The 55,676-nt window shown below is 68.1% G+C and carries 54 protein-coding genes and 2 tRNA genes (1 of these 56 only partly in view); 25 read left to right on the top strand and 31 right to left on the bottom strand.

Translation table 11 applies throughout. From position 1 onward, the window contains the following. Positions 1–124: 124 nt before the first annotated feature. From AAC979_RS00760 to AAC979_RS00750, 3 genes are all read right to left on the bottom strand, one after another. Positions 125–201, bottom strand: a tRNA-Arg gene (locus AAC979_RS00760). Positions 202–384: 183 nt separating this feature from the next. After that, entirely contained in the window at positions 385–1,731 is a 1,347-nt protein-coding gene (locus AAC979_RS00755; protein ID WP_371344902.1) for a glycosyl hydrolase, read from the bottom strand. A 39-nt stretch (positions 1,732–1,770) separates the two neighbouring features. Then, the gene (locus tag AAC979_RS00750; protein ID WP_371344901.1) at positions 1,771–3,366 is read right to left on the bottom strand and encodes a sensor histidine kinase; all 1,596 of its coding nucleotides are present in this window, start codon (positions 3,364–3,366) and stop codon (positions 1,771–1,773) included. 427 nt (positions 3,367–3,793) lie between these two features. Here AAC979_RS00750 and rpmH point away from each other — a divergent pair, with 427 nt between their 5' ends. The 5 genes from rpmH (at position 3,794) to AAC979_RS00725 (ending at position 8,076) form a co-directional block, all read left to right on the top strand. Continuing rightward, positions 3,794–3,928, top strand: coding sequence for a 50S ribosomal protein L34 (rpmH, locus tag AAC979_RS00745; RefSeq protein ID WP_013165198.1), 135 nt, complete (start codon positions 3,794–3,796; stop codon positions 3,926–3,928). Positions 3,929–3,993: 65 nt separating this feature from the next. Next, on the top strand, positions 3,994–4,395 hold the full coding sequence (gene rnpA / locus AAC979_RS00740; protein ID WP_371344898.1) for a ribonuclease P protein component: 402 nt from the start codon (positions 3,994–3,996) through the stop codon (positions 4,393–4,395). Further along, on the top strand, positions 4,392–6,203 hold the full coding sequence (gene yidC / locus AAC979_RS00735) for a membrane protein insertase YidC (protein ID WP_371344896.1): 1,812 nt from the start codon (positions 4,392–4,394) through the stop codon (positions 6,201–6,203). Before rnpA ends, yidC begins: the two co-directional genes overlap by 4 nt. A 16-nt stretch (positions 6,204–6,219) precedes the next feature. After that, complete coding sequence (yihA, locus tag AAC979_RS00730) at positions 6,220–6,894, top strand: ribosome biogenesis GTP-binding protein YihA/YsxC (protein ID WP_371344895.1); 675 nt, start codon at positions 6,220–6,222, stop codon at positions 6,892–6,894. Positions 6,895–7,002: 108 nt separating this feature from the next. After that, positions 7,003–8,076: an NAD(P)-dependent alcohol dehydrogenase gene (locus AAC979_RS00725; RefSeq protein ID WP_371344893.1), complete on the top strand. Its 1,074-nt coding sequence runs from the start codon at positions 7,003–7,005 to the stop codon at positions 8,074–8,076. A 75-nt stretch (positions 8,077–8,151) separates the two neighbouring features. Here AAC979_RS00725 and AAC979_RS00720 read toward each other — a convergent pair whose 3' ends face one another. From AAC979_RS00720 to AAC979_RS00675, 10 genes are all read right to left on the bottom strand, one after another. Continuing rightward, positions 8,152–8,475 carry a multiprotein-bridging factor 1 family protein gene (locus tag AAC979_RS00720; protein WP_371344892.1) on the bottom strand — a complete coding sequence of 108 codons (324 nt, stop codon included), beginning with the start codon at positions 8,473–8,475 and terminating at the stop codon, positions 8,152–8,154. A 94-nt stretch (positions 8,476–8,569) separates the two neighbouring features. Continuing rightward, positions 8,570–9,031, bottom strand: coding sequence for a PTS IIA-like nitrogen regulatory protein PtsN (gene ptsN / locus AAC979_RS00715; RefSeq protein WP_371344890.1), 462 nt, complete (start codon positions 9,029–9,031; stop codon positions 8,570–8,572). Positions 9,032–9,122: 91 nt separating this feature from the next. Further along, positions 9,123–9,725, bottom strand: coding sequence for a ribosome hibernation-promoting factor, HPF/YfiA family (gene hpf, locus AAC979_RS00710; protein WP_371344889.1), 603 nt, complete (start codon positions 9,723–9,725; stop codon positions 9,123–9,125). Between the two features lie 195 nt (positions 9,726–9,920). Further along, positions 9,921–11,504 (bottom strand): RNA polymerase factor sigma-54, encoded by a 1,584-nt coding sequence (rpoN, locus tag AAC979_RS00705; RefSeq protein ID WP_371344888.1) that lies wholly within the window; start codon positions 11,502–11,504, stop codon positions 9,921–9,923. 51 nt (positions 11,505–11,555) lie between these two features. Further along, positions 11,556–12,551, bottom strand: coding sequence for an LPS export ABC transporter ATP-binding protein (lptB, locus tag AAC979_RS00700; RefSeq protein ID WP_371344887.1), 996 nt, complete (start codon positions 12,549–12,551; stop codon positions 11,556–11,558). Positions 12,552–12,771: 220 nt separating this feature from the next. Further along, positions 12,772–13,452, bottom strand: coding sequence for an LptA/OstA family protein (locus AAC979_RS00695; RefSeq protein WP_371344885.1), 681 nt, complete (start codon positions 13,450–13,452; stop codon positions 12,772–12,774). Positions 13,453–13,499: 47 nt separating this feature from the next. Then, the gene (locus AAC979_RS00690) at positions 13,500–14,294 is read right to left on the bottom strand and encodes a hypothetical protein (protein WP_371344884.1); all 795 of its coding nucleotides are present in this window, start codon (positions 14,292–14,294) and stop codon (positions 13,500–13,502) included. 141 nt (positions 14,295–14,435) lie between these two features. Further along, entirely contained in the window at positions 14,436–15,068 is a 633-nt protein-coding gene (locus AAC979_RS00685) for a ribonuclease D (RefSeq protein ID WP_371344882.1), read from the bottom strand. Between the two features lie 78 nt (positions 15,069–15,146). Next, entirely contained in the window at positions 15,147–16,118 is a 972-nt protein-coding gene (gene ubiA / locus AAC979_RS00680; protein WP_371344881.1) for a 4-hydroxybenzoate octaprenyltransferase, read from the bottom strand. Between the two features lie 4 nt (positions 16,119–16,122). Then, positions 16,123–16,839, bottom strand: coding sequence for a hypothetical protein (locus tag AAC979_RS00675; RefSeq protein WP_371344879.1), 717 nt, complete (start codon positions 16,837–16,839; stop codon positions 16,123–16,125). 129 nt (positions 16,840–16,968) lie between these two features. Between AAC979_RS00675 and AAC979_RS00670 the strand changes: the two genes are divergently transcribed. From AAC979_RS00670 to AAC979_RS00660, 3 genes are all read left to right on the top strand, one after another. Continuing rightward, positions 16,969–17,739, top strand: a complete 771-nt coding sequence (locus AAC979_RS00670) for a 16S rRNA (uracil(1498)-N(3))-methyltransferase (RefSeq protein WP_371344877.1) — start codon at positions 16,969–16,971, stop codon at positions 17,737–17,739. Positions 17,740–17,924: 185 nt separating this feature from the next. Then, positions 17,925–19,070: a carboxylate-amine ligase gene (locus tag AAC979_RS00665; RefSeq protein WP_371344876.1), complete on the top strand. Its 1,146-nt coding sequence runs from the start codon at positions 17,925–17,927 to the stop codon at positions 19,068–19,070. 147 nt (positions 19,071–19,217) lie between these two features. Next, positions 19,218–20,588 (top strand): glutamate--cysteine ligase, encoded by a 1,371-nt coding sequence (locus AAC979_RS00660; protein WP_371344874.1) that lies wholly within the window; start codon positions 19,218–19,220, stop codon positions 20,586–20,588. Between the two features lie 13 nt (positions 20,589–20,601). Here the strand turns inward: AAC979_RS00660 and AAC979_RS00655 are convergent, their stop codons facing one another. Next, positions 20,602–21,486: a LysR substrate-binding domain-containing protein gene (locus AAC979_RS00655; protein WP_371344873.1), complete on the bottom strand. Its 885-nt coding sequence runs from the start codon at positions 21,484–21,486 to the stop codon at positions 20,602–20,604. Positions 21,487–21,678: 192 nt separating this feature from the next. Between AAC979_RS00655 and AAC979_RS00650 the strand changes: the two genes are divergently transcribed. Together AAC979_RS00650 and AAC979_RS00645 are read left to right on the top strand one after the other, a co-directional pair. After that, positions 21,679–22,083 carry a DUF1127 domain-containing protein gene (locus tag AAC979_RS00650; protein WP_371344872.1) on the top strand — a complete coding sequence of 135 codons (405 nt, stop codon included), beginning with the start codon at positions 21,679–21,681 and terminating at the stop codon, positions 22,081–22,083. A 253-nt stretch (positions 22,084–22,336) separates the two neighbouring features. Next, a complete protein-coding gene (locus tag AAC979_RS00645; protein WP_371344871.1) occupies positions 22,337–23,398 on the top strand; it encodes an LLM class flavin-dependent oxidoreductase in 1,062 nt (353 codons plus the stop codon). Positions 23,399–23,532: 134 nt separating this feature from the next. Here the strand turns inward: AAC979_RS00645 and AAC979_RS00640 are convergent, their stop codons facing one another. After that, positions 23,533–24,933, bottom strand: coding sequence for a glutamine synthetase family protein (locus AAC979_RS00640; protein WP_371344869.1), 1,401 nt, complete (start codon positions 24,931–24,933; stop codon positions 23,533–23,535). Positions 24,934–25,123: 190 nt separating this feature from the next. On the opposite strand from AAC979_RS00640, the gene AAC979_RS00635 reads away from it, so the two are divergent. The 6 genes from AAC979_RS00635 to AAC979_RS00610 all read left to right on the top strand — a co-directional run bounded on the left by AAC979_RS00635 (position 25,124) and on the right by AAC979_RS00610 (position 32,031). After that, complete coding sequence (locus AAC979_RS00635) at positions 25,124–26,299, top strand: ABC transporter ATP-binding protein (protein ID WP_371344867.1); 1,176 nt, start codon at positions 25,124–25,126, stop codon at positions 26,297–26,299. Positions 26,300–26,309: 10 nt separating this feature from the next. Further along, complete coding sequence (locus AAC979_RS00630; protein WP_371344865.1) at positions 26,310–27,221, top strand: ABC transporter permease subunit; 912 nt, start codon at positions 26,310–26,312, stop codon at positions 27,219–27,221. Continuing rightward, entirely contained in the window at positions 27,221–28,039 is an 819-nt protein-coding gene (locus AAC979_RS00625; protein ID WP_371344864.1) for an ABC transporter permease, read from the top strand. The genes AAC979_RS00630 and AAC979_RS00625 overlap by 1 nt, the downstream gene beginning before the upstream one ends. A gap of 305 nt (positions 28,040–28,344) precedes the next feature. Further along, positions 28,345–30,204, top strand: coding sequence for a DNA mismatch repair endonuclease MutL (mutL, locus tag AAC979_RS00620; protein WP_371344863.1), 1,860 nt, complete (start codon positions 28,345–28,347; stop codon positions 30,202–30,204). An 18-nt stretch (positions 30,205–30,222) separates the two neighbouring features. Then, a complete protein-coding gene (locus AAC979_RS00615; protein ID WP_371344862.1) occupies positions 30,223–31,503 on the top strand; it encodes an NAD(P)/FAD-dependent oxidoreductase in 1,281 nt (426 codons plus the stop codon). Between the two features lie 3 nt (positions 31,504–31,506). Further along, positions 31,507–32,031, top strand: a complete 525-nt coding sequence (locus AAC979_RS00610) for a DedA family protein (RefSeq protein WP_371344861.1) — start codon at positions 31,507–31,509, stop codon at positions 32,029–32,031. 48 nt (positions 32,032–32,079) lie between these two features. Here AAC979_RS00610 and AAC979_RS00605 read toward each other — a convergent pair whose 3' ends face one another. The 5 genes from AAC979_RS00605 to AAC979_RS00585 all read right to left on the bottom strand — a co-directional run bounded on the left by AAC979_RS00605 (position 32,080) and on the right by AAC979_RS00585 (position 35,513). Beyond that, positions 32,080–32,265 (bottom strand): hypothetical protein, encoded by a 186-nt coding sequence (locus tag AAC979_RS00605; RefSeq protein WP_371344860.1) that lies wholly within the window; start codon positions 32,263–32,265, stop codon positions 32,080–32,082. Positions 32,266–32,284: 19 nt separating this feature from the next. Next, positions 32,285–32,635, bottom strand: coding sequence for a BrnT family toxin (locus tag AAC979_RS00600; RefSeq protein ID WP_371344859.1), 351 nt, complete (start codon positions 32,633–32,635; stop codon positions 32,285–32,287). 139 nt (positions 32,636–32,774) lie between these two features. Further along, on the bottom strand, positions 32,775–33,794 hold the full coding sequence (gene ilvC, locus AAC979_RS00595) for a ketol-acid reductoisomerase (protein ID WP_371344857.1): 1,020 nt from the start codon (positions 33,792–33,794) through the stop codon (positions 32,775–32,777). 15 nt (positions 33,795–33,809) lie between these two features. Continuing rightward, the gene (locus AAC979_RS00590) at positions 33,810–34,484 is read right to left on the bottom strand and encodes a TetR/AcrR family transcriptional regulator C-terminal domain-containing protein (protein WP_371344856.1); all 675 of its coding nucleotides are present in this window, start codon (positions 34,482–34,484) and stop codon (positions 33,810–33,812) included. 84 nt (positions 34,485–34,568) lie between these two features. Further along, the gene (locus tag AAC979_RS00585; protein ID WP_371344855.1) at positions 34,569–35,513 is read right to left on the bottom strand and encodes a DMT family transporter; all 945 of its coding nucleotides are present in this window, start codon (positions 35,511–35,513) and stop codon (positions 34,569–34,571) included. A 189-nt stretch (positions 35,514–35,702) separates the two neighbouring features. Between AAC979_RS00585 and AAC979_RS00580 the strand changes: the two genes are divergently transcribed. Then, the gene (locus AAC979_RS00580; protein WP_371344854.1) at positions 35,703–36,263 is read left to right on the top strand and encodes a DUF924 family protein; all 561 of its coding nucleotides are present in this window, start codon (positions 35,703–35,705) and stop codon (positions 36,261–36,263) included. Positions 36,264–36,307: 44 nt separating this feature from the next. Here the strand turns inward: AAC979_RS00580 and ilvN are convergent, their stop codons facing one another. After that, positions 36,308–36,823: an acetolactate synthase small subunit gene (gene ilvN, locus AAC979_RS00575; protein WP_371344853.1), complete on the bottom strand. Its 516-nt coding sequence runs from the start codon at positions 36,821–36,823 to the stop codon at positions 36,308–36,310. Positions 36,824–36,983: 160 nt separating this feature from the next. Further along, entirely contained in the window at positions 36,984–38,744 is a 1,761-nt protein-coding gene (locus AAC979_RS00570) for an acetolactate synthase 3 large subunit (protein WP_371344852.1), read from the bottom strand. Between the two features lie 340 nt (positions 38,745–39,084). Between AAC979_RS00570 and dapB the strand changes: the two genes are divergently transcribed. The 3 genes from dapB (at position 39,085) to AAC979_RS00555 (ending at position 41,136) form a co-directional block, all read left to right on the top strand. Then, positions 39,085–39,900, top strand: coding sequence for a 4-hydroxy-tetrahydrodipicolinate reductase (gene dapB, locus AAC979_RS00565; RefSeq protein ID WP_371344851.1), 816 nt, complete (start codon positions 39,085–39,087; stop codon positions 39,898–39,900). 20 nt (positions 39,901–39,920) lie between these two features. Then, positions 39,921–40,544 carry a 2,3-bisphosphoglycerate-dependent phosphoglycerate mutase gene (locus AAC979_RS00560; RefSeq protein ID WP_371344850.1) on the top strand — a complete coding sequence of 208 codons (624 nt, stop codon included), beginning with the start codon at positions 39,921–39,923 and terminating at the stop codon, positions 40,542–40,544. Between the two features lie 151 nt (positions 40,545–40,695). Beyond that, a complete protein-coding gene (locus AAC979_RS00555) occupies positions 40,696–41,136 on the top strand; it encodes a PACE efflux transporter (RefSeq protein WP_371344849.1) in 441 nt (146 codons plus the stop codon). A 20-nt stretch (positions 41,137–41,156) separates the two neighbouring features. On the opposite strand, the gene AAC979_RS00550 is transcribed toward AAC979_RS00555, so the two are convergent. Both AAC979_RS00550 and AAC979_RS00545 read right to left on the bottom strand, forming a co-directional pair. Beyond that, on the bottom strand, positions 41,157–42,038 hold the full coding sequence (locus tag AAC979_RS00550; RefSeq protein WP_371344847.1) for a methylated-DNA--[protein]-cysteine S-methyltransferase: 882 nt from the start codon (positions 42,036–42,038) through the stop codon (positions 41,157–41,159). 72 nt (positions 42,039–42,110) lie between these two features. Then, positions 42,111–42,641 carry a DUF2244 domain-containing protein gene (locus AAC979_RS00545; RefSeq protein WP_371344846.1) on the bottom strand — a complete coding sequence of 177 codons (531 nt, stop codon included), beginning with the start codon at positions 42,639–42,641 and terminating at the stop codon, positions 42,111–42,113. A gap of 22 nt (positions 42,642–42,663) precedes the next feature. Between AAC979_RS00545 and nth the strand changes: the two genes are divergently transcribed. Next, positions 42,664–43,509 carry an endonuclease III gene (gene nth / locus AAC979_RS00540; RefSeq protein ID WP_371344845.1) on the top strand — a complete coding sequence of 282 codons (846 nt, stop codon included), beginning with the start codon at positions 42,664–42,666 and terminating at the stop codon, positions 43,507–43,509. Positions 43,510–43,512: 3 nt separating this feature from the next. Here nth and AAC979_RS00535 read toward each other — a convergent pair whose 3' ends face one another. Then, positions 43,513–44,175, bottom strand: a complete 663-nt coding sequence (locus AAC979_RS00535) for a sulfate transporter family protein (RefSeq protein ID WP_371344844.1) — start codon at positions 44,173–44,175, stop codon at positions 43,513–43,515. 270 nt (positions 44,176–44,445) lie between these two features. On the opposite strand from AAC979_RS00535, the gene AAC979_RS00530 reads away from it, so the two are divergent. Next, the gene (locus tag AAC979_RS00530; RefSeq protein ID WP_371344843.1) at positions 44,446–45,843 is read left to right on the top strand and encodes a flavin monoamine oxidase family protein; all 1,398 of its coding nucleotides are present in this window, start codon (positions 44,446–44,448) and stop codon (positions 45,841–45,843) included. Positions 45,844–46,067: 224 nt separating this feature from the next. Here AAC979_RS00530 and pheT read toward each other — a convergent pair whose 3' ends face one another. The 5 genes from pheT to AAC979_RS00505 all read right to left on the bottom strand — a co-directional run bounded on the left by pheT (position 46,068) and on the right by AAC979_RS00505 (position 51,819). Continuing rightward, the gene (pheT, locus tag AAC979_RS00525; protein WP_371344842.1) at positions 46,068–48,473 is read right to left on the bottom strand and encodes a phenylalanine--tRNA ligase subunit beta; all 2,406 of its coding nucleotides are present in this window, start codon (positions 48,471–48,473) and stop codon (positions 46,068–46,070) included. A gap of 86 nt (positions 48,474–48,559) precedes the next feature. Further along, positions 48,560–49,660: a phenylalanine--tRNA ligase subunit alpha gene (gene pheS, locus AAC979_RS00520; RefSeq protein ID WP_371344840.1), complete on the bottom strand. Its 1,101-nt coding sequence runs from the start codon at positions 49,658–49,660 to the stop codon at positions 48,560–48,562. Between the two features lie 221 nt (positions 49,661–49,881). Continuing rightward, positions 49,882–50,250: a 50S ribosomal protein L20 gene (rplT, locus tag AAC979_RS00515; RefSeq protein WP_371344839.1), complete on the bottom strand. Its 369-nt coding sequence runs from the start codon at positions 50,248–50,250 to the stop codon at positions 49,882–49,884. A gap of 31 nt (positions 50,251–50,281) precedes the next feature. Next, a complete protein-coding gene (rpmI, locus tag AAC979_RS00510) occupies positions 50,282–50,482 on the bottom strand; it encodes a 50S ribosomal protein L35 (RefSeq protein ID WP_018389390.1) in 201 nt (66 codons plus the stop codon). A 212-nt stretch (positions 50,483–50,694) separates the two neighbouring features. Next, positions 50,695–51,819: an SH3 domain-containing protein gene (locus AAC979_RS00505; RefSeq protein ID WP_371344838.1), complete on the bottom strand. Its 1,125-nt coding sequence runs from the start codon at positions 51,817–51,819 to the stop codon at positions 50,695–50,697. Positions 51,820–52,088: 269 nt separating this feature from the next. On the opposite strand from AAC979_RS00505, the gene AAC979_RS00500 reads away from it, so the two are divergent. Further along, positions 52,089–52,895 (top strand): undecaprenyl-diphosphate phosphatase, encoded by an 807-nt coding sequence (locus tag AAC979_RS00500; RefSeq protein ID WP_371344836.1) that lies wholly within the window; start codon positions 52,089–52,091, stop codon positions 52,893–52,895. Between the two features lie 68 nt (positions 52,896–52,963). Here the strand turns inward: AAC979_RS00500 and AAC979_RS00495 are convergent, their stop codons facing one another. Then, positions 52,964–53,986, bottom strand: a complete 1,023-nt coding sequence (locus tag AAC979_RS00495; protein ID WP_371344834.1) for a complex I NDUFA9 subunit family protein — start codon at positions 53,984–53,986, stop codon at positions 52,964–52,966. A gap of 364 nt (positions 53,987–54,350) precedes the next feature. Between AAC979_RS00495 and AAC979_RS00490 the strand changes: the two genes are divergently transcribed. Together AAC979_RS00490 and AAC979_RS00485 are read left to right on the top strand one after the other, a co-directional pair. Then, a tRNA-Leu gene (locus AAC979_RS00490) sits at positions 54,351–54,435 on the top strand. 86 nt (positions 54,436–54,521) lie between these two features. Next, on the top strand, positions 54,522–55,676 hold the 5' portion of the coding sequence (locus AAC979_RS00485; protein ID WP_371344833.1) for a tyrosine-type recombinase/integrase. It continues 540 nt past the right edge of the window; only the first 1,155 of its 1,695 coding nucleotides appear in the window; its start codon is at positions 54,522–54,524; its stop codon lies beyond the right edge, outside the window.

Genomic DNA, 55,676 nt, shown 5'->3' with positions numbered 1-55,676 from the left:
ACGCCGAGATGCGACTGGGCGCGAAGCAGTGTCCGCCCATCCAAAACCGGCGTAACTTCAAAAATTAAGCCGGTCGACAGCACCCGGCAGATTCTAAAATCTCAGCGTTTTCAATGAGATGGAATGGCGCGCCCGAAAGGATTCGAACCTCTGACCCCCAGATTCGTAGTCTGGTGCTCTATCCAGCTGAGCTACGGGCGCCCGGCTTTCCGCCCTGCGGCGGGGAAGCCTGTTCGCGGCGGGCGGACCAGAGTGGTTGGCCAACCGCGAGGGCCCGTCTGCTACCCCGTTTGCGCGCGCATTGCAAGCGGCAGCGACGCGCAAGCGCGCTATCCACAGGCGGGCGCGCCGTTCGCGTCCGCCTCCGCACACCCGCGAGTGGCGCTAGCGCACCGCGAACGGCATATTGGCGGTGGCGCCGGCGCCCTTGCCGTCGCGCAATTCGACGAAGATGCGGTAATGCCCCGGCCGGAGGCCGGCGACGCGCGCGCCGGTCGGTCCGCTCTGGCGCACCGCCTCGGGGAAAAGCGGCGGCACCGCTTCGCGATCGCCGCCAATGCCGCGTTCCTCGCTCTCGGCCATCACGAACCAGCGCACCTCCATCAGGTCGCCATCGGGCTCGACAGCGTCGAGCGTGAACGCGCCCTCCTCATTCGCCGGCCACGCGGCAAAAGGCGCGCTCGGCTCTCCCGCCACCCGCAGCGCGGCGATGCGCGGGGCCTGGTTGCCGCCTGGCGGCTGCCCGCCCCAGGCCTGCGCCATGGCTTCCGCCGCCTCCAGCCACACGCCATCGGGCAGCAGCAGGCTGTGCCAGCTCGGCGTCACCTCCTGCTTCTGGCCCCAGAGGAAGAGGATGGCGCCAGCTTCCTGCGTCTCCAGCGCGGCGAGATAGCGCCGAAGCTGGATCGCTTTCTGGGTCGAACTCGGCTCGAAGGGCGCCCCCCAGGGCGCGTGCGCCGCCTGCCACTGGCCAAGCGCGCCGAGCTCGGTGATGATGATCGGCCCGTCCCAGCCCTGCTTGCGCGCCCGCTCGGTCACGGAATAGAGGGCGTCGCCATAGGAGTTGAGACCCAGAACCTGGATGCTGGGCGCCGCCCGGCGCAGCTTTTCCACCTTGTCGCTGCCGGTCTCGGCCAGCACGGCAAGCGGGGGATGGGCGGGATCGAGGCGAGCGACCATGGCCGCGACCTCCTCGATCACAGGCCAGACTGGCGAATCATCGGCGAGGTCGACCTCCACCTCATTACCGACGCCCCACATCAGCAAAGCGGGATGGCCGCGATATTTGGTCACCACGGCCTCCAGCTCGGCGAGCTGGCGGGCGCGGAAGGCGGCGTCGTTGTAGTCGGCGCCCTGGCGCGGCTGGCCGACCCACAGGCCAACGATCACCTTGAGGCCGAGCGTGCCGGCCGCATCGAGCAGCGGGCCGGGGTCCTCGCCATAGCTGCGCACCGTGGTGGCGCCCAGTCCGGGCAGCAGCGCCAGCGGCCCGTCGCCGGCGACGCCGCGGACATGAAAGGGCTGGCCATCGACCAGGAGGCGGCGCCCCTCGACCGTAACCTTGACCGGCGCTGCCCCCGGGCTTCCGGGAATCACCGGCGTGGCGAGATTGGGCTGTGCCGGAGCGCCCGTGGCGCCCAGCAGCGGCAGGCCGGCCGCCAGCGCGGCGAGCACGCGGCGGCGGCTCAGGCCCGGCGGCAGGGAATCGGGCGAGGATAGGCGTCGGTTCACATCGCATCCTTTCGCAGAATCGGGGCGCGTTGCCCCGCCTCAGCCGAAGGAGCGCAGCGCCCGGTGGGCGTCGAGATCGACCGGCCGGTCCGGCACCCGAAGCTGGAAGGTAGCGCCGATCGTGCCGGGGACCAGTTGCAGATCGCCGCCATGCGCCTGCATCAGCTCGGCGGCGATGGCGAGGCCGAGCCCGGTGCCACCCCGGCTCACCGAGCCCTGGAACGCCTCGAACAGATGCGCCCGCGCCCGCTCCGGCACGCCGGGGCCGGTGTCGGCGACTTCGATGATGACGATCGCGCCCTCGCGCCGGCCGGTGATACGGATCTGGTCACGGGCGACATCGTTGGGCCCGCGCGCGCGCAGCGCCTCCACCGCGTTGCGGCAGAGATTGAGCAGCACGCGGAACAACTGGTCGGGATCGGCATCGACCATGAGATCGCGGTCGATCGATTCGACAAAGCCGATGCCGGTGCCGTCCTCCCCCGGGCCGAGGCCGAGCGTGTCGCGCACCTCCGCCACCAGCGGCGCCAGCGCCACCATGCGGCGCTCGGGCGGCGGCTCCTGCGCCTTGCCGTAAGCGAGCGTGTGCTCGCAATAGGCGATGGCGCGGTCCAGCGCCGCCTCCAGCTTGGGCGCGAAGCGCTGCACCGCCGGGTCGCGAATATCGGCGAGACGATCGGAAATAAGCTGCACCGAGGCCAGCAGGTTGCGCAGGTCGTGATTGATCTTCGACACGGCGAGGCCGAGGGCGGCGAGATGGCTCTTCTGCTGCAGCGTCTCGGCGATCTGCCGCTGCATGGTGGTGAGTTCGCGCTCGGCCTGGCCGATCTCGTCCATCCGCCGGTCATCGTCGCGTTCCAGCACCGGCAAAGCCGGGTTGAGGCGGAAGGCGACCATGCGCTGGGTAAGGCGGCGCATCGGCCGCACGAACATCCAGGCGAGGCCGAGATAGACCAGCGCGCCGGTGAGCGCGGCGATCACCAGCGACACCAGCAGCACATTGCCGGTGAAGCGCAGCATCGCCTTGCGCAGCGGCGTCTCGCTGATGACGATCTCGACAAAGCCGTCGCCGCGCGGCGGGGTGCCGACGGCGCGGATGATGCGCCCGTTCGGCGCCATCAGCGTGTCGAAAGCTTCGCGCACCGCCTGCCACGGCCCGACATCGCGCACATCGGCGTGGTGGTCGACTTCCGGCGGCATATCGGAAGAGGCGAGCAGGCGGCGTGTATCGTCGCGTTTGAGCGCCACGGTGATGGCGCCGACGCTGCGGAGCAATTCCTGGGTCAGTTGCGGCGAGATCATGCCGTCCGGGGCGGCGTCCAGCACCAGCGCGGCGGTCCGGGCGGCGGCGAGCCGGTCGGACAGCCAGTTGAGCCGGAACGCCGCGACCGCCGGCACCAGAATCAGCACCTCCGCCAGCAGCACGAAGGCGAGGGTGAAGGCCAGCAGCTTGCCGGAGAGGCCGAGATGGAACCCGCGGCGCGCGCCCGGCTGTGGCGCGGCGGCGCCACCCGAGGCGCGGGATTCGCCGGCTCCGGAAGGCAGGCGTGCCGCCTGCGCGCGCACGGGCTCGCCGTCCGCCGGCAGGGCGGGCACGGCGACGCCATCGGTGCCGGCTTGCGAACGCTTCCTCATGCCCAACGCTTCTTCCGCTCCGCGCCGGGTCCCCGATGGTCCCGGCGCGCCGTATCGGATGGCAGGATTACGGCGGTGAAACGACGCCGGATCAGAAAGACGTGACCGCCCTCCCCGCGCCAGCCTGCCGCTCCCGCCGATCACGATCATGTAATGTGCCGGCGAGACGTTGCCAGAGGGGCCGCCACCCGCCCCGCGTGCCGGCCGGAGCGTGCCCGGCGCTGCGGGCCGGTGGATTGGCCGGCCTCCCGCGGCAATGGCGCATTGACTTGGGCAAGAGCGCCCCCTATAAGCCGCCCAACCCACGGCTGCCCGCCGTTGGAAGTCTCCTGCATCTGCGCTTCTTCGCCCCGGCTGGCTCCGTGGCGCGCCGGAAAGGGAAACGTCCGGCGGGAGGGCGGCAGATCGAACAAGCGGAGAGAGAACCGTGAAGCGCACTTATCAACCGAGCAAGCTCGTGCGCGCCCGCCGGCACGGCTTCCGTGCGCGCATGGCGACCCGCAACGGCCGCAAGATCATCAATGCGCGCCGGGCCCATGGCCGCAAGCGCCTGTCGGCCTGACCGCGCTTTTCGACCCCACATGGCTGGGGCGCGCCCCTCTGTTGCCTGAGGATCGGCGCCCTACCATGGACCGGCTCGTCAAGCGCAAGGACTTCCTGGCCGCAGCGTCCGCGCTGCGCGCCAATTCCGGCCCGCTCTTACTGCAGGGCCGTGATCGCGCCGACCAGGCGCCGGCCCGTATCGGGCTCACCGTTACCAAGAAGCACGGCAATGCCGTCGAGCGAAACCGCATCCGCCGCCGCCTGCGGGCGGCGGTCCGCGACGCCTTGCCACGCGCCGGGCAGGACGGTTTCGACTATGTGATCGTCGCCCGGCGCGCCGCGCTCGGCACGCCGTTCAACGCCCTCATCCACGACATAGAGCGGGGTATCGCCCGCCTTCACTCAGGAAGCCGGCGCCCGCCCAAGCCTGCGCGCGCCGACGCCGCGCAACGCCCGCCGCGCGCCGACGGAGAGCCCCTGCCATGACGTCCGAAAACCGCAACATGATCCTCGCCATCGTCATGTCGATGGCGGTGCTCATTGCCTGGCAGTTCTTCTCCGGCGTGCCGCAGATGGAACAGCAGCGACAGCAGGCCCAGCAGCAGGCGGCCCAGCAGGCCCCGGGCGCGGCCGGCTCGCAGGCCCCTGCGCCCGGCACCGCCGCCCCGGCCCCGGCGGCGACGCCGCCGCGTGCGCTGAGCCGGGCGGAAGCGCTGGCCCGCTCCCCGCGCGTCGCCATCGACACGCCGAGCGTCATCGGCTCGGTGGCGCTGAAGGGCGGGCGCATCGACGACCTGTCGCTCAAGGGCTATCACGAGACGGTGGACAACAGCAGCCCGATCATCGTGCTGCTGTCGCCCTCGGGCGGGCCGAACCCCTTCTATGCCGAATTCGGCTGGGTACCCGGCGCCGGCTCCACCGTCGCGGTACCGGCCGCCGACACGGTGTGGACCGCTCCGGAAGGCGCCCGCCTCACCCCCGATACCCCGCTGGTGCTGACCTGGGACAACGGTGCCGGCCTCACCTTCCGCCGCACGTTGACCATCGACGCCAACTACATGTTCCATGTGGTGGACGAGGTCGACAATGCCACCGACGCGCCGGTGGCCCTCCACCCCTATGCGCTGGTCTCGCGCCACGGCACGCCGCACACGCTCGGCTACTACATCCTGCATGAGGGCCTGATCGGGGTGACCTCGGAAGGCGGCCTGCACGAGATAAAGTACAAGGACATCGCCGAGAAGAAGAGCGAGACCTTCCCCTCGGTGGGCGGCTGGCTCGGCATCACAGACAAGTACTGGGCCGCGACCGTCATCCCCGGCGCGCAGGAAAAGGTGCAGGCGCGCTTCTCCGCCGCGCAGTCCGGCAACGACCTGACCTACCAGACCGATTTCCTCGGCGATGCCGTGACCGTGGCGCCCGGCGCCAAGGCGGCCACGGACGGGCGCCTGTTCGCCGGCGCCAAGGTGGTGCAGCTCGTCGACGGCTACCAGCAGCAGTACAATATCGACCGCTTCGACCTGCTGATCGACTGGGGCTGGTTCTATTTCATCACCAAGCCGCTGTTCCTGGTCATCGACTGGATCTATCGCTTCGTCGGCAATTTCGGCGTCGCCATCCTCGTCGTCACCGTGATGCTCAAGGCCATCTTCTTCCCGCTCGCCAACAAGAGCTACGCCTCGATGGCGAAGATGAAGGCGGTGCAGCCGGAGATCCAGGCGCTGCGCGAGCGCTATGGCGACGACCGCGTCAAGCTCCAGCAGGAGATGATGGAGATCTACAAGAAGGAGAAGATCAACCCGGTCGCGGGCTGCCTTCCGATCCTGATCCAGATCCCCGTCTTCTTCGCCCTCTACAAGGTGCTGTTCGTCACCATCGAAATGCGGCACGCGCCGTTCTTCGGCTGGATCCGCGACCTCTCCGCGCCCGATCCGACGACCATCTTCAACCTGTTCGGCCTCATCCCCTGGGATCCGGGCTCGGTGCCGGTGATCGGTCACTTCCTCATGCTCGGCGTCTGGCCGATCATCATGGGCTGCACCATGTGGGCGCAGATGAAGCTCAACCCGGCCCCGCCGGACCCGACGCAGAAGATGATCTTCGACTGGATGCCGCTGGTCTTCACCTTCATGCTGGCCTCCTTCGCCTCCGGTCTCGTCATCTACTGGGCGTGGAACAACACGCTGTCGGTGATCCAGCAGTCGATCATCATGCGCAAGAACGGCGTGAAGATCGAATTGTGGGACAATGTGAAGAGCACCTTCGTCCGCAAGAAGAAGCCAAAGGCCGGCTGAGGAAGGCACGCACACCATGGAACAGGCCGACGACACGTCCGCCGCGTCGGCCTTCACGCCCGACGAGATCGAAGCCGGGCGGCGGCTCTTCGCCGGCGAGTGGACCTTTCTCTCGGCGGCGCCGACCATCGCCACCCTGCCGCCGATGCGCTCGATCGAAATCGCGCTGGCCGGCCGCTCCAATGTCGGCAAGTCGAGCCTCGTCAACGCGCTCACCGGGCGCAAGGCGCTGGCCCGCACCTCGGTGACGCCCGGCCGCACGCAGGAACTGATCTTTTTCGGCCTCGGCCCGGACCTCACTCTGGTCGACATGCCCGGCTATGGCTTCGCCAAGGCGCCCAAGGACAAAGTCGACGCCTGGACGGCCACCGTCCACGCCTATCTGCGTGGGCGCGCCAACCTCGCCCGCGTCTTCGTGCTGATCGATTCCCGCCACGGGCTGAAGCCGATCGACCGCGAGGTGCTGGACGGGCTCGACAAGGCGGCGGTGTCCTATGCCGTCGTGCTGACCAAGGCCGACCAGTTGAAGCCGGCGGAGCTGGCGCAGCGCGTGGAAGAGACGCAGGCCGGCCTTGCCCGCCGCCCGGCGGCCTTCCCGCTTGTCTTCCCCACCTCCAGCCGCGAGGGCAGCGGCATTGCCGAGCTGCGCGCCGCGGTGGTCCGGCTGATGGCCGAGCGCGGCGTGCGCTGAACCCCTTTTCCCGCCTCACCCGGGTTTGATCGCCGGCTTTTGACCCCTGTCATGGCCGCACCCTGTCGGGCGCGCGAGTGTCGCGCGCGTCAACCGCAGGAGTTTGCGATGCCCAAGATGAAAGCCGCCATCTTCGTCGAACCCGGCCGGATCGTTCTCGACGAGAAGCCGATTCCCGATGTCGGGCCGCTCGATGCGCTGGTGCGCGTCACCACCACCACCATCTGCGGCACCGATGTGCACATCCTCAAGGGCGAGTATCCCGTCGCCAAGGGCCTCACCATCGGCCATGAGCCGGTGGGCGTGATCGAGAAGCTCGGCTCGGCCGTGACCGGCTATCGCGAAGGACAGCGCGTCATCGCCGGCGCCATCACCCCCAGCGGCCATTCCTATGCCTGCCTGTGCGGCTGCGGCTCGCAGGACGGGCCGGGCATGAAGCACGGCTTCAAGCCGATGGGCGGCTGGAAGTTCGGCAACACCATCGACGGCACCCAGGCGGAATATGTGCTGGTGCCGGATGCCCTCGCCAATCTCGCCCCGGTGCCGGAGGCGCTCACCGACGAGGAAGTGCTGATGTGCCCGGACATCATGTCCACCGGCTTTTCCGGCGCGGAAAGCGGCGCGGTGCAGATCGGCGACATCGTCGCGGTGTTCGCGCTCGGCCCCATCGGCCTGTGCGCGGTCGCCGGCGCCAAGCTGAAGGGTGCGACCCGCATCATCGGCGTCGACACCGTGCCCGAACGCCTGGCCATCGCCCGGCAGCTCGGCTGCAGCGATGTGGTGGACTTCAAGCAGGGCGACGTGGTGGAGCAAATTCTGGCGCTGACCGACGGGCGCGGCGTCGATGTCGCCATCGAGGCGCTGGGCACCCAGAACACCTTTGAGAGCGCGCTGAAGGTGCTGCGCCCCGGCGGCACCCTGTCCTCGCTCGGCGTCTATTCCACCGATCTCAAGATCCCGCTCGGCGCCTTCTCGGCGGGGCTGGGCGACAACAAGATCGTCACCACGCTCTGTCCCGGCGGCAAGGAGCGCATGCGCCGACTGATCGACGTGATCGCCTCCGGCCGGGTCGACCTCAAGCCGTTGGTCACGCACCGCTTCAAGCTGGACGATATCGAGGCGGCCTACGAGCTGTTCTCGCACCAGCGCGACGGCGTGCTGAAAGTGGCGATCACGCCCTGAGCCACCGCCGCATCTGCCTTCCCGGACGGTCCGGCGGATCGTCCGGGAAAAGGCTGGCGCCGCCTTGGGTCGGTGTCAGCCATCATTGGCGGAACTGAGCCGCGCGGTGGGGATATAGCCGCCCTGCTGGCGGATGCGCAGGCCCGGGCCGCCGCCGCTGCTGGCCTGGCCGGAGGCAAGGAACTCCACCCCGCCCTCTTCCAGCGCGCGCATCACCCGTTCCGCCTCGCTCGGATCGAGGTCATCGACGGTCTCGCCGCCGCGCTCGAACCGCTCCAGCCACGCCGCCGTTACCCGCGCCTTCTGCGCCAGATCATCCGCGCTCCATCCCAGGAGCGCGCGCGCGGCGCGGCATTGTCCGGCGGACAGGGCGAGGCTGGCGGGAAGGGTTTCGGGCATGGCGGGCCTCCTGAACAAACACTTTCGACCCTGATGAGGTAGGGCGCCCGGGCGGTGAAGTCACCGCCCGGTGACGCACGGCGCCGGGCCCACGTCACGCGGCGTCGGCGGGGGCGCCGGTAAGCAGGGTGTGGATCGCCTGCGCATCACGGCACTGGCGCAGCTTGCGGGCGACCTCGGGGTCGCGCAGCAGCCGCGCCACCCGCGCCAACGCCTTGAGATGATCGGCGCCCGCCGTTTCCGGCGCCAGCAGCAGGAAGATGAGATCGACCGGCTCGCCATCGAGCGATTCGAAGTCGATCGGCCGCTCCAGCCGGGCGAACATGCCGAACAGCTTGTCCATCTTCGCCAGCTTGCCATGCGGAATGGCGATGCCATTGCCGACGCCGGTGGAGCCGAGCCGCTCACGCTGGTTCAGCGTTTCGAAAATCTCGCGCTCGTCCCGTTTCAGCAGCGCCGCCGCATGGGCGGAAAGCTCCTGCAGGGCCTGCTTCTTGCTGCCGACCTTGAGCGTCGGGAACACCGCGGACGGTGCCAGAATGTCATTCAGAGCCATGAGACGATCCGCGGCGTGGCGATCCGGGTCGGGGCGCGGCGACGCGCGCCAGCCGCTGGGGCGGCCGCGCGCGTGCCATGAGGCAGGGTGATCAATGCACGTCTTCCGCCTGGGCGCTCGCCGGCGGGTCCACCCAGCCGACATGCCCATCCCCACGCCGGTAGACGACGTTGATGCGGCCATGGCCGGCATGGCGGAACACCAGGGCGGTGGCGCCGGTGAAGTCCAGTTCGAGCACCGCATTGCTGACCGAAAGCCGGGGCAGGTTGGCGGTGGCTTCGGCAACCACGGTCGGGCACCAGCCTTCGCTCGGCTCGGCATCCTCGTGGTCGGGGGCGGAAAACACGGTCAGCGGCACGGTCTCGGCCGCCGCGCCGGCATCGCTTCCCTCGCCATTGACGGCGCGGCGCTTCACCCGGCTCTTGTAGCGGCGCAGCCGCGTCTCGATCCGCTCCACGGCGGCGTCGGCGCTGGCATAGGGGTCCTGCGCGTCGGCATGGGCCTGCAGCACCGTCCCGCTGTCGAGATGCAGCGCGCAGTCCGCGCGATAACCGGAGCCCTCGCGGGCGACCGTGACGTGGCCGGACCAGCCGCCGTCGAAGTACTTGTCCATCGCCCCGGCGACGCGATCGGAAACGCGCTGCCTGAGAGCTTCGCCCACATCGAGATTTTTACCTGAAACCCGCAGCGGCATCGTGACTAGTCCCTCTGCTGGGGCGGGTCGGGAAGCGTTCGCGAAACCGCCCCTCGCCCTGCCCGAACTCCCTAACATGCCCGGCCGGTGCCACTAAGAGGTATGAGCCGCGAGAGAAAGTGTCAACGAGAAGCGGTGGACAGCGTAGGCGAAGCTTGTGTGAAGCCGGTGCACATCCTCCGCGCGCCGGCGTTTTCAGCCCCCCGCGACCGCCGCCTGCTTCTCGCGCCGGCGCTGCACGGAGGAAGGAATCCGCATCGCCTCACGGTATTTTGCCACCGTGCGGCGGGCGATGTCGATGCCCGCTTCGCGCAGGCGCTGCACCAGCGTGTCGTCGGACAGCACGTCGTCGGGGCTTTCCGCCTCGATCATCTGCTTGATGCGGAAGCGCACCGATTCCGCCGAATGCGCCTCGCCGCCGTCCGAAGACGAAATAGAGGACGAGAAGAAATACTTCATCTCGAAGATGCCGCGCGGCGTCGCCATGTATTTGTTGGACGTGACGCGCGACACGGTGGATTCGTGCATGCCGATGGCGTCCGCCACCATGCGCAGGTTCAGCGGCCGCAAATGCTGCACGCCGAGCGTCAGAAAGGCGTCCTGCTGGCGCACGATCTCGGTCGCCACTTTGAGGATGGTGCGGGCGCGCTGGTCGAGCGAGCGGGTGAGCCAGGTCGCGGTCTGCATGCAGTCGGAGAGGAAGGCCTTTTCCCGCTCGTTGCGGGTGATCTTCTGCACGCGGGAATAATAGGCCTGGTTCACCAGCACACGCGGCAGCGTCTCGGAATTGAGCTCCACCAGCCAGTTGTCCGGCCCGCCGCGCACGAACACATCCGGCACCACCGGCTGGATGATGCCGGAGCCGAAGGCGAGGCCGGGCTTGGGATTGAGCCGGCGAATCTCTCCGACCATCTCGGCCAGGTCTTCCTCGTCGACACCGCACACCCGTTTCAGCGTGGCGAATTCGCGCCGCGCCAGCAGTTCGAGATGGGCGAGCAGCGCCGCCATGCAGGGGTCGTAGCGATTGCGCTCGCGCAACTGAATGGCGAGGCATTCGGCCAGCGAGCGGGCGCCGATGCCCGGCGGGTCGAAGCTCTGGATCACCTCCAGCACCTTCTCCACCGCCGCGAGCGGCGCGCCGAGCCGTTCGGCGACGCTGGCGAGATCGGCGGAGAGATAGCCGGCCTCGTCGATCAGGTCGATCAGATTATGGGCGATCAGCCGCTCGACGGGATCGCTGACCGCTAGTACCAACTGCGCTTCGAGATGGTCGGCGAGCGAGGTCTCGGCCGAGACAAAGGCTTCGAGATTATAGCCCTCGCCGTCAGCCCCTCCGCCGCCGGCACCGGTCCATTCCGAATAGGCCGGCCCCTCGCCGCTCGGCAGCGGCGCCGCCGGCTCGCGGCCATTATCGTCGGGGAAGACGTTCTCCATGCCGGTGTCGAGCCGGTCCTCAATGGCGCTGCGGCTGGTCTCCAGCCGCTCCTCCAGCCAGTCGGAGACGCGCTCCTCGCGCTCATGCGCCTGCTCCGCCCGGGGATCGAGATCGGCATCGCTGGTGCGCTCACGCACCGCCCCGGCATCCGCCTCGCCCTCGCCGCCGCGCTCGCCTTCCGGCTCGGCCTGGCGTTCCAGCAGCGGGTTGCGCTCCAGTTCCGCCTCGACATAGGCCACGAGGTCGAGATTGGAGAGTTGCAGCAGCTTGATCGCCTGCATGAGCTGCGGCGTCATCACCAGCGACTGGGTCTGGCGGAATTCGAGACGCGGACCTAGCGACATGGCACGCACTCTCCACGGGCGGCGGCAGCGTTGGGCGGGACAGGGTCCATGCTACAGACGGAACTCCTCGCCGAGATAGAGGCGACGGACTTCCTCGCTCGCCACGATTTCCTCGGGCGAGCCTTCCATCAGCACGGTACCGGAATGGATGATATAGGCGCGGTCGATGAGGCCCAGCGTCTCGCGCACATTGTGGTCGGTGATCAGCACGCCGATGCCGCGCTCGGTGAGCTGGCGCACCAGCGCCTGGATGTCGCCGACCGCGATCGGGTCGATGCCGGCGAAAGGCTCGTCGAGCAGCATGAAGGTGGGACGGGAAGCCAGCGCGCGGGCGATTTCCACGCGGCGCCGCTCGCCGCCGGAAAGCGCGATGGAAGGCGATTTACGCACATGGGTGACACGGAACTCTTCCAGGAGCTGGTCGAGCTGGCGCTCGCGCTCGCGGCGGTTCGGCTCGACCACTTCCAGCACGGCGCGGATGTTGTTCTCCACCGACAGGCCGCGAAAGATGGAGGCTTCCTGCGGAAGATAGCCGACGCCGAGGCGCGCGCGGCGATACATCGGCAGGTGGGTCACGTCATGGCCGTCAAGCTCGATGCGGCCGGCATCGGCCTTCACCAGCCCGGTGATCATGTAGAAGATGGTGGTCTTGCCGGCACCATTGGGCCCGAGCAGGCCGACCGCCTCACCGCGCCGCACATGCAGGCTGGCCCCGCGCACCACCTGCCGGCCGCCATAGCTCTTGGCGAGGCCGACGGCGTTCAGCATCCGCTGCTCCCCGGCGGCTGGCTCGGGAGTGCGGAAATGCGCGGAGGCGACCGAGGCCGGCGCGGAAGCGGTTCCCCCGGCGCGGGCCTGCGGCTGAGGTGCCCCGCGCGACGGCTGCAGATCCGCCGCCAGCGCCGCTTCGAAATCGGCCTGAAACCGCGCCTCGATCTCCTCGGCGCTCGGTGCCGCTGGGGGGCTGTCAATGCCGCGCCCGGGCCCGGAGGCGGAATGTTGAGACGCCGCCTTGCCGCGTCCGACGATGGTCGAGAAAAGACCCACGCGCACCCTCCGTGGTGGGATCACCACCCGCAAGGTGATAAACGTTCCGCGCGCCGCTGGCAAATCGCGATGCAAGAACCGGGCCGAAACGGGCGCAAACGCCGGCAAAAGCGAGATTCCGGTGCCCGATTACCCTAGCCCGCTCGGCGCGCCGAGGTGAACTCCCGACGGCCAACAATCCCGCGCGCCGGCGCCAGGCCGGCGCTGCTTCAGCCGCGGCTCAGGGCGCCGGTTTGGGCTTGGCCGCCGGCGCAGCCGGCTTGGCGCCGGGCAAGCCGCCATCGGCGCCCTTCATGCTGTTGGGCACGATCAGGCTTTCGATACGCCCGCCATCGAAGCGCGACAGGCCGGTGGTGAGGTCCACCGTGAGCTTTTTGCCGCGGATGACATTCGGCCCGGAGGTGAGCACGACAGGATTGCCCGTGAGGGTGATGGTGTTCGCCTTGGTTTCGAACACGCCCTGATCGCCGGTGGCGGTCTGCTCCTTGGTGGTCACCACCACCGAGCCGTTGATCTCCAGCCGCCGGATGGCGGAGGAGTTGATCGGACTGCCCGCCGCCAGCGCGTCGCCGGAAGGCGCTCCGGCCGGCTTGGCGCCGGCCGCGTCCTTGCCGTCGTAGAACACCACAAGTTCCCGGCAGCGCATGGTGGTGTCGCCCTGCTGCACCACCACATTGCCGCTGAACACCGCCTGCTTTTCCTGGTCGCGCACTTCCAGGCTGTTGGCGTTGATGCGTATCGGCTCATCGCGATTGGCGGCGAAGCCCTGCAGGGCGTTCGGCACATTGTTCGCCTGCGCCAGCGCGGCGGAGGTCAGGCCACCGAGACCGGCGGCGAGGACGAGGGCGGCGAGGCCGGCGCGGAGGCGGCGATGGGGCGTGCGGGCATGGGGCTCGGTCATACCGACATGTCTAGCCGTCCCGGGCCGAGGGTTCAATGCGCGCGCCCTCACGGAGTGGCGCCGGTGGAGCGGGCGGCAGCGGCCGCGGGAGGCGTCGCCGCCGGGGGCGCGGGGCGCGGCTTGGCCGGCGTGTCGTCGGCCGGCATGCGGAAGTCCAGTTGCACATTGCCGACCAGCAAGGCCCGTGAATCCTTCTGCGACACTTCGAGCGTGTCGGCGGTCAGCTTGCCGTCGAGATAGGTCAGCTCCACCGGGCTGTTCGACACCATCTTGCCGTTCTTGATGTCGATCGAGGCGTCTTTCAGCCGCCCGCCATAGCCGGAGGAGGTGTCAAAGGTCACACCGCCGTCGAGGGTGAGGTTTTCCGTCTTGGTGTCGTAGCTGCCGCCAATGGCGGTGAGGCTGGCCCAGCCCTTATCCGCCAGTTCGAGCTTGGCCTCGATCTTGTCGAGGGTGATGCGGTTGGGTTCGGTCAGGTCCTGCGAGGCGGAAATGGCGGACACGTCATAGCCGCGATTATCGGCGGTGAAGCCGTGCAGGCGCGGGAATTCCATCTTGACCTGGGTCCCCGACAGCGACACCCGGCCGAGATCGAACGGCAGGTCGACGGCAAGGGTGAAGGGGTCGAGGTAGTTGATCGCGACCGTGGCACTGAGCACCAGCACCACCCCGACCGGCAGGGCGACGCGCAGGAACCGCACCCGACGACTGTGGCGACGGGCGTTCTTGAACAGCTTCGCGCGCCGCGCATCCTGCGCAGCGGCGTTCCCCGAGGCGCGGCGCGCCACCGGTTCGCTCGCTTTCGCGCCCCGCGTCATGGGCGGTTCGACATGCTTGTTCATGCGCGACGGTTCATCCCCGGCTGACGGCCGCCTTCCGCACCCTGGCCGGCACCCAAGATGGCGGCTTCCAGCCCAGGGCGCAAGCCGCGCGGCCGCACCTCTCCCCTCGCCGCAGAACCCGGCGATTGTCGGGCGGCGCGCTCACATATGCGCGAAGATGTCCTGCTCGGGCCATCCCGCGAGATCGAGCTTTGCCCGCGTCGGCAGGAAATCGAAGCAGGACTGCGCCAGTTCCTGCCGCCCCTCGCGCGCCAGCATGGCGGCGAGCCGCGCCTGCAGCGCGTGCAGATGCAGCACGTCGGAAGCCGCATAGTGCAATTGGGCGTCGCTCAGCTCATCGGCCGCCCAGTCCGAGCTCTGCTGCTGCTTGGACAGGTCGACGCCGAGCAGTTCTCGGACGAGATCCTTGAGCCCGTGCCGGTCGGTATAGGTTCGGGTCAGCCGCGAGGCGATCTTGGTGCACCACACCGGCGACACGGTGAGACCAAAGGTCTTGCCGAGGATCGCGACATCGAAACGGGCGAAATGGAACAGTTTCACCGAGGCCGGATCGGTGAGCAGCCGCTCCAGATTGGGCGCGCTGCCAGGCCCGGCGCCGGCGGGAATCTGCACCACGTCGGCGGTGCCGTCGCCCGGGGAAAGCTGCACCACGCACAGCCGGTCGCGGTGCGGGTTGAGGCCAAGCGTTTCGGTGTCGATGGCGACAAAGGGCGCCTTGTCGGGGGTATAGCGGGCGAGATCGACAAGATCGCCGCGGTGCAGGCGGATGCTCATGGGACCCATGGATTTACAGTGTTCGCGCTGCTTACCACCACCCGCCCCGCCCCGGCAACCTCGCGCGGGGCGGCACGCTCAGGCCAGCAGCGCGTCGATGACCAGGCCGGCGAGCAGGATCAGCCCGGAATCGCGATTGGAACGGAACAGCCTCAGGCACAGGGCGCGGTCGTCAATATCGAGCCGGGCGATCTGCGTGGCGAGCCGCACGGTGAAGATGCCGAGCCCGCCAAAGGCCCAGGGCCCGGCCCCGGCGCTGGCGAGCGCGAGGCCCATCAAGACCAGGGCGCCGCCATAGAGCGCGACAAGCCAGGGCACGGTGCGCGCGCCGAACAGCAGGGCGGAGGACTTCACCCCGACAATGGCATCGTCCTCGCGGTCCTGATGCGCGTAGATGGTGTCATAGCCCACCACCCAGAGGACAGCGCCGGCATAGAGCAGGAAGGCGGGCGCGGGCAGCGCCTCGACCAGCACCGCAAATCCCATCAGCGCGCCCCAGGAGAAGGCGAGACCGAGCACGAGCTGCGGAATCCACATCACCCGCTTCATCAGCGGATAGACCACCACAAGCCCGAGCGATGACAGCGCGACGGCAATGGCGAAGAACGGCAGGCACAGCAGCACCGCCAGCCCCACGAGGAGTTGAAGCGCGAGAAACAGCACCGCGCCCCTCAGCGTCACCTGCCCGGCGGGGAGCGGGCGGGAGCGGGTGCGCTCCACCCGCCCGTCAATATCGCGGTCGAGAATGTCGTTCCAGGTGCAGCCGGCCCCGCGCATCGCCACGGCGCCGATGGCGAACAGCACGGCCCACATCGCCGCCGCGCCATAGGTGGGCACGCCGCTTTCCGCCTGCACCCGCAAGGCGAGCGCCAGCGACCACCAGCAGGGAATGAGCAGCAGCCAGCTACCGATCGGCCGGTCGGCGCGGGCGAGGCGCAGGAACGGCCTGAGCGCGGCAGGAGCGTAGCGATCCACCCAATTGCCGGCGGAATCGGCCGGCACCGGCCCAGCAGGAGACGGCGCGGCAGGAGACGGCGCGGCCGATGTCATCGGTTCAGCGCAGCGCGTCGCCGCCGAGCGTGTCGAAGACGCCGCCCGGAGGGGCGCCCGTCGTCGGCAGACCGCTCGACAGGCCGAGGCCGGCCGAAATCGAGCTCTGCGGGGGCGGACCGCCGGGGCCACCGCCACCGCTCTCCTGCATCTTCGCCACCTCGCAGATCTTATTGCGCGTCGTGTTCACCGAACTGACATTCTGCTTGAACTTCTTCAGCACCTCATCCGGCACGCCGCATTTGGCCTTGTTGGTGTTGAGGAAGGAATAGAAATTCTGCTGCGCGCTGGCGAACGTGCGGAACATCGGGCACAGCTCGGACGGCGGCAGCTTCTTCTTCGCCGCGGCCTGCAGCGCCTCGCCGCGCGTTTCAACCTCGCCGCGCAGCTTGTTCACCTGCCCCTGACATTCCGAGGAATCGGGTCTGGCCTGCTGCGCCGCCGCAGCCGGTGCCATTCCCGGGTCGATGCTCCCCGAGGGGGAAGGCCCGAGGGTTGAGGAAAAGCCCGGACTGAAGCCCGGCGCCGGCTCGGCCGCCTGCGGAGCGGGCGCGGGCTGCACCACCACAGCCCCCGCGGAGGAGCCGGACTCGGACGAGCCGCCGGGAGCGCCGATCCACTGGGCGCCGGCGGGAAGCGTGCCCAGCATCCCGGCGAGCAGCAGCCCTGCCAGCATCGGGGGCGCGGAGCTTGCCCGCAGGCGCATCGGATGACTGTTCAAAAGCCAATCTCTCATCAGGAGGTCGATCGGTGCCGTGTCATTGACCAAGCGTGATACAGAGGCACGAAAGTTTGGGCAACATCGCGGCGTGCGCGATTTTGCCTGCAAATTCCGGATAAAAAACATTTCATGACCCGCACCCCCGCCGATTCCACCGCCGAGCCCTATGATTTCCGCGCCCAGCGGCTGTTTGTCGAAGAGCCGCTGGCCGAGGGCGCGCAGCTTCGCCTCGACCGCGACCGGGCGCATTATGTCGCCGATGTCATCCGGCTGGAGGTGGGCGGACACCTGCACCTGTTCAACGGCCGCGATGGCGAGTGGCGCGCGGTGCGCGAGGCGGGCGGGCGGCGCGAGGTGCTGCTGCGCTGCGAGGCGCAGCTACGGCGCCAGTCGGCCCCGCCCGATCTCGATTACGTCTTCGCCCCGCTCAAGCATGCACGGCTCGACTATATGGTGCAGAAGGCGGTGGAGATGGGGGCGGGCCGGCTGGTGCCGGTGATGACCCGGCGCACGCAGGCGACGCGCGTGAACACCGAGCGCATGCGCGCCAATGTCATCGAGGCCGCCGAGCAGTGCGGCATCCTCTCCCTGCCGGACGTGCTCGAACCCGTCGCCCTGCCGCGCTGGCTGGCCGGGCTGGCGCCCGCCCGCCGGCTGGTGTTCTGCGACGAGGCCGCGCCGCAGGCCGATCCGCTGGCGCCGCTGCGGGCGGCGGTGGCCGGCCCGCTCGCGGTGCTGATCGGCCCCGAAGGCGGCTTTGCCGAGGAGGAGCGGCGCCTGCTCCTCGCCCATCCCGGCGCCCTCGTGCTCTCACTCGGCCCGCGCATCCTGCGCGCGGACACGGCGGCGGTGGCGGCTCTCGCCCTGGTGGAAGCCGCCCGCCAGGCAACTCAGGCATAAGCCGACTATTGCGCTCACACTTCATCGACTTATTAGAATATAAATCTGATATCTGTTGATATTCTAAAGGTCACACTGCGGTCTTACTTCTCCATCATGCCTCGCGGCGGCGTGGCGCCATGTCGATTCGCTGCCGGCTAAGCGATAACGGCGCCCGTCCGTGACGCGAATGCGGGAAGGTCGCCATGTCTGTCGCCAATTCCAAGGCCGCTACGGAAGAATACCGCATCGGCATCGAGGAAGAGTATTTCGTCGTCGAGGGCGAGACCAAGAACCCGCTTCGGCGCGTTCCACCCGCCTTCATGCCGAAGTTGCGGGCCGCGCTGGGGCCGGCCGCGTCGGGCGAAGTGCTGCACGCGCAGATCGAGGTGATGACCCGTCCGCACCGCAGCGCTGCCGAGGTGCGGCAGGAACTGCACGGGCTGCGCCGCAGCCTCGCCGAGGTCAGCGCCGGCTTCGACCTTGCCTTCATCGCCGCCGGCACCCACCCCACCGCCAGTTGGCAGGGCGGCAAGCGCGGGCCGACCCAGCGCTATGACGGGCTGATGCACGATCTGCAGATGCTCGGCGAGCGCAACATGCTGTGCGGCATGCATGTGCATGTGGAACTGCCCGATGCCGACCAGCGCATCGACGTGATGCGCCGCATCCTGCCCTATCTCCCGGTTTTCGTGGCGCTGTCGACCTCCTCGCCTTTCTGGGAATCCAAGCGCACCGGGCTGATGGGCTACCGCCTCGCCGCCTATGATGAACTGCCGCGCACCGGCCTGCCGGAGCTGTTCGAAAGCGCGAAGGACTACCAGGACTATATCGACGCGCTGGTGGCGGCGCGGGCGATCCGCGATTCGAGCTATGTCTGGTGGACCATCCGCCCCTCGGAAAAGCACCCGACGCTGGAACTTCGCGCTCCCGACAGTTGCACACGGGTGGAGGATTCGGTCGCCATCGCCGCGCTTTACCGCGCGCTGGTGCGCCATCTCGTGCGCAATCCACGGCTCAATGCCGGCATCGACCCGGTCGAGCGCGCCATTGCGGCGGAGAATAAATGGCGTGCGCAGCGCTATGGCGTGCATGGCAGCTTCGTCGACCGCCGCGCCCGCGAGGCGGTGCCGGTGGCGCAGGCGGTGGAAGAACTGATCGACCAGCTCACCGATGACGCCGAGGCGCTGGGCGGGCGGGCGGAGCTGGAGCATCTGCGCACCATCGTCCGCGGCGGCACCAGCGCCGACATCCAGATCGCGGTCTATCAGGAAGCGGCGCACCGCACCGGCAATCGGGCGGAAGGGCTGAAGGCGGTGAACACCTGGCTCACCCACGCCTCGGCTCAATAGACCCGGAAGCGGCGGGCCTCCGGCGCGGCCTGCCGGAGGGTGCTTGCGGCGCCGCAATTTCCAACTTCCGTCGGTAGTTACAGCGATTTGCGCCGGAGCTTGGCGTGTGTATGGTCGCGCGCCCACGCATGCCGCCCGGAGTTTCCCATGGCGCGAGACCAGATCGACACGCAGCCCATCGCCAGCCGGGACGAACTCGTCGCGTGGTTCGAGGCGGGCTGCAAGGCGCCGACGAAATTCCGCATCGGTACCGAGCATGAGAAATTCCCCTTCACCCTGAAGGGCCACGAGCCGGTGCCCTATGAAGGCGCGAACGGCATCCGCGCCCTGCTGGAAGGCATGCAGGCGCTGAACTGCTGGGAGCCGATCATGGAAGGCGAGACCCTTATCGGCCTCGCCGACACGGTGGGGGGCGGGGCGATCTCGCTGGAGCCGGGCGGGCAGTTCGAACTGTCAGGCGCGCCGCTCATCACCATCCACGAGACCTGCGCCGAGGTGAACGGCCATCTCGACCAGGTGCGCGAAGTGGCGACGCCGCTCGGCTTCGGCTTTCTCGGCCTCGGCATGAGCCCGAAATGGACGCTGGCGGAAACGCCTGTTATGCCCAAGGGCCGCTACAAGATCATGTCCGCCTATATGCCGAAGGTCGGCACGCGCGGGCTCGACATGATGTACCGCACCTGCACCGTGCAGGTGAATCTCGACTTCGCCTCCGAAGCCGACATGGTGAAGAAGCTGCGCGTCGGCCTCGCCTTGCAGCCGGTGGCCACCGCCCTCTTCGCCAATTCGCCCTTCACGGAGGGCAAGCCGAACGGCTTCCTGTCCTACCGCTCGGAAATCTGGCGCGACACCGACAATGACCGCGCCGGCATGCTGCCCTTCGCCTTCGAGGACGGCATGGGCTTCGAGCGTTATGTCGACTACGCGCTCGACGTGCCGATGTATTTCATCAAGCGCGGCGACCGCTATATTGATGTCGCCGGCTCGTCCTTCCGCGATCTGCTCGCCGGCCGCCACCCGGCGGTGCCGGGCGAGAGCGCGACCGTTTCCGACTGGGCCAACCACCTCTCCACCATTTTCCCGGAAGTGCGGCTGAAGCGTTACCTCGAAATGCGCGGCGCCGATGGCGGGCCATGGCGCAATCTGTGCGCCCTGCCGGCGCTGTGGACTGGCCTTTATTACGACACGACGAGCCTCGACGCCGCCTGGGATCTCGCCAAAGGCTGGAGCGAGGAGGAGCGGCAGAAGCTGCGCGACGATGTGCCCCGGCTGGGCTTCAAGGCGGAAATCGCCGGTCGCTCCCTGCTGGACGTGGCGCGTGAGGTGGTGGACATCGCCCGCGCCGGCCTTCAGCGCCGCGACTATCGCGACAGCCAGGGCCGCGACGAGAGTCGCTTCCTCGCTCCGCTCGATGCCAGCCTCAAAGCCGGGAAGACCCCGGCCGATCTGCTGCTGGAGCGCTATGAGGGCGCGTGGAACCGCTCGGTCGAGCCGGTATTCGACGAGGATGCCTATTGAGCGGCGGCGCGGCTCACTCCGCCGCGATCGCTGCGTCGGAGATATTGTCCAGTCCCTGCACGATGTGATTGGCCAGCGCGTCGGCGAGCGGGGAAGCTTCATGCCGGTTGCGCAGCAGGCCGATGCGGCAGGGCGCCAGCGCCGGGAACCCGTCCGATGGCCCCAGCACCCGCATGCCCGGGCGCAGGCCCGATTCCGGCAGCACCGAAATGGCGAGCCCCGCCAGCACCGCCGCCGACACGGCGGTGGAATTGGACGAGGTGTAGAGGATGCGGAACGGCCGGTCGACCGCCTGCAGCATGGAGATCGCCTCCTGCCGCCAGTTGCAGGTCTGCCGCCCCAGCGCCAGCGGCACCGGGTCTTCCAGATGCACGGAATGGCGCATGGAGCCGACCCAGAGCAGTTGCTCGCGGCGGATAATCTCCGTCTCGCGGTTCATCGTCTCGCAATCGGTGATGATGGCGAGGTCGAGATCGCCAGTGTCGATGCGGTCGACCAGATCGGTCGAGGGATCGCACACCACGGTCAGTTCGACATTGGGATGGGTGGCGGAAAACCGCGCCATGATTTCCGGGAGATAGCGGTCGGCATAATCGTCCGGCACGCCGAGCCGCACCCGGCCCGACAGTTCCGCCGAGGCGAGGCTGGCCATGGCCTCAATGTTCAGCTTGACGATGCGGCGGGCATAATCGAGCAGCCGGTCGCCCTCGTCGGTAAGGCGCGAGGCGCGCCCGTCGCGGGCGAAGATCGGCCGGCCGACCCGCTCCTCCAGCCGCTTCATCTGCATCGACACGGCCGACTGGGTTTTGTGAACCACCTCGGCCGCTTTTGTGAAACTGCCGGTTTCGGCAATCGCAATGAATGTTCTTAATTGATCAATGTCGAGTAACACGCTCATTGACGCCCTCACGTCGGCCTATCATCAATCCCAATGATATCAGCGATCATAAACATTCGCTAGTGTGATTGATCGCGCTCCTTCATAACGATCCCGCCGCGAACGGACGGTGTCGATTTCGGGTGGCCCCAGGGCCTTGCCGCGATCAGAAACCCAGCACCGTCGCTGCGCGGCCGGCACATGGAGGATACGATGTCGTTTGTTGGCGAAGTCCGGAGAACCCCGTTCTCCTCGTTCGGTACCGCGGCGAGCGGGCTGCTGGTCGCCGTCTTCATGGGTTCCATCCAGTTCATCCGGGCGGTTGCCCGCCGGCGCCATATCGCCCAGCTCGGCGCGTTTGACGATCGCATGCTGCGCGATATCGGCCTCACCCGCGGCGACCTGCTCGACGCCTCGTCCGGCCCGCTCTGGCACGATCCCACCGCCCTGCTCGTGGTCCGTTCGGTGGAACGCCGCGCCGCCCGCCGTTCGACCATGCGCGAGGTGCTGCGCGAGGCCGCGCGGCAGGACGCCGCCGGCAGGGCCGCGCGCGGCACGCGGGGCACGGGCCCTGCGCCTGTCACGCCGCGTAACGACACTCCCGTCTCCTGCGGCTGAGCAGGACCGCCGACCTCTTGCGGCCATGCCTGGCCGATCCGGTCACCGGCGACATCGACCCCCTCGTGTCGCCGACTTGAAGCCCGCTGGTTCGCCCAGCGGGCTTCTCTTTTGGGGCGCGGGCGCCCGCTCCTTGCGGCTCCGGCTTGCAGAAGCGAAATGCTGTCCTTGCACCGCCGGGGATGCGCGCCCGACGCGGCCGGTCCATATGGGGGCCGCCGGCGCAGTGCCGGCCAGGAAGGGGACCGCTCCCATGGCACAGCTTCTCGAACTCGGCCTCGACACATTTGGCGACGTGACCTCCGGCGTCGATGGGCGCCCGCTCTCGCACGCCCAGGTGATTCGCGATCTGGTGGAGGAAGCGGTGCTGGCGGATGAGGTCGGCATCGACTTCATCGGCGTCGGCGAACATCACCGCGACGATTTCGCCGTGTCGGCGCCGGAAGTCGTGCTCGCCGGCATGGCCACGCGGACAAAGCGCATCCGGCTTGGGTCCGCCGTCACCGTGCTGTCCTCCGACGACCCGATCCGCGTGTTCCAGCGCTTCGCCACGGTGGATGCGCTGTCGAACGGCCGCGCCGAGGTTATTCTCGGGCGCGGCTCCTTCACCGAATCCTTCCCGCTGTTCGGCTTCGACCTCAAGGACTATGAGGCGCTGTTCAGCGAGAAGCTCGATCTGTTCGCGGCGCTGCTGCGCGACAATTCCACCACGCAAGGCGTCACCTGGCAGGGCAGGCTGCGCCCGCCGCTAAAGGATCAGCACGTCTATCCCCTGGTGGAAACCGGCACGTTGAAGACCTGGATCGGGGTTGGCGGCTCGCCGGAATCGGTGGTGCGGGCGGCGCGCTACGGATTGCCGCTGATGCTGGCCATCATCGGCGGCAATCCGGCCCGCTTCGCGCCCTATGTCGACCTCTACCACAAGGCCATCGGCCAGCTCGGCGGCACGGTGCAGCCGATCGGCGTGCATTCGCATGGCTACATCGCCGACACCGACGCGCAGGCGCGCGAGGAATTCTATGCCGACTACAAGCGGATGCATGACCGCATCGGCGCCGAGCGCGGCTGGCCGCCCTATGGCCGTGACGCCTTCGAGCATGAGATCAGCCATGGCTCGCTCTATCTCGGTTCGCCGGAAACGGTGGCGCGCAAGATCGCCAAAACGGCGAAGGCACTCGGCCTGTCGCGCTTCGATCTGAAATACAGCGCCGGCCCGCTCTCTCACGCCCGCATGATGCGCGCCATCGAGCTTTACGGCACCAAGGTGATCCCGCGCGTGCGGGAGATGCTGGCGGAGGAGAAGGTCGAGGCGTAGGCCCTCAAAGAGTCATCCCCGGGCTGGGCCCGGGGATGCGCAATTCATAAGCGTCAAACATGGATGCCAGGGTCTATCCCGGCTCGATGCCGTTCTGGAGGCGGGGGTGACGGCCAGCCTCCGTGCGGAACGCCTCAAACGTTCAGCAGCAGATATTCCCGCTCCCAGGGCGAGATCACGCGCATGAAGGTGTCGAACTCGGTCTGCTTCACCGCCGTATAGGTCTTGACGAAGGACGGCCCGAGCACTGTGGCGATTTCCTCCGAGTGCTGCAGCGCCGCCACCGCTTCGAGCAGGCCGCGCGGCAGCTCGAAATCGAGGCCCTTGGCGTCGGCTTCCAGCGGCTCGGTCGGGCGGAGCCCCTCCACCATGCCGAGATAGCCGCAGGCGAGCGAGGCGGCGATCACGAGATAGGGGTTGGCGTCGGAGGACGGCACCCGGTTCTCCACCCGCCGCGCCGCCGGCGCGGAGGGCGGCACGCGCAGGCCGGCCGTGCGGTTGTCATAGCCCCACTGCACGTTGATCGGCGCCATCGAATCGCGCGTCAGCCGGCGGTAGGAGTTCACGTAAGGCGCGAGGATCGACATCACCGCCGGCAGGTAGCGCTGCTGGCCGGCGATGAAGGAGAAGAACTCCGGCGTCGGATCTCCATCGGCGTCGGAGAAGATGTTGCGCCCCGTCTCGCCATCCACGATGGACTGGTGGATGTGCATGGCCGAGCCCGGCTCGTCGGCGATCGGCTTGGCCATGAAGGTGGCGTAGATCTTGTGCTGCAGCGCCGCCTCGCGGATCGTGCGCTTGAACAGATAGACCTGGTCGGCGAGCACGATGGGATCGCCGTGCAGCAGGTTGATTTCCATCTGCGCCGCGCCGTCCTCATGGATCAGCGTGTCGATCTCGAGGCCCTGCGCCTCGGAATAGTCGTACATGTCCTCGAACAGGGCGTCGAACTCGTTGACCGCCTGGATCGAATAGGACTGGCGGCCGATTTCCGGCCGACCCGAGCGGCCGATCGGCGGCTTGAGCGGGTAGTCGGCATCGGTGTTCGGCTCGACGAGGTAGAACTCGATCTCCGGCGCGACGACGGCCTTCCAGCCCTTCTTGGCGTAGAGGTCCACCACGTTCTTCAGCACCTGCCGGGGGGCGAGTTCCACCGGGCGCCCGTCGCGGTGATAGGCGTCATGGATCACCTGCGCGGTCGGGTCCTGCGCCCAGGGCACGATGGCGAGGGTGGAGAAATCCGGCTCCATCACCAGATCGCTGTCGACCACGACGGAATCGACGAGATTGTCATAGGGCGGGTAGTCGCCGGAAATGGTCTGGAAGAACACGCTCAGCGGCAGGTTCATCGTCGGGCCGGAGAGGAACTTCGAGACCGGCATGATCTTGCCGCGTCCGACGCCAGCGAGGTCCGGCACCGCGCATTCGATTTCGGTAATGCCGCGGGCGGCCATCCACGCCTTTGCCTCGGCAAGGGTGGTGACGCCGCGGGGATTGTCGACCGCGTCCTTCTCAGAACGCTTCTTCTTGGCCATGATTGCCTTCCTGTTGCGCTTTCTGCGCCGCTTGAGGCAATCACGGCCCGCTTGCCGCCGTCAAGGCAGCGTCACCCCGCCACCTTTGCAGGCATGGTAAAATTGTTCGCAGTGTGACGTTGAGCCGTCACACGAACCCGGTTAGCGTCTACCGGCCGAATAGCCGGCGGGGGAAACGGGATCAGTCAGCATGAGCACCGGCGTCACCGAGAAGACGCAGAAGACCATTGGCGGCATCCGCCGGAAATTCGCTCCCTGGAACGACCCGCAGGCCGTCCCGCTGATCAGCTACAAGAACGTCACCAAGCGCTTCGGCGAATTCACCGCCGTCGACAACCTCTCCCTCGACATTTATGAGCGCGAGTTCTTCGCCCTGCTCGGCCCGTCCGGCTGTGGCAAGACCACGCTGATGCGCATGCTCGCCGGCTTCGAGGACCCGACCGAGGGGCAGATCACCCTCGCCGGGCAGGACCTCGTCGGCACGCCGCCCTATAAGCGGCAGACCAACATGATGTTCCAGTCTTATGCGCTATTCCCGCATATGAGCGTGTGGGACAACATCGCCTTCGGCCTCAAGCAGGACCGGATGGAGAAGGGCGCCATCGCCGCCCGGGTCGAAGAGATGCTCAAGCTGGTGAAGCTGGAGAAATTCGCCAAGCGCAAGCCGCACCAGCTTTCCGGCGGCCAGCGCCAGCGTGTGGCGCTCGCCCGCTCGCTCGCCAAGCGGCCCAAGGTGCTGCTGCTCGACGAGCCGCTCGGCGCGCTCGACAAGAAGCTGCGCGAGGAAACCCAGTTCGAGCTCATGGATATCCAGATGGAGCTCGGCATGACCTTCCTGATCGTCACCCACGATCAGGAAGAGGCCATGACGGTGGCCGACCGCATCGCGGTGATGAATCACGGCAAGCTGGTGCAGGTGGCGCCGCCGGCGGTGATCTACGAGCATCCCAATTCGCGCTATGTCGCCGACTTCGTCGGCGACGTGAACATTCTCGACGCCACAGTGGAGACGGTGGAGGGGGGCATGGTCACCCTGCGGCCGGGCGTGGCGCCGGAGCAGCGCCTGCGCATCGCCCAGGACTGCGCGGTGAAGCCCGGCGACAGTGTCGCCATCGCGCTGCGGCCGGAGAAGATGCGGGTCGAGCTCGATCCGCCCGCCGATACCACCATCAACTGCCTGCACGGCGAAATCTGGGATATCGGCTATCTCGGCGACCTCTCGATCTACCATGTCGAACTGCCGGGCGGCACGCGGGTGAAAGCCGCCAAGCCGAACCTCACCCGCATGGTGGAGCGCCCCATCACCTGGGACGACAAGGTCTATGTCTATTTCTCGCCCGATGCCGGCGTGGTCCTGACGAGCTGAGGAGGCCCCCATGGCAAGCAAGGCCTCCGGGCGATGGCTGGTCCTCGCCATTCCCTATCTCTGGCTGCTGGCGCTGTTCCTGATCCCCTTCCTGATCGTCTTCAAGATCAGCCTGTCGCAGGACGCCATCGCCCAGCCGCCCTATTTCCCGACCTTCGACCTCGCCGAGGGCTGGACGACGTTCAAGGAGGCTTTCTCCGAACTCTCCTTCGAGAATTACGGCTATGTGCTCTCCTGGGATAATGAGTTCATCGAGGCCTATGGCTCCAGCCTGTGGATCGCCGGCGTCTCCACCCTGCTGCTGCTGCTGGTGGGCTATCCCATCGCCTATGGCATGGCGCGGGCGCCGAAATCCATCCGCCCGACGCTGCTGATGCTGGTGATCCTGCCGTTCTGGACCTCGTTCCTCATCCGGGTCTATGCGTGGATCGGCATTCTTTCGCCCGAAGGCCTGCTGAACCAGCTTCTGTTCGCGCTCGGCATCGTGGACCGCGATTCGCCGCTGCAGATTCTCGCCACCGACACGGCGGTCTATATCGGCATCGTCTATTCCTATCTGCCCTTCATGATCCTGCCGCTCTATTCGGCGCTGGAGAAGATGGACGAGACGCTGCTGGAAGCCGCCGCCGATCTCGGCTGCCCGCCGCTCATCGCGTTCTGGAAGATCACCTGGCCGCTCTCGCTGCCGGGCGTGTTCGCCGGCTGCCTGCTCTGCTTCATTCCCGCGGTGGGCGAGTTCGTCATCCCCGACCTGCTCGGCGGCTCGGACACGCTGATGATCGGCAAGGTTCTTTGGACCGAATTCTCGGTCAACCGCTCCTGGACTGTCTCCTCGGCGGTGGCGGTGCTGCTGCTGATGGTGCTGGTGATCCCGATCGTCTTCTACCAGAACATCCAGGCCCGCGAAGTGGAGGGACGCTGATGCGCAAGGGTCTGTCCTGGTTCAACGTGACCTCGATCACGCTGGGCTTCGCCTTCCTCTACATCCCGATCATCCTGTTGGTGATCTACTCCTTCAATGCCTCGCGCATGGTCACGGTGTGGGCGGGCTTCTCCACCCACTGGTATGTGCAGTTGTTCCAGAACCAGCAACTGCTCGATGCCGCCTGGGTGACGCTGCGCGTCGCCTTCCTCACCGCCACCGTCGCCACCGTGCTCGGCACGCTGGCGGCGATCGCGCTGACGCGCTACGGCCGCTTCTTCGGCCGCACATTGTTTTCCGGCATGGTCTATGCGCCGCTGGTGATGCCGGAAGTCATCACCGGCCTGTCGCTGCTGCTGCTGTTCGTCGCCATCGACATTGACCGCGGCTTCTGGACCATCACATTGGCGCACATCACCTTCACCCTGTGCTTCGTCTCGGTCGTGGTGCAGTCGCGCCTCGTCACCTTCGATCGCTCGCTGGAAGAGGCGGCGCTCGATCTCGGCTGCCCGCCGTTCAAGACCTTCTTCGTGGTGACGCTGCCCATCATCCTGCCGGCGGTCATTTCCGGCTGGATGCTCGCCTTCACCCTGTCGCTGGACGATCTCGTCATCGCCAGCTTCACCACCGGCCCCGGCGCCACCACCCTGCCGATGCGCATCTATTCCCAGGTGCGCCTCGGCGTGACGCCGGAGATCAACGCCGCCTGCACCATTCTCATCGGCATTGTCACCGTGGTGGTGATCGTCGCCTCGATCATGACCAAGCGGCAGGAAATCGAGCGCGAGAAGGCGGAGCGGCTGGCGGCGGCGGGCTAGGCGCAGGCCGGCTCCCCTCTCCTTCCCTCATCCCCGGGCCTGACCCGGGGATTCAGACTGCACCTGAAGCGCCGTCATGACCGGGCTTGACCCGGCCATCCACGTCATCCCGGCCGGAGCGAAGCGGAGAGCCGGGATCGCATTCCGACGGCCGGCCCCTCCCGCGATCCCGGATCGGCCTGCGGCCGTCCGGGATGACGGCTGCTCGGACGGACGGCTCGAACCTTAACGGGAGAACGGCGCGTCCGCCGCGCCCCTGCTATAGTCCGGCCGCCATCGTCCCCGAATCGTTCCCCGGATCTGCCATGCCGCTGCGCCTGCTGCCTTCCACACTGGTCGACCGCATCGCGGCCGGCGAGGTGGTGGAGCGCCCGGCGGCGGCGCTGAAGGAGATTGTCGAGAACGCGCTCGATGCCGGCGCCACCCGGGTCGAGATCATCATCGACGGCGGCGGGCGCAGGTTGATGCGCGTCACCGACGATGGAATCGGCATGAGCGCCGAGGAACTCGCCCTCGCGGTGGAGCGCCACGCCACCTCCAAGCTCGACAGCGAGGATCTGCTCGCCATCCACACGCTGGGCTTTCGCGGCGAGGCCCTGCCCTCCATCGGCGCGGTGGCGCGGCTCGCCGTCACCAGCCGGCCGAAGGGCAGCGACAGCGCCCATGAAATCCGCGTCGAGGGCGGGGTGAAGTCCCCTGTGCGCCCGGCCGCGCTCGGCTTCGGCACGCGGGTGGAGGTGCGCGACCTGTTCTTCGCCACGCCGGCGCGGCTGAAATTCCTCAAATCCGAGCGCGCCGAAACGGCGGCGGCGGTGGACACGGTCAAGCGCCTCGCCCTTGCCCGGCCCGAGGTCGGCTTCACCCTCGTCACCGATGACCGTGCGCCGATCACCTGGCCCGCCCGCACCCGCGACGCCGCCGGGCAGCGGGCGCGCATCGCCGATGTGCTGGGGGCAGAGGCCGGCGGCAATGCGCTCGATGTCGAGGGAATACGCGAAGGTGCGCGCCTCTCCGGCCTTGCCGGGCTGCCGACCTATTCCAAGGCCAATTCGCTGTCGCAATATCTGTTCGTCAATGGCCGCCCGGTGCGCGACAAGGTGCTGATCGGCGCCATCCGCGCGGCCTATGCCGACCTTCTGCCCTCCGACCGTCATCCGGTGACGGCGCTGTTTCTCGATCTCGACCCGCGCGAGGTGGATGTGAACGTCCACCCCGCCAAAACCGAGGTGCGCTTTCGCGACGCCGGCAATATCCGGGCATTGATCGTGCGTACGCTGACCGACGCGCTGACCGCCGGCGCGCCGCGCACCGCCTCCACTGCCGCCGACCGGCTGGCGCAGTTCGCGCGGCCCGACCTCGCGACCGATTATCGCCCCGAGCCGCGACCCGGCACCTATGACTGGACCCGCTCCTGGGCGGCGCCGGAGGGCATGGTCGACACGCGGGCGCCCGGTTTGAATGAGGCGCCTGCTCGCTTCGATTTCGACGCCCCCGTCCACTCCCCGGGCGGCGGCCTCGGTCTCGCCCTCGCGCCCGGAGCCGACGCCCGTGCCAACGCCGCCCCCGCGGCGCCGGAAGCGCTGGAGCGCCCGCTCGGCGCCGCACGGGCGCAATTGCACGAGACCTACATCATCGCCCAGACGCGCGACGGCGTGGTGGTGATTGACCAGCACGCCGCGCATGAGCGCATCGTCTATGAGAAGCTCAAGGCGGCGATGGCGCGCGACGGCCTCGCCCGGCAGATGCTGCTGGTGCCCCTGGTGGTGGAACTCGACCCCTCCGAGGCGGCGCGGCTGAGCGAACGCGCGGAGGCGCTGGAAAAGCTCGGCCTCGTCATCGAGCCCTTCGGCCCCGGCGCGCTGCTGGTGCGCGAGGTGCCGGCCCTGCTGGGCGATGCCGACATTTCCGCGCTGGTGCGCGAACTCGCCGAACACGCGGCGGAATGGGACGACGCCCTGCCGCTCGAACGCCGGCTTCTCCACATCGCCGCCACCATGGCCTGCCATGGCTCGGTGCGCGCTGGCCGCCGTCTGCGGGTGGAAGAGATGAACGCCCTGCTGCGCGAGATGGAGGAGACGCCGAACGCCGCGCAGTGCAATCATGGCCGGCCGACCTTCGTCACCCTGGCGCTGGCCGATATCGAGCGCCTGTTCGCGCGGCGCTGACCCGCGAGAGTTTGTACCATGGCCCCCCTGATCGACCACCCCAAGAGCTGGTACGCCGCCACGGCCAACCGTTTCTCCCCGCTGCCGCCGCTGCAGGGGGGAACGCGGGCGGATGTCTGCGTCATCGGCGGCGGCTATACCGGCCTCTCGGCCGCGCTGCACATGGCGGAGGCCGGGCTCGACGTGGTGCTGCTGGAAGCCGGCCGTGTCGGCTCCGGCGCCTCGGGGCGCAATGGCGGGCAGATTCATAGCGGCCACCGCCGCGACCAGGATTTTCTCGAAGCGCAGGTCGGGCTCGACGACGCCAAGGCGCTGTGGCGCATGGCGGAGGACGCCAAGGCGCTGCTGCACGCGCTCATCCAGCGCCACGCCATCGACTGCGATGTTCGCCCCGGCCTCGTCGTCGCCGATCACAAGCCCGGCTATGTCGCCCATAGCCACGCCTATGCGAAGAAGCTCAACGAGGTCTATGACTACCCTGATGCCGCGCCGCTGAGCCGCGAGGAGTTGCGCGCCATTGTCGGCACGGATGTCTATCACGGCGGCATGATCGACCATGGCGGCGGGCATCTGCACCCGCTCAACTTCGCGCTCGGCCTCGCCGAGGCCGCCCGCCGCGCCGGTGCGCGGCTCTATGAGCAGTCGCGCGCGCTACGCATCGAGGAGGGCGCCAAGGTCCGGATCGTCACAAGCGCCGGCTCGGTGGAGGCGGACTGGGTACTGGAATGCGGCGACGGGCTGCAGGACGGGCTCGACCGGCGGGTCGACACCCATGTCATGCCGATTTGCAACTATATCGCCGCCACCGCCCCGCTGGGGGAGCGGGCGCGGGAGATCATTTCCAATGGCGCGGCGGTGGCCGACAGTCGCTTCGTCGTCAATTACTACCGCCTCTCCGGCGACGGCCGGCTGCTGTTCGGCGGCGGCGAGAGCTATCGGCGCGGCCTGCGGCCGAATCCGGGCGAGTTCGTCCGGCCCTATATGCTGCGCATCTTCCCGCAACTGGCGGATGTAAACATCGACTATGGCTGGGGTGGCGTGCTCGGCATCACCATGACCCGCCTGCCCTATGTGCGCAAACTCTCCCCGCGCGTGCTCACCGCCGCCGGCTATTCCGGCCAGGGGGTGATGCTGGCGCCCTATTTCGGCAAGCTGCTGGGCGAGGCGGTGAAGGGCCAGCTCGGCCGGTTCGACCTGCTCTCCCGCCTGCCGGTACCAGCCTTCCCCGGCGGGCCGCTGATGCGCTGGCCGCTGCTGGTGGCGGGGCTGAGCTATTACGCGCTGCGCGACCGGCTCTAGAACGTGGCCGATCTCCACGCCTATGCGCGCGAGGTGCTCGCCTTTGTCGAGGCGCACGCCCATTACGCGCCCTTTGTCGCCTTCGCGCTGGCCTTCTGTGAATCGCTGGTCGTCGTCTCGCTGTTCATACCCGCTACTTTCGTGCTGCTCGGCCTCTCGCCGGTCATCGCCGCCGGCGGGGTGCCGCTGTTGCCGGTGTGGGCCGCAACAGCGGCCGGCGCCGCGCTCGGCGACAGCGTGTCCTTCTGGATCGGTTTTCACCTTAAGGGCAGCGCGCGCCAGCGCTGGCCGCTCAACCGCTTCCCCGAGGCGCTGGCGCGCGGCGAGCGCCTGTTCCTGCGCTATGGCACGCTGGGGCTGTTCTTCGGCCGTTTTTCCGGGCCGCTGCGCGCCTTCGTGCCGCTGATCGCCGGCATGTTCGCCATGCCGCTGCTGGCGTTCCAGATGGTGAACATCACCTCCGCCATGCTGTGGGCGCTGGTGATCCTCGGCCCGGGCGCGGCGGCGGTGAAGGCGCTGGGCTGGTAGGCCGGCAAGAAAGCTCCGTGGCGAAAAGCACCGCTTGACGGCAGCGCCCTATTCGGCGGCTTCCTTCGGCGGCTTGCCGTCGCCCGCAGCCTTGCGCTCGGCCTCCGCCCTCTCGGCGCGCTCCCGCCGCGCCTTCGCCGGCAGGACAAGATCGAATTCGGCGAGTTCGGCCTCAGTTGGCCAGGTCATGTCCTTGTCCCACGCCCAATGCGCGCGGATCTCCTCGTCCGACATGGCGTCGAACCGGGACCAGTCAAATTCCCTTGCGAGACGATCCGCCTCTTCCAATTGCTTCTTGGTAGGCACGCCGTTCACTCCGATTGGCGACCCTCAGAGAGATGATGCGCCGGCGACCGTTGCGCCAGTGCCAGACGCAGAATAGCACGCGCCCGGCCGCCGGGGCCACGGTTTCGAAGCGCGCCTCATCCTCCGGCGATTTGTCGGAGAGGTCTTCCGTCTTCTCGCGGCCATCGAACATCAACGCTGCGAACAGAAGCGGCAAACCGCGCTTTGCACGGTTCGCCGCATCCTTGTCGTCGTCCCACTCGAAATCGTCCGTCTCGCCCATGACAGCGCTCACCACCGTATAAACGAACGGCATCATAGCGCTCGCATTCGCTCATCAGCCGGTGACAGCAGTCACCGGGACGAATGCGCCAACACACATAAATGGGCCGACGAAGCGAAATCCCCGGCGCGAGGCCGGGGATGACGTATGCCTCTAACGGACAGGGGGCGGGCGATCAGTTCTTCGCCTTGTCGACCAGCTTGTTGGCGCCGATCCACGGCATCATGCCGCGCAGCTTCTCGCCGACCTGCTCGATCTGGTGGCTGTCGTTCAGTCGGCGGATGCCCTTGAAGCGCGACGCGCCGGCCTTGTATTCCTGCATCCAGTCGGAGGTGAATTTGCCGGTCTGGATGTCGGTGAGCACGCGCTTCATCTCGGCCTTGGTCTCGGCGGTGATGATGCGCGGGCCGGAGACATATTCGCCCCATTCGGCGGTGTTGGAGATCGAGTAGTTCATGTTGGCGATGCCGCCCTCATAGATGAGGTCGACGATCAGCTTCACTTCGTGCAGGCACTCGAAATAGGCCATTTCCGGGGCGTAGCCGGCTTCCACCAGCGTCTCGAAGCCGGCGCGGATCAGTTCCACAAGGCCGCCGCACAGCACCACCTGCTCACCGAACAGGTCGGTCTCGCACTCTTCCTTGAAGGTGGTCTCGATGATGCCCGAGCGGCCGCCGCCGACGCCGCAGGCGTAGCTGAGGCCGAGGTCGAGTGCGTTGCCCGAGGCATCCTGATGCACGGCCACGAGGCAGGGCACGCCGCCGCCCTTGAGGTATTCGCCGCGCACGGTGTGGCCGGGGCCCTTGGGGGCGACCATCAGCACGTCGACGCTGGCCTTCGGCTCGATCAGGCCGAAATGCACGTTGAGGCCATGGGCGAAGGCGATGGCGGCGCCGTCGCGGATGTTGGGGGCGATCTCGTCGCGGTAGATGTCGGCCTGCAGCTCGTCCGGGGTCGCCATCATCATCAGGTCGGCCCACTTGGCCACTTCGGCGACGCTCATCACCTTGAGCCCGTCGGCCTCGACCTTCTTGGCGGTCGCCGAACCCGGCTTGAGGCCGATGGCGATCTCCTTGACGCCGGACTCCTTGAGGTTCAGCGCATGGGCGCGGCCCTGCGAGCCATAGCCGATGATGCCGACCTTCTTGCCCTTGATGAGATTCACATCGGCGTCGCGATCGTAATAAACGCGCATGGGTGTCTCCTTATGTCATGCGTTGGTCTGGTTCGGCAGCGGGAGACCGGTGCCGTAGAGGGTGAGAAACTGGTCGGTGGCGCGGGCGGCGTCGCGCTCGATCTCCGCCGGTGGGAGGTTCAGCGTGTCGCCGAGCAGCAGGCGGATCTGCACGTCGCGCCCCACCAGCCCGATGAAGCTGCGGAAGGCGGTCTCGGTGTCGTCAAAGGCGATCAGCCCCGCCTCGCGGCCGGCATCGAGCACCGGCTTCAGCCGGGCGCCAATGGCAAAGCGGCCATTGGCAAGCATGATGGCGCCGAGGCTGGCGCCCTCCGCCTGCCGGCGCGGGCCGCCCGCCGCCTGGGCGATGGCGACGCGGTTGAGCGCGATCGAGGTCGGGCTGGAAATCACTCCGAGCCAGTTGGCGGCGAAGCGGATGAGGCTGTCGCGCAGCGCCAGCGCGTCAAGCTTCGTGCGGTCATAATTGCCGGCGCGGACCTTGGACGCCTGCCAGCGCACCGTGGCAGTGAGCAGCCCCTCACGGTCGCCGAACCATTTGTACAGGCTTTCCTTCGAGCAGGAGGCACGGCGCGCCACCGCATTCATGGTCAGTTCGCCGCCCTGCTCCACCATCAGCGCCAGCACGGCGTCGAGCACCGCCTGCTGGCGCTCCGTCAGCGCGTCGTCCTGCGTCTCGTGGGGCGAAGCCATGCGCCGAAAAGTCCGTACCGTACGTTACGGTTCTCGTATCGCAGCCCCTGCGGCTTCGCAAGGGGGCGGTGCGATTTCTCGCCCTCAGCGGCGGCGAAGCGCGGCGAGGCGGGCCCGCCATGTCAGGGGCTGCGCCGAGGCCAGCGCGACGCCGGAGGCAGCCAGCGCCATGCCGGCCCAGGCGAGCGGCGGCATCTCTTCGCCGAGCAGAAGGAACGCGATCAGCGCCGAGCAGGGCGGCACGAGGAAGAACAGCGCCGACACCTTCGCCACCTCGCCGGCGCGGATCATGGCGAGATAGAGCGATATGGCGATCAGCGAATTGCCGATCACGAGATAGGCCAGCGCGCCAACGAAGGGCACCGACCAGTCGACATGGCCGTCATCGAGCAGGAGCGCCAGCGGCAGCGTGAAGGCGAAGCCGACGGCATATTGCACGCAATTGGTGACCAGCGGGTGCTGAGCGATGCCGTGGCGCTTCTCATAGAGCGAGGCCGTCGACATGGCGAGCAGCGCCCCGACCGCCAGCAGGATGACGCCGGGCGAGGTGACCTCAATGGCGGCGCGCGAGACGATCACCAGCCCGGCCCCGGCGAGGCCGAGCAGCAGCCCGCCCCAGCGCAGCAGGCCGACCCGCTCGCCGGCGAAGACCGGCGCGGCGAGGCCGACCACGATCGGCTGCATGGAGACGATCAGCGCCAGCGCCCCGGCCGAGATGCCATAGCGGAAGGCGAAATAGCTCAGGTCGAAATACAGCACCTGGATCAGGAAGCCGACGATGAACAGATTCAGCCATTCCCGCCGCGTGCGGGGCAGCGCCGGGCGGAACCAGGCCAACAGCGGCAGCAGCACCACCAGCACCAGCCCATAACGCATCGCCAGCAAAGTGAAGGGGCCGGTGGACAGGATGCCGATCTTGCCGACGGCGAAGCCGCCCGACCACAGCAGCAGGAAAATGAACGGCGCCGCCATCAGCCACAGGGGCTTGCCTGTTGCCGCCGCCGGCACCGTGCCTGCACGCTCGCTCAAAATGTCCGCCTCTGCCGCTTCGCATGGCGGCGGCGCAAGGCGCCGCGACGCACCCCGCGAGACGCCATCTTCACATGCCTTGGCCGGACAGGCCAAGAGTTCGTGTGCAGCGCAGCACAGGCTTTGGGCTCGACTTTCGCCCTCGCGCCGTCCTATCCGGGACTGTCGACAGAAAACGGAGCCCCCGCCATGACCCTGCCGAACACCGACATTCCGACGGCCGACGCCATCCTCGCCTTCTGGCGCGAAGCCGGGCCGGAGCGCTGGTTCGCCAAGGACGACGCCTTCGACGCGGCCATCCGCACGCAATTCCTTGGCGCCCATGACGCCGCGGCGCGCGGCGAGCTTGACGGCTGGCAGGCGACGCCGGAGGGCTGCTACGCGCTGATCCTGCTGCTCGACCAGTTTCCCCGCAACCTGTTCCGCGGCTCGCCGCGCGCCTTCGCCACCGACGCACAGGCGCGCGCGATCGCCGATGCCGCCATCGCCCGCGGCTTCGATCGCGCCTTCGCGCTACCGGAGCGCCGCTTCTTCTATGTGCCGTTCATGCATTCGGAGGAGCTGGCGGATCAGCAGCGCTGCGTGGCGCTGTGCGAGGCCGCCGGTGATGAGGAGGGCGTGCACCACGCCGTCATCCATCACGACATCATCCGCGATTTCGGCCGCTTCCCGCACCGCAATCCGGTGCTCGGCCGCGCCATGACAGAGGAAGAGCACGCCTTCCTCACCTCAGGCGGCTTCGCCGGCTGACGCGGCGGCGCGGCAGACAAAGCCGCCGCACCAGTTGCTCGGGATCACATGCCCTCGGCGCCGCGGCCAATGGCGGCGACGCCGGTGCGCGAGACCTCGACCAGACCCAGCGGCTCCAGCAGCGAGACGAACTGGTCGATCTTCTCCGGCTTGCCGGTGATTTCGAACACGAAGCTCTCCAGCGTCGTGTCGACGGTGCGGGCGCGGAATGAGTCGGCGATCAGCAGCGCTTCCTGGCGCACCTCGCCCTTGCCGCGCACCTTGATCAGCGCCAGTTCGCGCTCCACCGACTTGCCGACCACGGTCAGGTCGACCACACGATGCACCGGCACCAGCCGGTCGAGCTGGCTCTTGATCTGCTCGATGATCGGCGGCGCACCCGTGGTCACCACGGTGATGCGCGAGAGATGCGAGGCGTGGCTGACCTCGGAAACGGTGAGGCTGTCGATATTGTAGCCGCGCCCGGAAAACAGGCCGACAATGCGGGCGAGAACGCCCGGCTCGTTATCGACCAGCATGGACAGGGTATGGCGCTCGGCGGGTTCTTGAACGGCAGGCATGGGGCACTCTGAAAAAGGGGACTGCTGAAAAAGCGGAACATCCATCATTCCTCATGGCCGGGCTTGACCCGGCCACCCAGACTCCGGCTTCACCCGGCCACTGGATCCCCGGGTCGAACCCGGGGATGAGGGAAGGAAGCGAAGGCGACGAAAACCCGCCTCACACCAGCATCTTGCCTTCCTCGTCGATCGCCTCGTCCAGCGCCTCGGGATGATCGGGGAGGATCATCTCGTTATGCGGCTTGCCCGAGGGGATCATCGGCAGGCAGTTCTCCATCTTGTCGACCAGGCAGTCGAACAGCACCGGCCGGTTGACGGAGATCATCTCGTGGATCGCCCCGTCGAGATCGGCCGGGTTGGAGCAGCGAATGCCGACGCCGCCATAGGCTTCCGCCAGCTTGACGAAGTCCGGCAGCGATTCCGAATAGGAGTGCGAGTAGCGCCCGCCATGCAGCAGGTCCTGCCACTGGCGCACCATGCCCATATATTCGTTGTTCAGCACGAAGATCTTCACCGGCAGGTTGAACTGCAGCGCGGTGGACATTTCCTGCAGGCACATCTGGATCGAGGCTTCGCCGGCAATGTCGATGACGAGGCTTTCGGGATGCGCCACCTGCGCGCCGATCGCCGCCGGCAGGCCATAGCCCATGGTGCCGAGGCCGCCGGAGGTCATCCAGCGGTTGGGTTCCTCGAAATGGAAATGCTGCGCCGCCCACATCTGGTGCTGGCCGACCTCGGTGGTGATGTAGACATCCTTGTCCTTCACCTGGTCGTACAGCGCCTTGATCGCCTGCTGCGGCTTGATGATGCGGTCGGAGGGCTGGAAGCCCAGCGACTTGCGGGCGCGCCACTTGTCGATCTGCCCCCACCAGCCGGCGATGGCCTTGCGGTCCGGCTCGGCCTTCATCGCCCGCCACATGGTCAGCATGTCTTCCAGCACATGCTTCACGTCGCCGATGATCGGCAGGTCGACCTTGATGTTCTTGTTGATCGAGGACGGGTCGATGTCGATATGGATCTTCTTCGAGCCCGGCGAGAAGGCGTCGACACGGCCGGTGATGCGGTCGTCGAAGCGCGCGCCGATGCAGACCATGACGTCGCAATCATGCATCGCCATGTTGGCTTCATAGGTGCCGTGCATGCCCAGCATGCCCAGCCACTGCTTGTCGGAAGCCGGGAAGGCGCCCAGCCCCATCAGCGTCGAGGTGACGGGATAGCCCGACAGCCGCGCGAATTCCCGCAGCAGGCGGCTCGCCTCGGGGCCGGAATTGATCACGCCGCCGCCGGTATAGAGGATCGGACGCTTGGCCTTGGCCAGCATCTCCACCGCGGTCTTGATCTTCTCCGGGTCGCCCTTCAGCCGCGGCTGATAGGTGCGGTGCTGGATGTTCTCCGGCCCGACATACATGCCTTTGGCGAACTGCACGTCCTTCGGGATGTCGACGACGACCGGCCCGGGACGCCCGTTCTGCGCGACATAGAACGCTTCGTGCATGACGCGGGCGAGGTCGTTCACATCGCGAACGAGGTAATTGTGCTTGGTGCAGGGCCGAGTGATGCCGACCGTGTCGCATTCCTGGAAGGCGTCCGAGCCGATGAGATGGGTCGGAACCTGGCCGGTGATGCAGACGAGCGGAATGGAATCGAGCAGCGCGTCGGTGAGCCCGGTCACCGCATTGGTGGCGCCGGGGCCGGAGGTGACAAGCACCACGCCAACCTTGCCGGAGGAGCGGGCATAGCCCTCCGCCATGTGCACCGCCCCCTGCTCGTGCCGCACGAGAATGTGCTTCACCTGGTTCTGGTGGAACATGGCGTCATAGATCGGCAGCACCGCGCCGCCGGGATAGCCGAACATGTGCTCGACGCCCTGGTCGATCAGGGCCTGCATCACCATTTCGGCGCCGGTCATCTCGCGCATCATGGTCTTTTTCCTTCCACGCTCGTCGTGTCTTGCGTCGTTTCGGAATGGCCTCACGGAGGCCCAGAAAATCAAAAGGCCCCGTCAAGGGGCCCGTCGCGCGTCACCGTTGGGCGGAGCGGCCGTTAGGCCCACCCCGCGGCGACGCGCCGTCCTACGATAAGGGTAATAATCTTGCGCATTGCGGCGCTGCTCCTTCGTAAAGTTGCGCGACCTGTACAGGGATGGCGGCCAAGCGTCAAGCATATGGGCAGGCTGGCGCGAAGAATGTAGGAAAATAGCGCACTTTTCGCGGCGGGTGAACGTCGCTATATCCCCGCAGTGCAACAAGGAGCGCCGTCCCATGACGCAGATGCGGCTCGTCGTCGTCGGAGCCTCGGGCCGCATGGGCCGGGTGCTGCTGCGCGCCATCAGCGAGGCGCCCGACCTCGCGCTGGCGGGAGCGGTAGACCAGCCCGGCAGCCCGCATCTCGGCCAGGATGCCGGCGAACTGGCCGGCCTGCCGGCGCTCGGCCTCAAAGTGTCGGACGATCCGCTGCCGCTGTTCGCCGCAGCCGATGGGGTGATCGACTTCACCATTCCCGCCGCCAGCCTCGCCTATGCCGCCTTCGCCGCACAGGCGCGCATCGCCCATATCATCGGCACGACCGGCTTTTCCGCTGATGAAGAGGCGAGGATCGCCGCCGCAGCGCGCCATGCTCCGATCGTGCGCTCGGGCAATATGAGCCTCGGCGTCAACCTGCTCTCCGCGCTTGTGCGCCGGGTGGCGCGCACGCTGGACGAGGATTTCGACATCGAGATCGTCGAGATGCACCATAACCGCAAGATCGACGCCCCCTCCGGCACTGCGTTGCTGCTCGGCGAGGCCGCCGCGCAGGGGCGCGGCGTCACCCTTGAGGCGAACGGCGTGTTCAGCCGCCACGGCCACACTGGCCCGCGCCGACCGGGCGATATCGGCTTCGCCACGCTGCGCGGCGGCACGGTGGTGGGCGACCACAACGTGATCTTCGCCGGCGCGGGGGAGCGGATCGAACTGGCGCACCGCGCCGAAGACCGCGGCATCTTTGCCCGCGGCGCGCTCGCTGCCGCCCGCTGGGCGCGCGGGCGCAAGCCCGGCCTCTATTCCATGACCGATGTGCTCGGCCTCACCGATTTCTGATCCAGCCGGAGAACCACCCGATGTCCGACCGCCTTCTCGTGCTCGTGCGCCACGGCCAGAGCGAGTGGAACCTGAAGAACCTGTTCACCGGCTGGCGCGACCCGGACCTCACCGCCCTTGGCGTCGAGGAAGCCAAGAAGGCGGGCGCGCGGCTGAAGGCGGAAGGCTATCAGTTCGACATGGCCTTCACCTCCAATCTCTCGCGGGCGCAGAAGACGCTGGACCTCGCCCTGGCGGAACTCGGCCAGACCGGGCTGCCGATCACCCGCGATCTCGCGCTGAACGAGCGCGACTATGGCGATCTCTCCGGCCTCAACAAGGACGATGCCCGCGCCAAATGGGGCGAGGAGCAGGTGCATGTCTGGCGTCGTTCCTATGACGTGCCCCCGCCCGGCGGCGAGAGCCTGAAGGACACGGTGGCCCGCGCCCTGCCCTATTACGTCACCGAGATCCTGCCCAAGGTGCTGCAGGGCAACCGGGTTCTGGTCGCCGCGCATGGCAATTCGCTGCGCGCGCTCATCATGGTGCTGGAGAAGCACACGCCCGAGAGCATCATGAAGCGCGAGCTCGCCACCGGCGCACCTGTCATCTACCGGCTGAAGGCGGATTCGACGGTGGAGAGCGTTGTCGATCTCGCCGGCTGAACCACCCGCCCGACCCCTACGGCCGGCGCGCCCCTGACGGCGGCGCCGGCCTTGCCGCAGCTCCAAGCAGCCCCATATGACCAGCGTGAAGACGACTTCCCCCTCATCGGGAACCCAGGCGGGACGGCCCGACATGCAGGGGAGAACCGTCATGCGCGGCACCGCCGACCGCATCCGTCACGTCATCAGCTTCGAAATCGTCGCCCTGTCGATCATCACCCCGCTCGGGGCCTGGGCGTTCGGCGTGCCGATGCTGGATATGGGCGCGATCGGAGCCGGCGCGGCGCTGATCGCCGCCGCCTGGAACTACGTGTTCAATCTCGGCTTCGACCATGCGCTGGCGCGGCTGCGCGGCTCGGTGCGCAAGACGCTCGCCCTGCGCGTGCTGCACGCGATCCTGTTCGAGGCCGGCCTCGTGCTCGTCCTCGTGCCGTTCGTCGCCTGGTATCTCGGCGTCGGGCTGGTCGAGGCGTTTCTGATGGATCTGGCGCTGACGCTGTTCTTCCTCGTCTACGCCTTCCTGTTCAACTGGGCCTATGATGCCCTGTTCCCGCTGCCCGAAGCGCCGCGCGCCGCACCCGCGCCGCGCTGAGGAATGGGCGGGCCGGCGGCTCAGCCCTTGGTGAGCTGGCCGGCCTCCCAGCCGAGAATGGCGCGCTTGCGGGTAAGGCCCCAGTGATAGCCGGTGAGATCGCCATTCTTGCCAAGCACGCGATGGCACGGCACGACGAAGGACATCGGGTTCTTGCCCACCGCCGCGCCGATGGCGCGCGCCGCCTTCGGCTTTTCCACGCATTGGGCGATGCTGGAATAGGTGGTGGCCTTGCCGAGCGGAATGCGCATCAGCGTCTCCCACACCTTCACCTCGAAATCGGTGCCGATGAAGACGATGCGCAGCGGATCGTCCGGGCTCCAGGTGCCGCGGTCGAAGATGCGCGCCGCATAGGGGGCGGTGGCGATGGGGTCCTCGATATAGAGCGCGTTCGGCCAGCGGCGGCGCATGTCGGCCAAAGCGGCGTCCTCCTCGCCCTCATCGGCGAAGGCGAGGCCGCACAGGCCGCGCGGCGTCACCATCGCGAGCGCGACGCCGAAGGGCGAGGCGTGGAAGCCATAGCGCACCACCAGCCCCACACCGCCGCTCTTCCATTCGCCGGGCGACATGGATTCATGCACCACGAACAGATCGTGCAGCCGCCCCGGCCCGGAAAGGCCGAGTTCATAGGCGGCATCGAGCACATTGTCGGATTCAGTCAGCACCCGCCGCGCGGCGTCGATGGTCACCGCCTGCAGAAAATCCTTCGGGGTGAGCCCGCACCAGCGGCGGAACAGGTCGGTCAGCGCGCGGGGATGCACCCCGGAAGCGCGGGCGATCTCCTCCACCTCCGGCTGGTCGCGGAAGCGCAGATTCACATATTCCACCGCGCGGCGGACGATTTCATAATCCGCGGCGGCGATTTCCAGGGGATGGGCGGCGTCGAGATTGGGCGCGAGCACGGGCGTTCTCCTCAAGCTGGCTGCATCCGACCACGCCCGCCAGCCCCGGGCCACCCGATTTCGACGGCGGCGTCACACCGCCGAGCGCACCACGCCGCGCTTGGCCTCGGCGAGGGCGCGGGCAAGGCTTTCCGCCAGTTCCTCGCGCTGCGCCGTGTGCAGGAAGCTGCCGATCACATAGGGCCGGCCGCGCATTTCCAGCGCCAGACGCTGCACGCCGAAATCCTCGATCGCCTCGCAGGTCAGACGGGTCCAGAGCGGGTTCAGTTCCTCGCGATATTCCGTGCCATCCGCCGTGACATGGCGCAGCCGGATGACACTTGGCGTCACGGTGATTTCCTCGCAGGCGCGGGCGGCACGGAAATTCAGCCGGAACCCCCACCAGATCGCCAGCACGTCGAGCCCGAACAGGCCGAACACCGGCCAGGCACCCATCATCAGAAAGGCCAGCCCGCAGACGAAGCTGATGCCGGCAATGATGCCCATGACCACCAGAAAGCCGCGCGGCCCGAGCGAGCGGTGCGGCTGGTAGCGCACGGAAAACAGCTCCGGCTCATCGAAGCCGGCGCCCTCATTGGGAAAGGCGGTATTGGCAGCGCTCATGGGCCCGCATTATAGGTCGAAAATGGCGAATGAGGACAAGGATTCGGTGCGACCCAGCGCGCGCCCGCGCAAGCGGGCGGCAGCGAAGCCCGCCGCGTCGGGCGCCGGCAAGGCGAAGGTCACGACCAAGGCCGCCGTGGCGGCGCTGGAAGAACAGGCCGCCACCCGCCCCGCCCGCCGCCGCGCCGTGGCCAATGCCGCCGCCGCCGCCATTGGCGGCGCGTTCCGGCCGTGGAGCGACGCGGAGATCGCCACCGCCTTCACCCGCTTCGAGGCCGCCAACCCGCATCCCGAAGGCGAATTGGAGCATCACGACCCCTTCACTTTGCTGGTGGCGGTGGTGCTCTCGGCCCAGGCCACCGATGCCGGCGTCAACAAGGCGACGCGCGGCCTGTTCAAGGCCGCCCCCACGCCGGCGGCGATGGTAACGCTGGGCGAGGAAGGCGTGGCGCAGCACATCCGCACCCTCGGCCTTTTTCGCGGCAAGGCGAAGAATGTCGTCGAACTCTCCCGCCGCCTCCTCAATGAGCATGGCGGCGAGGTGCCCGCCGACCGCGCCGTGCTGGAAACCCTGCCCGGCGTCGGCCGCAAGACCGCGAATGTGGTGCTCAACATCGCCTTCGGCCTGCCGACCATTGCCGTCGACACCCATCTGTTCCGCATCGCCAACCGCACCGGGCTGGCGCCGGGCAAGACGCCGCTGGAGGTGGAACTGGGGCTGGAGCGCATCATTCCCGACCGCTTCAAGCTGCACGCGCACCACTGGCTGATCCTGCACGGGCGCTATGTCTGCAAGGCGCTGAAGCCGGATTGCCCGCGCTGCCTCATCGCGGATCTGTGCCGCTGGCCGGAAAAGACCGCCGCCTGAGCCTCACCCGGCGCGCGACAGCCGCTTGTGCAGCCGCACCATGAAGATCGTCGCGAACACCGGCGTGACGAGGTTGAGGATCGGCACCGACACCACGGCGGCGATCACCAGCCCGCCGAGGAAGATCGCCCCCGCATGGTGGCGGCGCAGCAGCGCCACCTCGTCCTCGCTGCGGTAGCGCATGGCCGCGAGCTGGAAATATTCGCGGCCGAGCAGATAGCCATTGGCGACATAGAACACGACGAGGTTCACCCCCGGCACCAGCAGAAGCAGTAGCGCCACCAGGTTCACCGCCAGCATGACGCCGAAGAATTTGACGGTGAGCCAGAGCGAGCGGGCAATCGGCAGCGCCTGCCCCTCCGGCTCCAGCGGAAAATCGTTGCGCTCCACCTGCGCCGCGACATCGTCGAGAAACAGGCCGGCGATGAGCGAGGTCACCGGCGGCACCAGGAAAATCGCGCCGATGAAGATGCCGAAGGCGGCGAGAATGTCGATGGTGATCTCGGCCCAGCGCAGGTCCAGCGCGACGAAATAGGTCAGCGCGTAGTGCGCGCCGACGCCAAGCGCGATCAGCAGCCCGATGGCGAGGCCGACCGAGCGCAGCAGCACACGGCGATAATCCGGCGAAAAGGTCTGGGCGAAGGCCGTGATCGCGTCCCGCAGCATCGAGTTCCCCTTTGGCGACCGCCCCTAGGTAGGGCGCCCGGCCCCGCTGCTCAAGCCGCGCCGGCGAGACGGCCGGCGGCGCGGGCAACTTCAGGCTTGATTCGAGCGACGCGCCTGTGAGTCCCGATTCGTTCTCCACGAACAAAACATGATTCAGCGCAAGCCTTTAGCCGGCGCCTTCCCTTCTCGCGGCGGCCATGGCGGCCGGCGCCTTCGCCCGCCCGGCCGGCCATGCTAGCCTGACGGCCTCATCGCATGAGTATCCGCCTTATGACCCGAACGCGCCCTGGCGGCACGCTGAACCGCCGCCACTTCCTCGCTGCCGCCTCGGCCGCTCTGCTGCCGACACCGGCCCTCGCCCAGGCCGGGGCCAGCGATGTCGATGTCGTCATCATTGGCGGCGGCGCGGCCGGCATCGCCGCCGCCCGCCGGGTCGCCGAGGCCAGGCGCTCCTATGTGCTGCTTGAGGCCGGGCCGCGTCTGGGTGGGCGCGCCCGCACCGAGAGCGCCTTCGGGCTCAAGGTCGATCTCGGGCCCGGCGGCTTCGCCGGCAGCGAGGGCACGCTGGGCGTGCGCGCGCAGGCGGCGGGGCAGCCGCTCATTCCCCTTCCCTCCGGGCGGCGTCTGTTCGCCGATGGGCACGAAGTGCGCGAGAGCGGCTATGACGCCTTCTCCGCCGCCCTCGGCGCGGCACAGCGGAACATGCTGGCGGCCATCGAGGGCGGCAAGGACATGAGCGCCGCGCAGGCACTCGCCAGCGCGCCCCCGCCGCCGCCCGGCAAGGCCGGCGCGGGCGACAGGAGCGCCGCCGCCAGCCCCTGGATGCCCACCGTGGCGCAGTTGCTCGGCCCGCTCAGTTGCGGGCGCCCCCTCGCCGCGCTCTCCGCGCTCGACCTCTCGCGTCGCGACGCGCGCCCGGACGACACCACCAGCCCGTTCGGTGTCGGCGCGCTGATGGAAGCGCTCGGCGCCTGGGTGAATGTGCAGCGGGAAGCCCCGGTGACCCTGATCACCCATGGCGGGCGCTTTCACAGCGTGTCCGTGCGCGGCCAGCGCACGCCCATCCGCGCCCGCGCCATCGTGCTGGCCGTGCCGGCCCCGGTGCTGGCGGCCGGCGCGATCCGCTTCAACCCGGTGCTGCCGACGCGGCTGGTCAACGCGCTGCGGGCGGTGCCCGCCGGGCATCTCGAACAGGTGGCGTTCATCCTCGCCGGCAATCCGCTCGGCCTGCTGCCGAACGAAACGGTGCTGACCCGGGCCAGTGACGCTGCTCCCGCTTTGCTGCAGGGGCGGATCAATGGCAGCGATCTGCACAGGCTCACCTTCGCTGACGCGCCGGCGCGCGCCATCGCGGAAAAAGGCGCGGAAGTGGCGCTGCCACTGGCCGAGGCGTGGCTGCGGACGCATTTCCCCGGCGCGCCGGCCCGCATTTCCGAGGTCATGACCTCGCGTTGGGGTCAGGACCCGCTGATCCGCGGCGCGCTCAGCGCCGCCCTGCCGGGACAGGGCGCGCAGCGCGGGGTGTTTGCCGACACGGTGCAGAACCGGATTTTCCTCGCCGGCGACTATGTTCCCCTCAGCGGCTGGGGCACGCTGGCCGGGGCGTGGAGTTCGGGTGAGGCCGCCGCCGACCGCGCGCTACGCCTGTTCGGCGACGGGCCGGCATAAGCGCCATCCATCGCCGCCCTCGCGGTTGCGGGTGCAACCGGCGACGTAAATGGCACGCCCGAGTCGGAGCCTCCCGGATCGGCCTAGAGTGCGATCCGATCAGATTGAACCAATCTGATCGGTGAATCGCCCTCTAACTCTAAGATAGAGCACGCGCCGATCAGCTTGCGATGCAAGCTGATCGGCGCGTGCTCTAGCGGCCGTCCGGGATGACCGTCGTCGCATCAGCCGCGCAGCGTCGCGCCGGTCTTCTTCGTCACCTCGGCGACGATCTTCGCCGCCACCGCCTCGATCTCGGCGTCGGTCAGCGTCTTCTCGCGCGGCTGAAGCGTGACGGAAAGCGCCACCGACTTCTTGTCCGCGTCGATGCCCGGCCCCTCATAGAGATCGAACACGTTCACGCCGGTGATCAGCTTGCGGTCGACGCCGGAAGCGGCCTTCACCATGTCGCCGGCGGCGACGCCGCGCGCCACCACGAAGGCGAAGTCGCGCTCCACCGGCTGGAAGGGGATCAGTTCCAGCAGCGGCTTCACCCGCGTCGCCTTGGCCTTGGGCTCAGGGATGCGCTCCAGCAGCACCTCGAACGCCACCAGCGGCCCCGCCGCATCCAGCGCCTCCAATACCGAGGGGTGCAGTTCGCCGAAATGGCCGATCACGTTCGGACCGAGCCGGAACGTGCCGGAGCGGCCGGGGTGGAACCAGGCGGGGGCGTCGGTGGAAATCTGCAGATTCGCCACCGGCGCGCCGCAGGCGGCGAGCAGCGCCAGCGCGTCCGCCTTGGCGTCGAAGGCGTCGACGGCGGCCGCCTTGCCGGCCCAATGCCGGCCGGCGCCGGAGGGCTTGGCGGTAGCGCGGCGCAGACCCGTCGCCGCGATGAACTGGTCCTGCGGCCGGTCGCCCTTGAACACCTGCCCGACCTCGAACAGCGCCACATCGCCGAAGCCGCGATCGGCATTGGCCTGCGCGGAACGCACCAGCCCCGGCAGCAGGCTCGGACGCATGTCCGAGAGATCGGCGGCGATGGGGTTGGCGAGCGCCAGCGCCGGCTGTCCGCCGCCGAACAGCTCCGCCTGCGGCTTGGGCACGAAGGACCAGGTGACGGCTTCCACCAGCCCGCGCGCGGCGAGCGCACGCTTGGCCTTGCGGGTGCGGAGCTGCAGCGTGGTCAGCACCGGCTTGCGCGCGGTCTCGTCGCGCGGGAAAGGCAGGGAGGGCACGCGATCGAGGCCGACGATGCGGATGACCTCCTCGACCAGATCCGCCTTGCCCTCCATATCGCCGCGCCAGCTCGGCGGGGTGACGCGCACCGTGCCGGAGGCACCCTCCACGGCGAAGCCGAGTGCCTTGAGCGTGTCGGTCTGTTCGGTCTCACTGGCGACCAGACCGGTCAGTCTTTCGGTCAGCTCCAGCGGGAAGTCGATCACCCGCGTGGTGTCGGGAATCGCGCCGGCCAGCACGATGTCGGAAGCCTCGCCGCCGCACAGATCGAGGATGAGCTTGGTCGCCAGCTCCAGTCCGGGGAGGGTGAAGGCGGGATCGATGCCGCGCTCGAAACGGAAGCGGGCGTCGGAGTTCAGCCCCAGCTTGCGGCCGGTCTGGGCGATGTTGATCGGCTCCCACAGCGCGGATTCGACAAGAACATCAACGGTTTCAGCGTCGCAGCCCGACTCCTCGCCGCCCATCACGCCGGCGAGCGATTCCACGCCCTTGTCATCGGCGATGACGCACATGGTTTCGTCGAGCGCATAGGTCTTGCCGTCGAGCGCCAGCAGGCTCTCGCCCGCCTGCGCGCGGCGCACGACGAGATTGCCGTGGACTCTCGAAGCGTCGAACACATGCAGGGGCCGGTTCTGGTCGAAGGTGAGCAGATTGGTCACATCGACCAAAGCATTGATCGGCCTGAGACCAATGGCCCGCAGCTTGGCCTGCAGCCAGTCCGGCGACGGGCCGTTCTTGACGCCACGAATAAGGCGCAGCGCGAAGGCCGGACACGGCGCGCCTTCCGCGATGGTGACGGACACCGGGCACGGGAAGGCCCCTGGCACCGGGGCGATCTCATCCTCTACCAGCCGGCCGAGGCCGGCGGCGGCGAGGTCGCGGGCGATGCCGTGCACGCCGAGGGCGTCGGCGCGGTTGGGGGTAACAGCGATCTCGATCACCGGATCGTCAAGGCCGATCCAGTCGACATAGGTGGCGCCCACCGGCGCATCGTCCGGCAGGTCGATAATGCCGTCATGGTCCTCGGAGAGCTGCAATTCGGCGGCCGAGCACAGCATGCCCCGGCTCTCCACGCCGCGAATGGAGCCGATGCCGAGAGTGATGTCCTTGCCGGGGATATAGGTGCCGGGCGGGGAGAACACGCTCTTCATCCCGGTGCGGGCATTGGGCGCGCCGCACACCACCTGCACCGGGTCGCCGCTCCCGGTGTCGACGAGGCACACGCGCAGCTTGTCCGCATTGGGGTGCTGAACGGCGGAGAGGACATAGGCGATGGTAAAGCCCTTGAGCCTGGCCGCCTTGTCCTCGACGCCTTCCACTTCCAGCCCGATGCGGTTGAGCGCGCCGGTGACGTCATCGAGCCCATAGTCGCCGGAAAGATGCCCGCGCAGCCAGGAGAGGGTGAATTTCATCGGACAAGCCCTTTGTCAGGCGTCATCCCGGCCGGAGCGAAGTCCAGAGCCGGGATCGTTGGACGTTTTTCGAGCGGGACGACGGATCAGGCGGAAAGCCCGCCCGCCAGCGTCGGGAAGTCGAGCGGGCGGAAGCCATAATGGGCGAGCCAGCGGACATCCGCCTCGAAGAAGGCGCGCAGATCCGGCATGCCGTATTTCAGCATGGCGATGCGGTCGATGCCCATGCCCCAGGCGAAGCCCTGATACTCGTCCGGGTCCAGCCCGCAATTGCGCAGCACATTCGGGTGCACCATGCCGCAGCCGAGAATTTCCAGCCAGTCCGCGCCCTCGCCGAAGCGGATTTCGCCCGGGCGCGAGCGGTCGCACTGGATGTCCACTTCCATGGAGGGCTCGGTGAAGGGGAAGAAGGAGGGGCGGAACCGCATCTTCACATTGTCCACCTCAAAGAACGCCTTGCAGAATTCTTCGAGGATCCATTTGAGGTGGCCGAGATTCGAGCCCTTGTCGATGACCAGCCCTTCCACCTGATGGAACATCGGTGTGTGGGTCTGGTCGCTGTCGGAGCGATAGGTACGGCCCGGGCAGATGACGCGGATCGGCGGTTTCTTCGACAGCATGGTGCGCACCTGCACCGGCGAGGTGTGGGTGCGCAGCACCAGGCGCGAACCGTCTTCCTTTGTCGGCAGGTAGAAGGTGTCGTGCATCTCCCGCGCCGGGTGCCCCTCGGGGAAGTTCAGCGCGGTGAAGTTGTGGAAGTCGTCCTCGATATCCGGGCCTTCGGCCACCGCGAAACCCATATCGGCGAAGATGGCGGTGAGTTCGTCGATGACCTGGCTGATCGGGTGCAGCCGGCCCTGCTCCGCCGGGGCCTCGCGCACGGGCAGCGTCACGTCGACGCGCTCGGTCTCCAGCCGCTTCGCCAGCGCGGCGGCCCTGAGTTCGGCGCGGCGGGCGGCGAGCGCCTCGTTGAGCCGGTCGCGCAGGCCGTTAATGGCCGGACCAGCGCTCTTGCGCTCCTCCGGGCTCATGCCGCCAAGGCTCTTGAGCAGTTCGGACACCGAGCCCTTCTTGCCCAGCGCGGCGACTCGGATCGCTTCCAGCGCCGGCTCGTCGCCCGCGCCCGCAATGCCGGCGGTCAGTTCGCGCTCCAGCGCGTCGAGATCGGGAAGGGCGGCAACGGGCATGATCGTCTCTTCTCGGCTGGACAGAGGTAACATGGCGGTCGGCATCCCCGGGCCTCGCCCGGCCATGACGGTGTTCGGCGTTGGCTGCGGCGGCTTATAGGCGAGCCGCGCGCCGCGCGCAAAGCCGACGCCAGGTGCCCCGCGCGAAAGCCACGAACGCGAAAAGCCCCAACGCTTGCGCGCGGGGCTTTCCCGTTTTCGGTCCCGGCATGTCGGGAAGGTCAGGCGGCCGGCTTTTCCAGCGCGGCCTTGGCCTGCTCGACCAGCGCCGCGAAGGCGGCGGGCTCGTGGATGGCGATATCCGAGAGCACCTTGCGGTCGACCTCGATCCCGGCCTTGCCGAGACCGTCGATAAATCGGCCATAGGTGAAGCCGAGTTCGCGGGTCGCGGCGTTGATGCGCTGGATCCAGAGCGCGCGGAAATTGCGCTTCTTCACCTTGCGGTCGCGATAGGCGTATTGCTGCGCCTTCTCGACGGCCTGCTTCGCGACGCGGATGGTATTCTTGCGGCGGCCGAAATAGCCCTTCGCCGCCTTCAGCACCTTCTTGTGCTTGGCGTGGGAAGTGACGCCGCGTTTGACACGTGCCATGGGGAAATCTCCTGGGACTGGCTAGGGGGCGTCAGCCGTTGGGCAGAAAATACTTGCGAACGTTGAAGGCATCACGCTCGGACATGACCGTGGTGCCGCGCTGGTCGCGGATCTGCTTGTTGGTGCGCTTGATCATGCCGTGGCGCTTATTGGCCTGGGCCATGATCACCTTGCCGGTGCCGGAGAGCTTGAAGCGCTTCTTCGCTCCGGACTTGGTCTTCATCTTGGGCATTTGGCTCGATCTCCACGGCCGGCGGCGCTCCCGCGAGGGGATGTCCCGGCCCAATCTAGTGTGAGCGTTCGAACCGCCACGGCAGCCCTTGTAGCCGGGCGGTTCTTGAAGGCCGCACCCTCTACAGGAGCGGCGGCATTATTTCAAGCGGGTGACAGGCTGATCAGGCGGCAGCGCCCGGCGATGTGGATACCGCCGGGCACGCCGTGAGGTCAGTTGCCGCAGCCGGGAGCGCCCGGCGGGCAGTTGCCCTTCCCCTGCCCTTGCCCCTGCCCGGGGCGTCCGCCCTGCTGCGATCCGCCTTGCGGCGGACGGCCACCCTGCTGCGGGCCACCCTGCGGCGGGCGGCCGGCACTGGGACCACCCGGCTTGCCGGGCCCGCCCCAGCCAGGCCCGCCGGGGCCGCCGCCGGGCTTGCCCGGTCCACCCCAGCCGGGACCACCCGGCTTGCCGGGATTGCCCGGGTTGCCGGGACCGCCAGGTCCACCGGGGCCACCCGGTTTGCCCGGCCCGCCCCAGCCCGGACCGCCGGGGTTGCCGGGACCGCCAGGGCCCCCGGGGCCACCCGGTTTGCCCGGCCCGCCCCAGCCCGGACCACCCGGCTTGCCGGGCCCGCCAGGTCCACCGGGGCCACCCGGTTTACCCGGCCCGCCCCAGCCCGGACCGCCGGGGTTGCCGGGACCGCCAGGTCCACCGGGGCCACCCGGTTTGCCCGGTCCGCCCCAGCCCGGACCGCCGGGGTTGCCGGGACCGCCAGGTCCACCGGGGCCACCCGGTTTACCCGGCCCGCCCCAGCCCGGACCACCCGGCTTGCCGGGACCGCCCCAGCCCGGATGGCCCGGGCCCCAATTCGGCGGACGCGGGCCCCAGCCACCGGGAGGCGGAGGACCCCAGCCACCCGGCGGCGGCGGACCCCAGCCCGGGCCGGGATACGGCCCCGGCCGGTAAGGCGGCCCCCAGCGATCATAGGTCGAGTACCAGGGTCGGCCGCGATAATAGCGGCCCCAATAATCGTTGAAGCTGAAGGCGATGATCGGCACGCCGATGGTCGGGGCGTAGTCGTAGAACTCGACCCGCTGGCCGCGATACACGGTCTCGATATACTGCGCCGCGACCCAGCCGCGCATGTCGTCAATACCGACATCGCACCAGCTATAATCGGCAAGGCAGCCGAAAATGGCCAGCGGCGCGCCTTCGGCGAGCACCACCACGACGGGGTAATCGACACCGGGCCCCGCCCGCAAATTGACATTCGTCGTCACAAATCCGCGGTCCTGCGCGACCGCGGCACCGGCAAGCGCCAGCCACAGCAGGGCGCCCGCAACCAATCTCTTCATGGAAAACTCCCAAACGCCGCCATTTCCGGGCAACGCCGACCAATGCCAAGGGGACGTGCCAGTTGAGGCGGTTTCATGTCTGCCCCAGCCCGGCGCGCACGCCACGCCCAGTATATTTGCACAGCCTTGCCCGGGGCTTCCACTGCGTCACGTTGCGAAGGCGACGCGAAGCGGACAGGATGCGCCCGCGCCGCCCCGGCGCCGCCCACCGCCCGCGCCACCGCCCGCGCATTGCCTGTCTCGCGCCCCTCTCCCTACGGATCAGCCCCATGTCGTTCGGCACTCTGCTCGAAGCCTTCCTTCTCGGCCTTCTGGAAGGCTTTACCGAGTTCCTGCCCGTCTCCTCCACCGGCCACATCCTGCTGGCAGGGCATTTCCTCGGCTTCGAAAGCGAGGGAAAAGTGTTTGAAGTCGTCATCCAGCTCGGCGCCATCCTCGCGCTGCTCGTGGTCTATTTCCGCCGCTTCCTCGATGTGCTGATCACCCTGCCGACGAGCCCGCGCTCGCGCAATTTCGTCATTGGCATCCTCATCGCCTTCCTGCCTGCGGCAGTGATCGGTGCCCTCGCCCATGGCTTCATCAAAAGCGTGCTGTTCGAAACCCCGGCTCTGATCTGCATCATGCTGATCCTCGGCGGCATTGTGCTGCTCTGGGTCGACACGCTGAAGATGCGGCCCGTTCACACCGACGCCATGGCCTTTCCGCCGCTTCTGGCGCTGAAGATCGGCTTCATCCAGTGCCTCGCCATGATCCCCGGCGTGTCGCGCTCCGGCTCCACCATTGTCGGCGGGCTGCTGCTCGGCGCCAGCAAGCCGGCGGCGGCGGAATTCTCCTTCTTCCTCGCGCTGCCGACCATGACCGGCGCCTTTGCCTATGACCTCTACAAGAATCGCGACGCGCTGAACGCAGACGACATGACCATCATCCTGGTGGGCTTCGTCGCCGCCTTCATCGCCGCGCTCGCCGTTGTGCGCGGGCTCATCGCCTTCGTCTCCCGCCACGGCTTCGCGCCCTTCGGCTGGTGGCGCATCGGCGTCGGTGGCGTCGGTCTGGTGGCGCTGGCGCTGGTGGGCTGAGGCGCAGGGCACAAAAAAGCCGCCGGCGCGACCACGCCGGCGGCTGTTCTGTGTGAAGGCGCGTGCGCTCAGGCAGCTTCCGGCCGCGAGAACTGGCCGGCCTTGCGGTAGCGCCAGAGATAGCCGGGCAGGATGGCGCCGAGCGCGGTCGGCGTGATGCCGAGCCCTTCCAGGGTTCGCCCTTCCGCCTTGGCGGCTTCGGAGACCACATTGTCGTAGCCCAGGAGACGGACCTGGTCGCGGGTGAGCAGCGGGTTCGGCAACAGTTCAAGGAAGCGGGCGTTGAAGGCGGCAAGCCCGGCCGGCATCGGCAGCAGCAGGCGCTTGCGGTCGATCTCGGCCAGCAGCAGCTCCATCAACTGCTTGAAGGTCATGACTTCCGGACCGCCGAGCTCATACACCGTGCCCGGCCGCGCCTTCTCGTCCACCGCGCGGGCGAAGGCTTCGGCGACATCGCCGACAAAGACCGGCTGGAAACGGGTGCCGCCGCCACCGATCAGCGGCAGAGCCGGGGAAAGCCGCGCCATGGCGGCGAAGCGGTTGAAGAAATCGTCCTCCGGCCCGAACACGATGGAGGGGCGCATCACCACCGCGCCCGGCACCACCTCCAGCGCTGCCGCCTCGCCCGCCGCCTTGCTGCGGGCATAGAGCGCCTCCGAGTCACCCGAGGCGCCGATGGCGGACATGTGGACCAGCCGCGCGCCGACCTCGCGCGCCGCCAGCGCCACTTGCCGCGCGCCGAAGCTGTGCACCGCCTCGAAGCTCTGGCGACCGCTCTCATGCAGCACGCCGACGAGGTTGATCACCACCTCCGCCCCTTCCGCCGCGCGCAGCACCGAGGCGGGGTAGCGCAGATTGGCCTGGACGGGGACAATCTGCCCAACCGCGCCGAGCGGCTGCAGATGGCCGGCAAGATCCGGCCGGCGCACCGCGACGCGCACCCGCCAGCCGAGCCGCGCCAGCGCGCGCACGACATGGCGGCCGATGAAGCCGGAGCCGCCATAGATCGTGACAAGCCGCTCCATGGGCGCCGGGCGCCGGGCCAGCTCGGCCTCGCTCTCCAGAGGCAGTTCCTTCGTGGTGTCGACCATGTCACGTCTCCCGGCCCGGCATTGGCATGCCACGACGATTAGCGCGCCGCTGCGGCAGCGTCCAGCACCCGTGCGCGCCGACCGGCCGGGCTTTTGCGCGCATACGGCACCGGCACGTCAAGGCGGGCCACAGGACCAGCTCGTCCCGGCGGTCTGTGCGCGCCCTTCGGCAGCGACGCGGCGCCGGCGGCACCGGACGCGGAGGCTGCAGCGGCAGGCCGGAAGCCGATGGCGGGCGGCGCGGCTGCGCGCCCGACAATCACCCCGGCGAGATTTCCACCGCTTGATGCCGTCTTGCGCGAAAGGTGCGTTGACAAGAGGGAGCCCACCCGACTATCTCTCGCCGCCGTGCCGCAAGGCACATGCCCAGGTGGCGGAATTGGTAGACGCGCTGGTTTCAGGTACCAGTGGGTAACACCGTGGAGGTTCGAGTCCTCTCCTGGGCACCAGCATACCGCAGAATTTTGCGGTATCAAAAGGTCAAGCCTTTTCAAGGTCCTGTCGGTGTCGCACTGTGTAACAACGGTGTGCAACGATGGGTCTTTGGCTTGTGGCGCCGATGAAGCGCAAAAATTCTTCCAATCACCAATTCGTCCAGCGAATCCCGGCGGACGTTCGGCCGCGACTGGTCGGCGTGACGCTGGAGGTGCCGCTAGGCGCTGACTTCGTGCCCGTCTCCATATCGGGGAGCGCACAGGCCATTCGGGTCTCCCTACGCACATTCGACCCCAGCGAGGCGAAACGCCGGCAGGCGACCATTATCGCCCATCTGGAGGGCATCTATGCGGGCCTGCGAGCGGCGGTGCCCGCCACGCTCTCGCATAAGCAGAGCGTCGCGTTGTCCGGCGAAGTCTACCGCGCGTGGGCGGAGGAGTTGGAGACCTCCAAATCCATCACGATCCAAGCCGAGGCCGATGGCACCCTCGTGCGTGAGCACGGCATAGACCCGGAGGAGCAAGCCGCCGGCCGTCGCCGTGCCGCCGAAAAGCTCCTTGCGGCAGCGCCCGAGGACCGGGAGCGCGAAGTTGGCCCGCTGGTGAATCGCATCTTGCTGCGCAACGGCATTCCCTCCGTCGATGAACCGTCTCGCCGCCTGCTTCTTGGCGAGTTCATCAAGGCGCTTGCGGACGGGCTGGAGGCCAGCGCCCGGATGGCGGAAGGCGACTACAGCGAAGACCCGAAGGCCAAGCGCTTCCCCGAATGGCAACCGCCCGCCCCTCCCCCCAAGCCCTCCAAGCCCCCGAAAGCGGCGCCGGCCGTGTCCATGCGTGGCCTCTTTGCGGAGTGGTGGCGGGAGGCGGAACGCGCCGGCCGGTCGGTAAGCACCAAGGACGGCTACAGCACCGCTCTGGAGCGCCTTATCGCCTTCCTCGGGCATGATGACGCCGCGAAGGTGACCGCCGAGGATATCGTGCGGTTCAAAGATCACATGGTGTCCACGCCGAGCCCGGCCACGGGCAAGCCGCTGAGCGCCAAGACCATCAAAGACAGCTACCTCGCGGGTCTCAAGAGCGTGTTCGGGTGGGCCGTCGTCAATTTGAAGCTCGCCAGCAACCCCGCCGAGAAGGTGTCCATGAAGTCGGCGCGGAAGCAGAAAGTCAGGCAACCGTGGTTCACGGAGGAGGAGGCGAGCGCGATCCTCTCTCCCGCCCTCAACGCCAAAAGGGAAGACGGGGAGCCGGCGCAGCGG

This window comes from Ancylobacter sp. IITR112 (genome assembly GCF_041415945.1).
In the GTDB taxonomy this organism is placed as follows: Bacteria; Pseudomonadota; Alphaproteobacteria; order Rhizobiales; family Xanthobacteraceae; genus Ancylobacter.
Note: the sequence above shows the minus strand (reverse complement) of the source record. Positions and strands in the feature narration are given on the sequence as shown.

Coding starts and splice junctions, on each gene's coding strand:
- AAC979_RS00750 (WP_371344901.1), bottom strand. CDS start 3,366: ATGAGGAAGCGTTCGCAAGCCGGCACCGATGGCGTCGCCGTGCCCGCC.
- rnpA (WP_371344898.1), top strand. CDS start 3,994: ATGGACCGGCTCGTCAAGCGCAAGGACTTCCTGGCCGCAGCGTCCGCG.
- yidC (WP_371344896.1), top strand. CDS start 4,392: ATGACGTCCGAAAACCGCAACATGATCCTCGCCATCGTCATGTCGATG.
- yihA (WP_371344895.1), top strand. CDS start 6,220: ATGGAACAGGCCGACGACACGTCCGCCGCGTCGGCCTTCACGCCCGAC.
- AAC979_RS00725 (WP_371344893.1), top strand. CDS start 7,003: ATGCCCAAGATGAAAGCCGCCATCTTCGTCGAACCCGGCCGGATCGTT.
- AAC979_RS00720 (WP_371344892.1), bottom strand. CDS start 8,475: ATGCCCGAAACCCTTCCCGCCAGCCTCGCCCTGTCCGCCGGACAATGC.
- ptsN (WP_371344890.1), bottom strand. CDS start 9,031: ATGGCTCTGAATGACATTCTGGCACCGTCCGCGGTGTTCCCGACGCTC.
- hpf (WP_371344889.1), bottom strand. CDS start 9,725: ATGCCGCTGCGGGTTTCAGGTAAAAATCTCGATGTGGGCGAAGCTCTC.
- rpoN (WP_371344888.1), bottom strand. CDS start 11,504: ATGTCGCTAGGTCCGCGTCTCGAATTCCGCCAGACCCAGTCGCTGGTG.
- AAC979_RS00695 (WP_371344885.1), bottom strand. CDS start 13,452: ATGACCGAGCCCCATGCCCGCACGCCCCATCGCCGCCTCCGCGCCGGC.
- AAC979_RS00690 (WP_371344884.1), bottom strand. CDS start 14,294: ATGAACAAGCATGTCGAACCGCCCATGACGCGGGGCGCGAAAGCGAGC.
- AAC979_RS00685 (WP_371344882.1), bottom strand. CDS start 15,068: ATGAGCATCCGCCTGCACCGCGGCGATCTTGTCGATCTCGCCCGCTAT.
- ubiA (WP_371344881.1), bottom strand. CDS start 16,118: ATGACATCGGCCGCGCCGTCTCCTGCCGCGCCGTCTCCTGCTGGGCCG.
- AAC979_RS00670 (WP_371344877.1), top strand. CDS start 16,969: ATGACCCGCACCCCCGCCGATTCCACCGCCGAGCCCTATGATTTCCGC.
- AAC979_RS00665 (WP_371344876.1), top strand. CDS start 17,925: ATGTCTGTCGCCAATTCCAAGGCCGCTACGGAAGAATACCGCATCGGC.
- AAC979_RS00660 (WP_371344874.1), top strand. CDS start 19,218: ATGGCGCGAGACCAGATCGACACGCAGCCCATCGCCAGCCGGGACGAA.
- AAC979_RS00655 (WP_371344873.1), bottom strand. CDS start 21,486: ATGAGCGTGTTACTCGACATTGATCAATTAAGAACATTCATTGCGATT.
- AAC979_RS00650 (WP_371344872.1), top strand. CDS start 21,679: ATGTCGTTTGTTGGCGAAGTCCGGAGAACCCCGTTCTCCTCGTTCGGT.
- AAC979_RS00645 (WP_371344871.1), top strand. CDS start 22,337: ATGGCACAGCTTCTCGAACTCGGCCTCGACACATTTGGCGACGTGACC.
- AAC979_RS00640 (WP_371344869.1), bottom strand. CDS start 24,933: ATGGCCAAGAAGAAGCGTTCTGAGAAGGACGCGGTCGACAATCCCCGC.
- AAC979_RS00635 (WP_371344867.1), top strand. CDS start 25,124: ATGAGCACCGGCGTCACCGAGAAGACGCAGAAGACCATTGGCGGCATC.
- AAC979_RS00630 (WP_371344865.1), top strand. CDS start 26,310: ATGGCAAGCAAGGCCTCCGGGCGATGGCTGGTCCTCGCCATTCCCTAT.
- AAC979_RS00625 (WP_371344864.1), top strand. CDS start 27,221: ATGCGCAAGGGTCTGTCCTGGTTCAACGTGACCTCGATCACGCTGGGC.
- mutL (WP_371344863.1), top strand. CDS start 28,345: ATGCCGCTGCGCCTGCTGCCTTCCACACTGGTCGACCGCATCGCGGCC.
- AAC979_RS00615 (WP_371344862.1), top strand. CDS start 30,223: ATGGCCCCCCTGATCGACCACCCCAAGAGCTGGTACGCCGCCACGGCC.
- AAC979_RS00605 (WP_371344860.1), bottom strand. CDS start 32,265: ATGTCGGACGAGGAGATCCGCGCGCATTGGGCGTGGGACAAGGACATG.
- AAC979_RS00600 (WP_371344859.1), bottom strand. CDS start 32,635: ATGATGCCGTTCGTTTATACGGTGGTGAGCGCTGTCATGGGCGAGACG.
- ilvC (WP_371344857.1), bottom strand. CDS start 33,794: ATGCGCGTTTATTACGATCGCGACGCCGATGTGAATCTCATCAAGGGC.
- AAC979_RS00590 (WP_371344856.1), bottom strand. CDS start 34,484: ATGGCTTCGCCCCACGAGACGCAGGACGACGCGCTGACGGAGCGCCAG.
- AAC979_RS00580 (WP_371344854.1), top strand. CDS start 35,703: ATGACCCTGCCGAACACCGACATTCCGACGGCCGACGCCATCCTCGCC.
- ilvN (WP_371344853.1), bottom strand. CDS start 36,823: ATGCCTGCCGTTCAAGAACCCGCCGAGCGCCATACCCTGTCCATGCTG.
- AAC979_RS00570 (WP_371344852.1), bottom strand. CDS start 38,744: ATGATGCGCGAGATGACCGGCGCCGAAATGGTGATGCAGGCCCTGATC.
- dapB (WP_371344851.1), top strand. CDS start 39,085: ATGACGCAGATGCGGCTCGTCGTCGTCGGAGCCTCGGGCCGCATGGGC.
- AAC979_RS00560 (WP_371344850.1), top strand. CDS start 39,921: ATGTCCGACCGCCTTCTCGTGCTCGTGCGCCACGGCCAGAGCGAGTGG.
- AAC979_RS00555 (WP_371344849.1), top strand. CDS start 40,696: ATGCGCGGCACCGCCGACCGCATCCGTCACGTCATCAGCTTCGAAATC.
- AAC979_RS00545 (WP_371344846.1), bottom strand. CDS start 42,641: ATGAGCGCTGCCAATACCGCCTTTCCCAATGAGGGCGCCGGCTTCGAT.
- nth (WP_371344845.1), top strand. CDS start 42,664: ATGGCGAATGAGGACAAGGATTCGGTGCGACCCAGCGCGCGCCCGCGC.
- AAC979_RS00535 (WP_371344844.1), bottom strand. CDS start 44,175: ATGCTGCGGGACGCGATCACGGCCTTCGCCCAGACCTTTTCGCCGGAT.
- AAC979_RS00530 (WP_371344843.1), top strand. CDS start 44,446: ATGACCCGAACGCGCCCTGGCGGCACGCTGAACCGCCGCCACTTCCTC.
- pheT (WP_371344842.1), bottom strand. CDS start 48,473: ATGAAATTCACCCTCTCCTGGCTGCGCGGGCATCTTTCCGGCGACTAT.
- pheS (WP_371344840.1), bottom strand. CDS start 49,660: ATGCCCGTTGCCGCCCTTCCCGATCTCGACGCGCTGGAGCGCGAACTG.
- rplT (WP_371344839.1), bottom strand. CDS start 50,250: ATGGCACGTGTCAAACGCGGCGTCACTTCCCACGCCAAGCACAAGAAG.
- rpmI (WP_018389390.1), bottom strand. CDS start 50,482: ATGCCCAAGATGAAGACCAAGTCCGGAGCGAAGAAGCGCTTCAAGCTC.
- AAC979_RS00505 (WP_371344838.1), bottom strand. CDS start 51,819: ATGAAGAGATTGGTTGCGGGCGCCCTGCTGTGGCTGGCGCTTGCCGGT.
- AAC979_RS00500 (WP_371344836.1), top strand. CDS start 52,089: ATGTCGTTCGGCACTCTGCTCGAAGCCTTCCTTCTCGGCCTTCTGGAA.
- AAC979_RS00495 (WP_371344834.1), bottom strand. CDS start 53,986: ATGGTCGACACCACGAAGGAACTGCCTCTGGAGAGCGAGGCCGAGCTG.